Origin of the sequence: Novosphingobium sp. 9U (genome assembly GCF_902506425.1) — a bacterium.
Taxonomy (GTDB): domain Bacteria; phylum Pseudomonadota; class Alphaproteobacteria; order Sphingomonadales; family Sphingomonadaceae; genus Novosphingobium.
In genome coordinates, this window is record NZ_LR732493.1 from 1 (window position 1) to 57,671 (window position 57,671).

Consider the following 57,671-nt stretch of genomic DNA (forward strand, 5'->3'; position numbering starts at 1 on the left):
CCAGGCTGGCGCCCCCTTGCGCGCGGCGGGCGTAGTATTCGGCCGCATCGTCGCCGGGCACGCCGCCTTCGCAGACTTCCAGGCCCATCGGCGGGAACACGAAGCGGTTGGGCAGCGTGAACTTGCCCAGCTGGAACGGCGTGAACAGGCCTGCGAAGCTGTCTCTTTGCATAAACCCTCATCTCGGCGATCCACATCGACGTGAGGCGCTCCAAAGGAACGCAGGCGGATCATCGACGAGGAAGCAACTACCGTCGTTTGAGCAGTCGCTCAATATCTTTTTTCAAGATTGTTGAGCAGTTGCTCAATCCAGCGAGGGCGCGTGTTTGCCAATGTCCCCTTCAAGCCGGCTCAGCATCGCGTCGACGAACGCGTAGACCGCTGGGTGCACATCAGTTGCGCCTAAAGCCTCCTCAGTCACCAGCGTGCGACTGACGGCGGCAATCAGGAAGGCGAGCACTTCAGGCGGCGGCGCTTCGGCCGCGGTTCCGGCGCGGTCGAGCGCGCCTGCCGCGACCATGGTATGGATCTTGCGCGTACGCTCGTTGGCGCGCGCCAGCTCGTTGCCGATCGCTTCGGAGTGGATCGACAAGGCGATGAACTCAATGGTTAGTCGCGTATCCGATTGCTTTAGCGACTGCTCCCACAAACTGCGCAGCGGCGTTGTCGAGGTCAGCGACTTCACTTGCCGCGCGAGGAAGTCCTCCTCGGCACGGCGGAACAAAGCCAAGAACAGGTTATCCATAGTGCCGAAATGATAGTGCACCAGCTGGGACTTCAGGCCCGCCACTTCGGCGACCCGGCGCGAGCTGACGGCAGCATAGCCTTCATCACACATGATCTTCTCGGTCGCGTCGAGGATTGCCTTCTTCGTGCCTGCGTTGTCGCTGTTACTGCGCTTTGCTGCCATGTTCGGTATCTGCCGCCTTTCGTCAGATTTGACATAGCGCGAAAAGGTAGATTAAGCGAGTGCACAAATTTATGCCGACTCGCTGCTCATGAAAGGGCGTGCGGTGAAGGAGAGGCCATGGGACTGCTAGAGGCGCATAGTGCGTTGGCTGGGAAGATCGCCATTGTCGTCGGAGGGGCCGCGGGGCACCTCGGCCGCGGCGCCTCGCTCGCATTGGCGCGGGCGGGCGTGGTGGTGATCTGCTGCGACAACGACCTTGACGGGGTCGCCGCAATCAAGGGCGAGGCGTCGGGGCTCCGCGGCACCGTGGAGGCGCACTATGCCGAAGTCGCCGATCCGGCATCGCTCGACGCCTTCTACGACATGCTTGAGGGCGAAGTCGGCGGTGCCGATATCCTCATCAACATGGCAGGCGGCGTGCGCCGCAGCCTGTTCGACCGGACCAGCCGCGAGGACCACGCGCGCGACGTGCGGCTGAACTATGGCTATGTCGTCGACAGCTGCCAGCGCGCCTTGCCGCTCCTGCGCAAGAGCGGCAACGGTGGCTCGATCGTCAACTTCACCACCATCGAGGCGCACCGCGGCGCTTCGACCTTCGCAGTCTACGCCGGTGGCAAGGCCGCAACTACCAATTTCAGCCGAGCGCTGGCAGTGGAGTTGGGCGCAGAGCAGATCCGGGTCAACTGCGTTGCCACCGACACCACCCTCGCCCGCGCATCCAACGCCGCTCTCGCGCCCGAGGACTTCGAGCGCCTGGCCGAGCTGGGCGAGGATGCGCTGGCCAAGTCAATCGAATTCTACGTGCCGCAGAAGCGACCACCTTCGGTGGATGACGTGATGAACGGCGTGCTGTTCCTGGCCAGCGACCTCAGCCGCGCAATTACCGGCACGACGCTCCACATCGACGGCGGCACGATCGCCTCGCTCGGCTTCATCGACTGGCCACACGGCGACAGTTTCATGCCAGCGCCGCTGGGCGGGACACTTAAGAAGCTGGTGGGCACCGATGGCTGAGGGCGAGCTGACGCTGCTGGGCGTCGCCAGCCCGAACGTGGTCAAGGTGGCGATCATGCTGGAGGAGCTCGCGCTCCCCTATCGACTGCAGCACGTCGAACTCTTCAAGTGCGAGCAGTTCACGCCCGAGTTCCTGGCCTTGAATCCTGCAGGCAAGGTGCCGGTGCTGCTCGATCCGGCGCTCGGCCGGCCGCTGGCGGAATCGGGCGCGATCCTGATCTGGCTTGGCGAGCGTTACGACGCCTTCCTTCCGACGACCGGGCCGGAGCGATACGAGGTGCTGCAATGGCTGATGGTGCAGATGTCGGCGATCGGGCCGATGCTGGGCCAATTCACCCACTTCTCGCTCCTGCCCAAGGGCACCGAGCCTTACGCCTACGGCCGCTATGCCGCGCTAGCGGACAAGCTTTACCGCCTGATCGAGGCCCGTGTAACTGGTCGCGAGTGGATCGCCGGCGATGCCTACTCGATCGCCGACATAGCGACGCTGCCCTGGGCCGAGTACTGCGAGCGGCACGGCTACACTTGGGATGCGTTCCCGGCTATGGCGCGCTGGCGCGACAAGCTGGCTGCGCGGCCCGCGGTCGAACGCGCGAAGGCGCGCGTCTTCGGCACGTTCGTCCCCGCGGCGGCAGAGACCCTTCGCACCGCGGCTGACCGCGATCTCGACCGCTTCTTCGGGCGGACTGAGGGCATGCCGGCCAAGGACTTCGGCGCGGTGCGCGGTATCAGCGTGCCCCAGGAGCGGAGCGAGGGATGAGCGTGCATCCGCGCTATCCGACAGTCTTCTCCCCGATCCGCCTGGGTCCGGTGGAACTGCCGAACCGCTACTATTTCTCGCCCCATGGCCTGCCGCTGACGGTGGGCCCGGGGCCATCCAACGACATGATCGCCTACTGCACCGAGCGCGTGCGGGACGGCGGCTGCGGCCTGGTGATCCTCAGTTGCACCGTGCACGATCGCGGCCGCCACGCCCAGCCCTGCCCCTATCCGCTCGAGAGCGTGCCCGCCTTCCGCGCCCTGGCCGATGCGGTGCACGCGGCGGGCGGCAAGATCTTCGCGCAGCTCTGGTACAACTGGAACGCTGCCGGGCACTGGCAGCCGTTCTCGCCGCCCGCGCCAATCCTCGCGCCCTCCTCTGCGCAATACGCCTATGGCGGCATGACCAGCGGCACCCATGCCATGACCCGGCGCGAGATCGCGCTGATGGACGATGCGCACCGCCAAGCGGTGAGCCACTTGCGCGAAGCGGGGTTCGACGGGGTCGAAATCCATGCCTCACACTCTGGTGTGCTCGAGCAGTTCCTCTCGCCCTACTTCAACCGGCGCGAGGACGAATACGGCGGCAGTCTCGCAAACCGCATGCGGCTGCTGTTCGAAACACTGCGAACCACGCGTGCCGCTGCAGGCTCCGAAATGGCAGTGGGCATGCGCTTCAACTGCGACGAGCTGGTCGAAGGTGGGCTGACCACCGATGACACGGCCGACATCCTGAGCCGCATCGCCGCGCAGGGATTGCTCGACTTCGTAGACCTCGACATCGCGATGGAGCCGCTGCAGCTGCAGTATGGAATGCCGACGGTGTTCGTCGAGGAGCACGTCTACAAGCCCTATGTCGAGAAGGTGCGCGGCGCCGCCGGGAGCGTGCCGGTCCTGAGCGTGCTGGGTCGCGTGACCCGCATGGCCGATGCCGAGGCGGCGCTGGCATCGGGGCTGTGCGACATGGTCGGCTCGACCCGCGAGCTGATCGCGGAGCCACGCTTCGTGCGCCACGCCTTCGACGGTAACGAGGCGCTGGGGCGCACCTGCATCGCCTGCAACTGGTGCTTGGGCGGCATGGCCGACGGCGCCTACGGCTGCGCCATTAACCCGGCAAGCTATCGCGAGCGCACATGGGGCGTGGACACGTTCGCGCCCGCGCCCCAACCTTCTCGCGTCGTGGTGGTCGGCGGGGGACCGGCCGGTCTGGAAGCGGCCCGCGTCGCCGCATTGCGCGGGCATCGCGTCACGATGTTCGAGGCGCGCGACGTTCTGGGCGGCGCGCTTGAAGTCTGGGCGCGGCTACCTGGCCGTGAGTTCTATCGTCACGCGCCGGACTGGTGGGAGCGCGAGCTGACCCGCCTCGGCGTCACCATGCGCAAGGGCGAGGCCGCCTCCGCCGATCTGGTGCTCGGGCTGGAACCCCAAGCAGTGGTCATCGCCACTGGCGCCGCGTTCAGCCGCGAGGGTCGCAGCGGACTGGTCGACCGCCCAATCCCCGGCGCCGATCGACCATCCGTGCACACGCCCGAGGATATTCTCGACAAGGGCCTACGCCCCACCGGTCGCGTGGTCGTGCTCGACGGCGAAGGCACCCATGCCAGCGCCGGCGTCGCCGAGCTGCTGGCGCGTGCCGGAGCCGAGGTCACGATGATTGGCTCTAGCTTCGCCCCCTTCTCCAGCCGCCTCGTCTTCGCCTTCGAGAGCGAGTTCGTGGCCAAGCGGCTTGCCGAGGCGGGCGTCACCTTCCGCGGCGCGACCTGGGTCCGAGCGATCGAAGAACGTGCGCTGACGCTGTTTGACGTGAATAGCGGGCGGGAGTCGGTGCTAGATGACATCGACGCTGTCGTGCTCGCCACCGGGCGCGCCTCGATTGACGGGCTGGCGCGAGAGCTGGAAGGCCGAGTGCCACAGCTCTTCACCGTCGGCGACGCGCTCGCGGTGCGCCCCTTCGCCACCGCCGCCTACGAGGGACACAAGTTCGCCCGCCTGATCGGCGAACCCGGCGCGCCCTGCAGCATCGCCGAAGCCTACTTCGCGGCGAACGATCCCGCGGTTTACCCCGCACCCGCTGAACGGGTGACGTGAGCGGTCGCGTGATAGCCGAATTCACAACCTGCACTCCAGAAGGAGCCGGCATGTACAAGGTCCTCCACTTCCTGAAGCGTAAGCCACATCTGACCCACGAACAGTTCCGCGACCATTTCGAGCGCTCGCACGCGCCGATGGCGTTGAAGTTCTGCGGCCATCTCTTCAGCGAGTACCGGCGCAATTACGTCAACATGGTCTACACAGGCGGCGACTCCCGCCAGGAGGACAGCGGCTATGGCATGCGGGAGTGGGAATGGGACCTCATCTCCGAGTGGATCCTGCCGAACGAGGAGGCGCTCCAGGAGATCTATCGGATCATGCAGGAACCGGACAAGGACGCACTGTTCTGGGCCGACGAGGACCGCTTCATTGATCGCCGCGCGACAGTGACCGTGCCTTGTGAAGTGCGAGATCTTGGAACCGCTTTCAATCCTCGAGGGACGGTGTTCGAGACGCCCTCGGGCGAGCCTTCATGGGACTAGATTGTATGGTACACCAGATCAGGGCTGCGACTGCGTGGCTGAGTCGAGCTTGGTACGTCGATGCAATAAGAAGCAGCCGACACCATCAGCTTTGAGCGGCTGGGCCCACAATCGGCGATGCGGCCGGACTAACGCGCTTCCCAAAAGCTACCGTTCATGCAGCTTTGCCGAGCAGATTGGAGGCGGCATGCAACGAGCACTGAACGGGAGAGATCGTGTGTTCTGGATGCCTGCAAGCTAGCGCGAGCGGCGACTCGCGCTACAGTAACTTGCCTATCACCCACATTCCGACAGCAAAGAGCACAAGCGCCGACCAACCGATTGAAGTCTTCTGCCACCCTCGCAGCTGCCAACGCGCCAAACAGCTCAGTTGCGGTCCAGGTGGATTTTGCGTTGGAGCCGAAGTAGCACTCTGAATGAGCCGCCCTGCGAGCTTGCGCCGAGATCACCGACACTCAACCGCGCGAAACGAGATCTTGAACGCCTCGCCCCGCCAGCATAGCGAAGCTCCGTGAGCCTGGCGCCCGTAGGAGATGATTGATGAACCCCAAAGCCTTTCTTCAGACCATGATCGCTCTGGCATCTGCATCGCTGGGCCTCGTGGCCGCTCTGGCGTGGAACGAGGCGATCAAAGCGACACTCGTTAGGCTCGGGCTCGGCGACAGCCTTTCGGGCCTCTATACCTACGCGATCATAGCGACCGTCATCGCTGTGGTGGTGCTGTTCTGGCTTGGTAGGCTGGCCTCTCGGGTCGGCGGCGAAGCAGCATTCCAACGCGAGGCTGAGGGCTGAGCACACGGGCGCTGGGGATCCCGTCACGAGAGCGGTCGACAAAACGGATGTAGGCTCGCCTGTGCTCGGCGCACTCGTTGGCGAGCAGCTGTGGGCTCGGCCGGATAAGCAGAGTAGCGCCCTCCTCGCTGATGCAAGTCGGAGTAGGTCAATGGTTTTAGGTAGCTCGAGCCCCGATCGCGACCGGAACGCAGCGATCTATGTTTCGGTCATCGATGGCGCGACCTTTGCCGAGCTTGCCGTGCGCTACGGGATCAGCAGAGGCCGTGTCCAAAAAGCCTACGCTCGCGAGCGCACGAACGCTTGGGAGGCGCGACGACAAGGAGAGACCAGCTATCTTGATCGTCCCATACCGGCGGATGTCTGAAGGCGGGCTATTCCCGCACCTTGATCAAGACAACAGCGATGTTGGTCGTGAGTAACCGACCGAGGCCCGGCGACGCCTCAGTCCACCTTCTCCAAGGCGCCGCCGGCGACCTCAAGGTCTTTGCCGAAGCCTTGGACTGTGTTGCAGGCTGTGAGGGCAAGACAACCTGTGATGAGAGCGAATGTGATGATGTGGCGGCCCAATGTTCTTGCTCCATTGTAGGTTTACGAACAGCGGTGTGCAGCAGACCGCATTCCACGCGTATGAACGAGCGCCAACGAGCACGGTTCGGCTGCGTCGCGTGAGAAAGAGGCGCCCCAGCAAAGACCGGGGCGCCTGAGGTGGTTACATGGGGTGTAACTGGGCGCCACCTAACCTTCACATGTTGAGCAGGCAACTCGCTGTTTCCACAGAGTTCTTTATCTTGGCGGGGAACCTTCAAGCGCTCGGCGGAACTAATGCGCAAAGCTGTGGTTGGAGGGACATGACCGCCGAGATCGATGACCTTGAAACACGAATGCGCCAAGCGGCCAAGGCGACGGACTTTGAATTGGCACGCAGTCTGCGCGACCAAATCAACCTCATCCGCGGTGGCGCACCGCCCAACGAAGCAGCAGCGGCTGACACGGGCGGACTGACACGGCAGCAGAACGGCTCAATGGGCTTGGGAACAAGCCAGTCGAAGCTCATGCCACCAACCGGCTGGAAACCGGCTAAGAAGCCTGATCTTATGACCTCGAACCAATCCCGGAAGCGGCGCTGAGCCGGCACACTTTGAGGCCTGAGTGGCGCTTTCTTCTTGGTGGCATGCTGATGCTTGCAGCTCTGGTGCTGCTGATCATCACGAGTAAGTGGTGGGCCAGCCCGCCGCCGCTATAGCTCTAACGAGCAACGAGGATGAGACGTGATCGACTGGAAGCGAATACCAAAGGCCGGGCCCGGCTGGCCGTTCGACGATCAGCTAGTACTCTTAGCCGTGCCGCACAGGGTTGGCGCCGCATGGGGCGGCGGCCTCGATCGGGGCGAACCGTTCTCCATCCATATCGCAAGGTGGGAGTACGAGAAAGGGAGGTGGGTGACCAACGAGAGCGATGACGAGGCAGGAGGCGTGTTATGGCTCGATCAGAACGCCCCATCTTACTGGGCCGCGATCAACCCGCCAGGCAGCAGATCCTGACTTGAGCGTACATGCCGGGTTGATAGAGCCTTAACCGGACAGGAGCCAAGGTGGTCTCCAGAGGTGGACATGGGCAGCAATCAAAGGTCATATAGGCGACCAAGATTGACGGTGGTTCGGCCCCGCTCTGCGAAGCCTAACTGGCTGACGATCGCCGGCGCCCTCGGTGGGGCGATCCTTCTCGGTGGAGCACTAGGTGCCGCCTCAGTCCATGCTCCACAGGGCAGCAAAGGCGCCTATGGCGAGGCGATCAGCGGCTGCACCGTTACCGATGGAGATACGATCCGGTGTGGAGACGAACGCATTCGCCTGCTCGGCATCGATGCGCCCGAAAGGCCGGGCCACTGCCGCGTCGGCCGCGACTGCGTTGACGGCGATCCGTACGCCTCCGCCTCCAACCTAGCTGCCGCTCTGACAGGTCAGCTCACGATCAATCGCGTTGGCGAGGATCATTATGGGCGCACTCTAGCCCTCGTCGCTGGCAGCCAGGGCGATCTGTCTTGCTGGCAGCTCAAGCACAAGCAGGTGGTTTACAAGTTGAAGTGGGATGACGGCTTTAGGGTAGCGCGCGCTTTTCCTCGCGAGTTGTCTTAGCGGCCACCGAGCAGACGGGTTGCGGCTTGTAGATGCAGCCGTGCAGAGAGAAGCTAAACCAAGTTTCCGTAGGTCGCCCGGCCTATCTCCATCGACGATGCTCCAGCTCTACTTTACGGCTACCTAAACCGCGTCCAGTCAGGCAAGCGGCTCGAGCGTGAAGCACAGCGCAACGTTGAGTTGATGTGGTTAAAAGTCAAGTGCGCAGCCATTTCATAGTTCTGTGCCGGCACTTGGGGCTATTCACGCGATTTTCGAGCGGCTCAGGTCGCAACATTATGAGGGTGCCCGAGGGAATAGGGACCAGATCAGCTTCAAAAGCGTGTGCAGGCTGCTGGGGATGACGGCGGCTCGATATCGAGAACCGGCGACGATGCAAACAGAGCCTCAGAACTGCCGTGGCATCACCATGTTATTCCTAATTTTTTTGCTGGGAAAGCCGACGGTTCGGAGTATTCTTATGCATCAGCTTTGCAGCCGGGAGGGGTGAATGGTTGGTACCGCAAAGGTCTTGAGAATAGCGGAGAGGGTCGCCGGCCATTTTTCCGATAACCTTTATCTCCGCATTCGCTTTCGCCGGAGGTTCGGGTGGTGGCCCAATGTGCACCGCCCAAAAACCTTTAACGAACATCTATTGCGCTATAGATTTCGTTCGAAATCGGACCCCAGATTGCCCCTCCTTGCCGACAAAATCGGTGCTAAGAGGATCGTTGCGATGAAGATCGGTGAACACCACCTCATCCCGACGATTTGGAGCGGTCCGTGCTTGCCTCCGCGCGCAGAACGCAACTGGCCTAAACCCTACGTGCTGAAGGCAGCGCATCGGTCCGGCGCAACAATCATCGTGCATGACGAGGAAGTCGAGAACTGGGACGCGATCGAGGCAAAGTGCTCAAACTGGCTGGCCAAGCCGTTTGGCGTGATGGGACGAGAATGGCATTATGCCAAGATCGCGCCGATGTTGCTTGTCGACCGTGCATCGGCCGGCCCGGCGTCCCGCCGCACGATCTGAAGGTTTTCTGCTTTCATGGGAAAGCGCATCTCATCAACGTCATTCAAGACCGCTTCGGCGAGGTTAGATCCAATTCCTTCGACGTAAACTGGAATCTTCTGCCCTTCGTTTTCAACAAGAAGAGGGGAACGGAAATTCCAGACCGGCCAGACAACCTGCATGAGTTGCTCCGGATCGCGGAAAAGCTGGCGCACGGCTTCGAGTATGTGAGTGTCGGTCTCTACAATGTGGATGGTCGCATATACTTCGGGGAAATGACATTCACGACCGCTAACGGCAATGGCCGGTTCAATCCGCACTCGGGCGACGTTATGGTTGGGCGCCTTTGGCAGCAAAGCGAGGCTGCCTTGTCCATATCAGAAAAGGTTTGATCGGATTCGTGAGCACGAGGCGGCGCATGCCTGCCAAAGTAAAGCAAACTCTCTGCAAACTGGCTACAATTTGACCAGGCTTATCTTCCACGAGCGCCGGCATTTCTATCGTCGATCTTCAGCTACCCAGGCCTATAAGGTTCCAGTTCTTTGCAGGTCCCCAGCTGCGTTCGCGTACGCTGTAAAGACTAGGACAAGATATTGAAAACGAAAAACTCTATTATGTCGATTTCAAGAAACGGCGTTTCGAAGATCGTCAAGGAGGTAACTCGGGGGAAATCTCCAACGATTAGATCGGCCGTACGCACGTAGGCAGACCAACTTACCTATGGCGGCTAATTTCGTCCTTCTCGGTAATGGTGAGTAGACGTTTGCTCGATGTTTGGCGATCCGTAAAAACGATCTAAATCGGTTAAGGTATGTAGCAGGCACCATCACTCCACTAGACAGAAGACTTTCTAAGATTAGGGTGCGGTCCTCTGCAGCCCTCGCGATCAGTAAGGCTTGCTTCTTCCGTCTAGCATTCAGGGTAGATCGATCGCGATACGCAACCTCCAGTTTACTATGGGAACCTCCGAATAAATTGTTGCTGTGCTGTCTGTACAGAACCAGTTCGCTATCCAGTAGCCTCACCTCGCCCATGTTAGCTGCAATGAACGCGATCCGCCGATCATGACCCATTTGTTCAGCAGGGCTGAAGTGGCTAATTGAGCTCTGCCAAAGGTCGGCATACTGATTTATGCTCGACCTAAAAGTCTGCGAGAAGCCATATATCAGAGGCCACGGCCCGGCAGCGAATATGTCCTGTTGGTCGAGCCCCGGTGCCGTATCGAACCGATCGCCCTGGTCGCCGTTCTCACCGATTAGGCGGGCCTGATGTGCAACCAACATGACACTTGGATCGGCGAAGTGCGGCAGAACTCTAGCCAACTTGTCGGGCCGCCAAATATCATCCTGATCACAAGTCTCCCTCGCAGAGAGAAGCAGCCTTCATGAAATTTGCACGGAAACCTAATCTAACATCATTTCTATATAACCGGACAGGAAACCTTGCATTTTCGACAAACTGCTCTAGTATAATAAACGTTTTATCCGTCGAAACATCATCACAGACGACGAGTTCATGTGGAGCCAAAACTTGCTCATTTAACGACTGCAATTGCTCGGATATAAAACGCTCACCGTTGCATGTGGCCAAGGCGATCGAGATACGACACGAATTCAAGCTACCGGCGGTGCGATCGCTTTCGATTTCCGATGATTGCTGCATACTGACCTCGGATATGTATTCCATATCTGAGGCCTTGTTAAGCTGCGCATGCGGCTGACCCGCTTGCTTGCACCGGACCTCGCCGGCAGATATCAACCCGAATCTGTTCCACCACAGCCGCATTGTCTCATGACAAAAAGCGATCCGCGCTTGAACAACATATCCTCGACGTTCCGCCAACTGAGCGGAAAATTAACATACATCTGCACTACCGGCCGGATCGCCTTAGGCGAAGACTAGAAGTACCGAAACGGACTGGCAGGCTTGCGAAGACGGGCATTTAGCGCCCCACAGTGCCCTGCTTACCAGCCAGTGCACTTGGTCTGACAAAGCTTTTGAGCGCGTTTAGCCCCGCAGCCGCGTCGTCGACGGTCTTCTTGGCGAAGAAGTCAGGGCGGTAGTCGAAGGTGTGCTCCATACCCATGAGCAGGACGTGCTCATGGATCAGCACGCGCCCCAGATCGTCCAGGGGAACAGCACCCCGTGCGGTCTGGACCTCGGCCTTCGGACCGCGATGCCGACTTCGCCGAAATGACCGCCTGACTGGAAGTGCCGGATGGCGTCGGCAAGACGGGTAAGCGGAAATATTCGGTCGAGCACCGGGTGAATGGCGTGCGCATCGATCGCGCGGACCATCTCGACTTGATCGCTACGGCTGCCCACGGTCACGCCTTGCAGGCGCAGGCGCTTGGCCTGCGCGACGGCAAAGGGCGTCGCGTCCGTCTCGAACTCGGCAATGGCGCCGATGATCGCCACGTGGGCGCCGGTCAGCGCTGCGAGGAAGCTCTGGCGCATGGTGTTCGGTCCACCGACTTCGATCAGATGCTCCACGCCCAGGCCGCCCGTCAGGTCGAGCACGGCCTGTGCCCACTCGGGCGCGTGGACGTGATCGATCACGTGATCCGCGCCCAAAGCGCTCAACCGCGCCAGCTTGGCCGGCGAGGAACTGGTTGCGATCACCGTCGCGCCCGCCGCCTTGGCGAACTGCAGCGCGAACAGCGAGACGCCTCCGGTACCCTGCACAAGCACCCGGTCGCCGGGCTTTACCTGGCCATCGGTCATCACCGCACGCCAGGCGGTGACACCGGCGCAAGTCAGCGTTGCGGCCTCCTCATGCGAGAGGTTGGCGGGAGCGCGGGTGAAGTGCGTGGGCGGCCGCGTCACGTCCTCGCAGGCGAAACCATCGGCCGGACCTCCCGGAGTGTTGTCGAGCTGCGCCCGGTCGATGTGCCCTGCAAGCCACTTGGGGTCAAAGGTGGTGACGACGCGGTCCCTAGGCGTGAACTCGGTCACGCCCTGGCCCACCTCGATCACCTCGCCCGCACCGTCGGACAACGGGATCAGACCTTTCTGGTGCCGGCAAAACGCCGTTGATCACCAAAATGTCCCGGTAGTTCAGCGATGCGGCACGCACCCGCACCTTGATCTCGCCGGACGCCGGCGATCAAGCCGGTGCCTCGTCCAGGTGCAAGGCGTCGAGGCCTGCGGGCTTGCCCAGACGCATCGCCTTCATGTTCCGCAAGCCTCCCTTTGCGCCTGCCCTCAGCGGAACTTGGCGCCAAAATCGAACCCGTAGGTCAGCGGCGAGTTCCAGACCGCGCCCATGCCCAGCTCGTTGAACAACACCTGCGTCTGGTAGCGCTTGTTGGTGGCGTTGTCGCCAAAGACCGCCACCGTGTACTGTTCGGACGGATCGGTCCACTGTTCCCGCAGCGACAGCAGTCCGTAGGCCTTTAGCGGAACTGCTGTTCCAGGTCGAAGTAGAAGCTCGAAGTGTAGTAGACGTTGCCCGACAGCATCAGCCTGTCACCGCCCAGATCGACCGAGCGGCTGCGCCTTGCGAACGTGGGCAGACTTCGGGGATTGCTCGGGGTTTTTCGCGCGCCAGCGCGATAGATTGGAGCTAAGCACGGCATCGACGACGGTACGGCACCGCACGATGAACGACCGTTCATCGGCGGTGCAGATGCGAGTATAGCTGCGGTGCGACCCGAAGGACTCGTAAGAGCCCTTGCAACTATGCGGCGGCGATCGTCATTCACTGATCGCCGCCGTCCCCTTGAAAGGGGCCAGTACCTGGAACAATGACGAAGGGGCGAGTTGCCCCCAGGATAGTACAGCCCGGACATCATCGGCGCTCGGCAGGCGGCAGGAAGGCTTACGTAGCGGGTGGGTCACCCGGTCAAGCGCCCGGGTACCATCAGGATACGTGTGAGAGACCGCTTTATTTGCAGCATTCGCCCGGCCTTGTTCCGTGGCTAGTCCTCGACGGGAGCGGCGCGCTGCTGATGGGCACGGACCAGGTATGGACGTAACCTCCCACAGTGCGCGCGAGCACCGGACTTCTGTGACGTTCGGGCGCGTGACATCCTTTTCTGTCGGAAATCAGTCTGGGCCAAGGACGCCACTCGCTAAATCATGGCTTGTGACAAGCGACGGATTCGCGGTAACTAGCCCAAACTAGCGCATTTCGAAGAACCCTGTCGCGGTCTGCCCATAGCGTCGCATCGCCCACTCGCGTACGGAAAAGGCCTACGTAGGACGAGGCAAGCGCCGTCCCGACGGCATTGCGGCGCCTAGAACACGTCTGTCGCGCGGCGCGAGTGCGGCACCCACGTAGGCCGCTGTGATGCTTCGGACGGCAAGGCCGACGAGCACAGTTCGAGATTGGGCGCTGTTCTCATTTTGTCACCTCCCATCTTGGCCGCGGCAAGGGCGGCAATCCCGGCCGCGATCAGCGGCTTCAGCATAAGCGTCTGTAAAGGCAGATCAGCTGGGACATCGCTCTGGCGTGTGGCCGTGGCGATCACCGCCAACAGTGTCATAGCGCACTGCCCGGCGACCAAGCCGATGAGAAAGGAACGTAACATAGGCGTTACCGCGATGAGGCAACTCTCACGGCATTGAGCAATCTCTGTTATTTCGGGCTGCCGCCTCACAGGAAATTGAAGTCAGATTGCGAACCCTTTGCCGCAATTTATAGATCCCTCTCACCAATCGCGGAGATCATTTGTGGCCGTTTGGCCTGCCCGCTCGTTACGGAGCTTTGGCCGTAGTTTATTTGATTGGGAACGTAATCGATGTGTGGCCCTCCCCCCTAAATCGTTCGCTGCGCGTGACGTGCTGCGACGTTCATGAGTGCGTGGATAGATATAGGTTAAAAGTGGCGCGGCGGCATTGTCCTCGCAGAAGCTCATCGGCTCGAAGTAAAGCGCCCCGGTTGGTCTCAGGCTTATTGCGCCCCACCATGTCTGCGGAACTATCTGCATTGCATCGGCTTCTTCTTATGCAATCGTCGAAAGGACGGAACTATGCAAAATCAGGATAATCGTGCAGGCGGCGGCCTGCGGGACGAATTAAGCGAGGACACCGGCAGGTTGACCGGCGCTGCCGCCGATCGGCTGCGGTCCGAAGCAGACAGCCGAAAGGGGGAGGTCGCAGATCAGGCACGCGCAGTGTCCTCGGCGTTGGGCAGCGTAGCCGATGGCCTTGGTAGCGACGCGCCCAGCTGGGTGAAGTCCGCGCTTGAAAAGGGCGCCAGGTCGATTGAACAGCTGGCACAGTCGGTTGAAGGTAAGGACTCTCGCGAGCTCATGAGGGACGTGCAGCAGTTTGCACGTCAGCGGCCTGGAAGCTTTCTTGCAGGGTGTGCGCTGCTTGGTTTCGCGGCCTCGCGCGTGTTCAAGGCCGGTGGCACCCAGAGCGGTCAGGCGCCCTCGAACTTCGACCAACAGGCACCATCTGCGACGGAGTCTTTCGCAACGTATCCGGTCGAGGGGTCCGGCGCAGCAACACCGACGAGCTTCACCAGCGATGGCGGCGCCGCAAGTCCCGTTTCCCCGCAGACCATGGGGACCTCGCTATGAACAACGACCCAGCACCTTTCCCCGGCGGTGCTTCACGCACTGGAACAGCGTCCGCGCAGACCCAGGACAACATCGTCGATCTGGTCCGGCAGCTCACCAGCCAAGGGTCGCACCTCGCTGAGCAGCAGCTTCAGCTCATCCTCGCGGAGGTCCGCGAGACCACTAACGATCTAAAGGTCGCCGTCGCTGGGATGCTCGGCGCGGCCGTGGTGGGCATTGCCGGTCTCGGCGTGGTCCTGATGGGGCTCGCCTATCTGCTCGGCGACGCCATCGAGAACCTTGGACTCGCTACGCTGATCGTAGGCGTGGTGACCCTCGTAGTCGCAGCCATTCTTTACGCCGGCGCACGCAAGAAGATGAACGCTGCGCACCTCTCGCCAGAACGGAGCCGCAGGACGCTTGAGCGTACACCTGACGCCGTACGCGGCGAACTTACTCCCGGAGCATAAGACATGACCGATCAAACTTACCAAGATCCTGCGGAGATCGAGCGCGACATCCGGCAGACTCAGGAACAAATGAGCCGCACGGTCGACGCTATAGGCGATCAACTCACGCCCCGCAATTTGCTCAATGCGTTGCTGGACAAGGCAGACAGTAACAACGTCGACGCGCGTATGTTGCTCGATGGAGCGCGCCGCAACCCGCTCGCGCTGGCCATGATCGCAGGCGGCGCAATCTGGCTGGTGAGCGACAACGACGCCAAGCTGCCCAAGTTCGAACGACACAAGAGCGAGCCAAATCCATCGTTCGGCGTCGATCCGCATCATCGCGACTACGTATCGCACATGGAGCGTGTCGAAGAGCGCGATGGCGAGGACTACGCCAGCTACCAGCGCCGTCGTGATGCTGCACGCGCCAATTACTTCATGATCGAGCGCGCTCATGACGATGATGACCACAGCTTCCGCGACAAGCTTGACAAGGCGGCCGACGCGTTCCGCAATCGCCGGCACGCATGGTCTGACAGTGCTGCGCAGGCGGGCAAATCTATGGCGAGCGGCAGCAGCGCCGCTGCTGGAGCCGCAGTCGGCAAGGGTCAGCAGCTCTACAGCAACAACCCGCTGATCGGCGGCCTTGTGGCGGCAGCCGCTGGCGCGTTCCTTGGAAGCCTGCTTCCGGAGAGCGAAGCTGAACAGCAGGCGCTTGGGAGCGTCGGCGAGAAAGCGCGCAACGTCGCGTCAGAGCAGGCCGACCACCTGATGAGCGCGGCACGCGAGAAGAAGGACGACCTGATCGCCGCAGCAGAGGAGCACGTCGCGTCCCCAGGTGCCGGTGAGCAAGCGCCCAATGCACCTAATGCCCAGTCCGTCACATCCTTCTGAGCAGCCGCAAGAAAACAGCCGCCGCCCATGCCAATCAGGCGGCGGCATTCTCGTGACCCAAGCCGCACCCGGTGCGTTCAGGCGCTTGCCACGTTACGCGATACGCGTGACCTCGGTCCCAAAGTAGCTCGAGACCCGATCGGCATACGACTGGTTGAAGTCGGGAGCGTTGTTGGCCCAACTCGGCCCACCCTCGAGCACTCGCCGATCAATGGTGACGACATACTCGTCGTTCGCGCCGTCGTAGCCCAGCAGGCTGAATGGGACGGGATAGTAGCTCTTGTTCAAGCCGAGGAAGCCGCCGAGGCTCAGCACCGCATAGGTCGATTGGCCCGAACGCTTGTCGACCATCAAAGCGCTTATGTGGCCCAGGTTGTCGCCGTCACGCGTACGCACCTTCAGGTTTGACGTCTGGGCTTCAACGAGCGTCGGAGTGGCTTCGGCGGCTGCAGACATAGGCGCTCCTGCATGTTTTCAGACGAGATTAGGGACGCAAACATTCCCTCCGTTTCGGAACGCACTAGCTGCCTGCTCCGTTCCGAGCTGGTGAACGGCAGGCGCGCGCGCCTCGTGAAGCCTGAGGATCACGGCTCGACTCCAGCGGGTGGAAAGAGCCAAAAAATCGCGAGAACAGGTTATGCTGCAATGTCGATATTCTGCGTTCTTGCCGACACAAACCCTCGGCGGTCTCTATAGGTCGGGATATGGATGGACTGCACCACTCTATGTGAGTCGTGCGGAGTTCCCTAGTGCGTGACAGCCATAATCGATGGCGCGCGCGCCAGAGCAACGGTCGGTTGCGCGTCGGCCGGCTGCTTTTTCCATTAGAGTAGCGTAGCTTGGCAGGTGTTAGGTCACCGTTGATCCACGCCCTCGCTGATGATGATGTTGCGACCCGCTTCTTTCGCCCGATAAAGTCGCGCGTCCGCGGCAGCGGCGATCAACGAGTTTGGACCGTGTCCTCCCGCGATGCCGGCTGAAAAGCTTACGAGGCCCAGGGGCTGTTCCGTTTCCCTGACTCTGAAGCGTTTCTGAGACAGAGAGCGTCGTGCAGCCTCGATGATCGCCGCCGCCTCTTCTATGGGCGTCATCTGAAAGACGGCCACGAACTCCTCGCCGCCCCATCGCGCTACAACTCCCTTGCCCTGGCATGCATCGCTTAGAACTTTTGCCACGGCGGCCAGTACTCTGTCACCGGCGGCATGGCCGTGATTGTCGTTGATCCGCTTGAAGCGATCGATGTCGCAGAAGGCCAGAACTCTCGGCTCATTCGCCTCCTCTAGCTTCGCCAGGATCGCATCAATAGCGCGGCGGTTTGGTAGCTGCGTCAACGCGTCGATGTTTGCGTCCGTCCGAGCCGCGTCGAGATCCTGTCGCAGGCGATCAGTTTCAGCGGCAGCCGCCGCAAGATCCCGCTCTGCGTTTGCTGCGAGAGCAATCATAGATGCGATGATAGGCCTGAGATCAGCGAGACCATCTCCGAGCCTGCCCATGCCGGCCGAGAGGTCCTGTCCGAATTGGGCGGTTGCGAGGGTCTGGCTGCTCGTGATGTCTGCAAGCTTGAGCATCTGGTGGCGCAGCGCAGCGGCGGCATTCTCCGGATCTAGAGCAGCCGCGCCGCTACCTCCGAGACCGTGGCGCGAAATAATGTCGTCTGTGGCCTCCTGCGTTAGGCGCAGTCCGTCCTCGATCAGCGCGGCGATCTCCTTTGCAGGTGCCCCGCCAGGTGCTGTCACGAAGCAGTACGCTAGGGTGTAGTTTGGCGGGGTGGGATCTAGTCTCTGCTTTTCCAAAAACGACAGCGCTTCAGACGCAATCCGCTTTGCAACTCGTGCCACCATCACCTCTAGAAATCGATCCGATGAAGGGCTCGCCCATAAAGGCTGACCCGCTACGCCGGCGCTGGCATCTACGCTCTTGTGAGGAAGATCAAGGCTCTGCAAGCGCGTTAGGAACACTTGCCCAGACACGCGGGCCCACGCTTTGCGCAGCGGCTCAGCGCTCTTGTATTGCCAAGCGGATGCAAAGCGGCAATCCCGTAAGCGGTAGCGCCAAGGATGATCGGTCTGGCGTAGGGGCGACCTAGACCTTGCAGCGCAAGCGCTGCAGCAAACATGCATTTGAAACCGACCATGACACTGATGGCCGCAAGCCCGCACAACATTGTAGTCAGCGCAACGCCGCCAAAGTTTGCAAAGTCCTCTTTCACAACAATGGGCGTCTCCCCGCAGCGCTAGTGATTAGGCGGTCTGCGGCCAGGCGTAGAGCACCGTCATTATGGTGATGCCCACCATAATCCAAAGGGCGCAGGTCAGGCCCAGGAGGATGGCGAGGCGATGCGGAACATGAGGCTTTTGTTCTTCTTCTGCAGGCTCGAAAGCTTCGACGAGCCGCTGCTGAAACGCACGGGCATGAACCAAGCTGGTGTCCAAGGCCAGCTCAAGTACGTCGGCGTGATCAACCGTCGGATCGACGTCGAGCCGTGCCCAACTAAGCTGTGCCGTCTGTTGTTGTGCCATCCCGCGCCCTCCGTTTTTATGAGCGCGAATTAGCGGACAGCCGCCTACAGACGGACGTACGAAGTTGGTTACGGTCGCACTAACAGGCGATGGCATCTCGCGCGCCTGAGGTTTGGCACCGCCCAGAGCCAAGCCTTCAATCAGCTGGACAGAAAGTGGCGCCTCAGCCGAAGCTGAAGCTGAAGCTGAAGCGCCTGCAAGTCGGGTTCGCGTGGATCAAACCAGCGGCGTACTCCCTTGTTCCATCTGGTAGTCGAGTTTCGGCAACTTGGTGCACGGAAGGTTCGCGCATCTGCCTGTCGGTGCAATTCTAGTAAGGGGAGAATACCAGCGTTCATGATGGATCACCGGCCCTCTCCCAACCGGCCTTGGCACTGTAGATTGCGCGAAGAACTTCCGTTTCAATATGATTGGCCGCGTTGGCCTCATCGATCGTCCGAACGGCACCCAGACCACGCAATCCTACAAGTGTCGCCCGGCCCTGCTCGACCGTGACGTAGCGCTCGGCCGCGCCATAGCAGGCGATCAGGCCATCGCCGACCTTGATCGAAATGACTGGCCGGCCCTTCCATAGCGTGAGGCATGTCTCTTTGGACCTCATCTTCAACGTCGCGATCAGAAGGCGATCCGGGCGCATCGTCAGCCGCGGGAGAAGCTGCCAGGAAGAGACTTGCACGACCCTCACCTGGCGATACTCGCCGCCTATGGCGACGTTCTGTCTTTGGACCGGCGCACGTCAGAAGACCTGCTGTGCGTTCGGCGTAAAGAGCCGGTCATCGGCGCGCTGATCGGCGAGGTCCGTAACGTATCCGTCATCGAGGCGCTGCTGAATTAGCAGTGATGGCCAGACGGTTCATAGGTCCACATCCTTGCTAAGTGATGCCGGCGGCATGTCAGCGTTGGCTAGCGCATTTCGTTCATCAGATTAGATAATCGGCATTAGAGATCGCGGTGATTCCCATAAGGGCTGCAATAAGATCGTGCTGACCGGCATGATCAAAATATACGTTCAAGCCTACACTGGAGGATTGTACGGCAATGGATCCGCCAGAGATTTTGTCAAATAGGGCTCGAAAATCAAGTTTGTCTTGTCCGCGAGCGAAGTCCTTAATTACATCGATTCCATCGTCCAGCCCTGAAAAGGCGAACACATCTTTACCGCCGCCTCCTGTGAGGACATCATTGCCGCCGCCGCCCACGATCCAGTCGGCACCGTCGCCGCCTGTTATGCGGTTTGCATCGGCGTTGCCCTCGATTTCCACCCCGCTGCTGTTCTTGATAACGGCATTCTCCACGCCCGCTGAAAGCTCGAAACTGCGTGCAGTAACTTCCACCGTGTCGATCCCGCCCTTTGCGTACTCGTTGATGACATCGCGAACATCATCAACAACGTAGGTGTCGCTCCCTGCTCCACCAGACATGATATCCGCGCCAGCGCCGCCATCAATGCGATCGTTCCCCGCACTTCCTGTCATCCAGTCGGCCTGCTTGGTAGCGCCGCCGACATCATTGGCCCAGCCTGCAGAGGCTTGGGCGAGGGCTTGGAGATTGTCGAACAAGAACTGCTTAGGTGTGAGGCTCGCCACGGTGGTATTATATAGCGTAAGTATCTGATCATTGCCCATATCGAGAACTGCATTAGCGCCGACCTGGGTAAAGCTGGCCTTTAGTTCTTGAAAGGTACTGAATTGAACGCCTGACAAAGCAACACGATCATCCGCATTGAGGTCCCTGATGGTGTCAGACCCATCATGTTGTCCAATGATGAAGAGATCAGCGCCCGCGCCTCCAGTTAGAACGTCTTGGCCGGCGCCTCCTATTATTACGTCACTGCCGTTGCCGCCAGTGAGCTTGTTATCGCTTACGTTTCCGATCGCTGCCGCACCCTCAGCGGTCTTGATGATCAGGTTCTCGACATTATCGCTCAGAAAGTATCGTGTGTCGAAAAGCTCGACGGTGTCGACCCCTCCGTTTTTGGCCTCGGACAACACGTCCTTGTACCCAGAGACAACATAGGTATCGTCGCCCTTGCCGCCGCTCATCACATCTTCCCGGCTGAGACCATCGATCCGATCTGCCAAGCTGGTGCCGACGAGGACATCCTTAGCTGATGTACCCAAAATCGTGCTGAGGCTTGGCGCGCTATCACGTGCCAGCGAAGTCGGGGGTGCGCTGCTATGATCTGGCGCAGGACTTGGTGTCGGAGTCGGCCCAGTTGGTGGCTGCGGCACGGGCACTGGAGCGGGTGTTGGTTTCGGGGTAGGAGTAGGAGTAGGAGTAGGAGTAGGACTCGCTGGTGCGCTACCCCAAAGCGGTATTTCGCTCGCCAGCGGACCGACTATGTGCTTCCAAACCCCGGTCTGATTGCCCGATTGCGCGATACTGTTATTGTTGCCGCTGTCGATCTTCAGAACGGCATCGATCGACGAGAGCACATTATCGGTAACGACCACATCTTTTGAATAGCTCGGCTTGGTTGAGCCCGGGCTACCGGTGGTTACATATACGGCGTTGCCATATTTTACGGACCCTTCGAGGGAATTGCCGGTGACATCGACATCTGTGGCGCCTCGAACACTGACGGGCCGCTTCCCAACATCCTCAATCTTATTGCCAATGATATCTACATTCTTTGCCTCATACCCCTTATAGCCCGGTTTGAACGAAGATGCCGTAGTGTTGCCGCCGGCAGAAATGCCGTCACCCCTCACGTCATGTATGTAGTTGCCTTCGATCCGAATGTTGGTGGAGCCGCCTTTGGCAAAGATCGCAGCTGACGAGCCCCCGACGTCGAAGATTTCGTTGTGCGCAATAACCGCATTGGTCACTGCTACGAAATCGATCCCCTCTTCTGATCCGACGTCCGAGATACGATTATCCAGCACTTGGACATTGTTGGCTTGGCCAACCTTGATCCCATCATGAGCGACGTCCATGATGACGTTGTTCCGAATGAGCACGTTGTCTACAGTTCGTGTAAAGTCACGCCCGCTTTGGGAAAACTGTATACCGTCGTATCCGCTACTGAGTTTGAAATCGCGAATGATATAGTTGTCGACACCCAGACCCTGGATGACCGGCTTGGAAGGGTCTTCGGCAATGATGTTAGCCTTCTGCGCGCCGTCAGCAGACACTAGCCAGATAGGAGCATCGCTTGCTCCGCTTCTGTTCCATGGGATCTTGACACTCTCGATATATGTTCCTGCATGAACCATGATTGCAGTGCCCGGAGTGGCAGCATTCACTGCTTCTTGGATTGAGTGAAATGGGCGAGTGGCACTGCCATTGCCGGCTCCACTCCCTACTGCAACATGGAACAATTTCGTCGGAACAACGTTTGAGAAGAGAGACGTAGGCATCGAGGTTTCCTGGAACGCGCATCAATGATGCGTATGCAACGGTGTTGTCGTAGTTACATCGTGTATGCTGGAGGCCGGGGAGTTTGCGTCCGGGCTAGGCGAGAGGCAGCCTTAATCTGAGCTGAAGCGCCCCACCTTCAACGCTCTTCTGGTCTCGGATTCGGACCACGCGTGCCGCAGCGCTCGCCATGGTCACGAGCGTCGCAGCGGAAAATCTTAATACCCAACGTGGTGCTAATCCGGTCGACAAGATACGATCCGCTTACAGTCGCCCGCTCGGCATCGAGCTTAGCAAGCATCCTGAGGTACCCCATCAATACCCAAAACTTTCTTGAAATATTTTTAGCTCGGCACACAGCCTCTAACTGGTTAGTTTTGCAATGTAGGAATTAGAGCGGCAGCTTGCTGGACGACTCGACTTGGATTGGAGTACTGACAGGCTGACTGTGAGCTTGTTGGTACCCTCGCACAACTAGCACGATGAACGGCGCATAGGTCCGCTGCGAAGCGGCCCTCTTCAAAGCGGTGAAGGGGTTAGAGAGTTTGCCTCTCAGGCTTGCGATGTCGGCGCCAAGATATCGAGCAGTCCTGTGCCGAACATCAACTCGATGGTGACTCTCAGCGCCAACGTGTCAGCCGGACCGAGTCCAAGCACCGCCGTTGTCAGATGGTGATCCCTGGCCGGATCGGCACGACTTTGCTGCGTTTGCAGACCTGCCCAATCGCAAGTGCAAGTGCCTGTTGATTAAAAGGTTTACGCAGCATGGGCAACTGCCCAGACTGCTCGGTAGAAAGCTCTGCGAAGCCGCTCACGAGCAGAATACGCAAACTTTGATCCGCCTTCTGGAGAACCGAAGCGAGCTCGACGCCAGTCATGCTCGGCATCATGAAGTCCGTTATGACCAGATCGACGTCAGCTCGCTGTCCGAGTTGGTCGATTGCACTTTGCGGAGACTCGGCCACCAGCACGTGGTGTCCCAAATCCTCGAGCATCGCGGCGGTGTTTGCCAGCACCAGTTCGTCATCGTCGACAACCATGATCGTAAGGCAGCCGGTGTCGTGCGCATCGTCTTGGCCCGGCAACGGCGGAGACGAGAGCGAACCTTCGATCTCTCCGGCAACCGGCAGCCACAGCTCGATCACGGTGCCCGCGCCCAGTTGGCTCTTTATTCGCATCCGTCCACCGGACTGCGCCGCGAGCCCTTGCACCATGGAGAGACCAAGACCTGTCCCCTTCCCCACCCCTTTGGTCGTGAAGAACGGCTCCGTTGCCCGTCGCACCGTCTCGTCATCCATGCCCTGCCCCTCGTCGGCAAGCGCCAACCTTACGTAGGAGCCCCGGCAGAGGCCATCCTCGGGCGCTTCGATGGCCTCGAGAGTTGCCGAAATGTCTAGTGCCCCGCCATCCGGCATTGCATCGCGGGCATTCACCGCGATGTTGAGGACGGCAAGCTCGAGCTGATGAGCGTCTGCGTAAGCCAGCGGAAGAGCTAAGGGGAAGTGGGTCCGCACACGCACTCTGGGACCAAGGGATCGTTGCAGCAAGTCGGACATGCCGAGGATGAGCTGCTGAACGTCAACCGCTTCAAGCTTCAAGTCCTGGCGGCGCGCGAAGGCTAGTAGCCTCTGCGTCAACCGAGCGCCGCGCTCCGCGCCCTCCATCGCGCCCTGCACAAGACGCGCCGTTCTGGGATCCTCAGGCAAGCGCTTGCGCAGGAGATCAAGGTTGCCGATCACCACGGCGAGCAGATTGTTGAAGTCGTGTGCGACGCCGCCGGTAAGTTGGCCAATCGCCTCGATCTTCTGAGATTGCCGCAGAGCCTCCTCGGCTCTTTTGCGCTCGGTGACATCCGTCAGCCCGCCGAGAATGTGCAGGAACTCGCCCGTGCTGTCCCGCTCGACGCGAGCCGCTGCGATCACGTCGAGGAAGTCTCCTCGCCTGGTGACAGCCCGATACTCGCACCCGTCAACTTGACCATGCTCCATGAGGGCGGGCCAGTCGACCTGGAGAAATCGGCGGGCCGACGCCTCGGCCAGGAAGTTTGCGAGTGGCCGCCCAACCACCTCATCCTCGGTATAGCCCAGCAGTTGCAACCAGGTATAGCTGACCTGCTCAAGTCGACCATCCCGATCGAGCGAGTGAAGCGGCAGCGGAGTTCCCCGATATAGGGAGCGAAACCGCTCCTCGCTTTGACGCAGCGCCATCGTCTCGCGTGCAGCCAACACGGCGAACCGCCGGTCGAACATCGCGGCTACAAGTGAGAGAAACAGGATCAGGAAGGTTGCAGCTGCAACAGCGATGGCCAGCGCCGTCTGCCCCATCGCAGGCGCGGCGACGCTCCCGTGCGTACCGGTATGTGCCGTGAACAAGGCGGCCCGCATACCTGCGTAGTGCATACCAGCGACGGCCAGACCCATCACCAGAGCTGCCGCCGCGCGCTCAACCTGATGGCTGTTACGCGAAGCAAGCCACAAGGCTGCGGTGGCAGCGCCCATGGCGATCAGGATCGATGTCGAGAGCCAGGCCCGGTCGTAGCTGAGATCGACCGGCATCTTCATTGCGGCCATGCCCATGTAGTGCATGGCCACTACGCCAAGCCCCATGAACAAGCCCGCGGCGGCAAGCTTGACCGTGCTGTAGTCCGACCGATTCATGAATACGAAGCTGGCGCCGGTCGCGGCCACTGCCACCAGGAAGGATAACGCGGTCAACCCCAGGTCATAGCTGACCTGCATCCCAGGGATTGTGAACGCGAGCATCGCGACGAAGTGCATCGCCCAAATTCCGCCGCCCATCGCCACAGCGGCCGCTGCGAGCCAAAGCCGGCGGAACAGTCCCTCTGCAGCTCTGATCCGTCCGGCGAGATCAAGAGCAGTGTACGATGCGAAGATCGCGATCAGGAACGACAGCGCGACCAGCCAATGGTTGTGTGATCCAACAACGGCCATGCGCCCTCCTCCTTCGTACAGCGACGTTGAGCCGTCGCCGTGTTGATCGCGCATATGCAGAATCAAGGCGGAACATCAACTTAATGGTGGCTCCGCGAGCCTGCACCCGTCCCGTTCTGCGCTGGCAGGTCCGGCAGGGGGCTGACCCAAGTTCTGCTGCGGGACCAGGTGTACGAGGTTGTGGATTGGACACCCGAGAATTTGTGCCGATGTTGCTGCGCTAACTCAGGCGCACCGTTAAACATCCGGGATCGTGGTTCCTTCCCGCCACGTCGCCCGGGAGCCAGGCACGAATTCCCGGCGGCTCACCTAGCCATGGAATGGCGTCAACAGTCGCAGCGCCATCAGTACAATTCTAGTCGCTGTAAACACCGACATGCGCCTTCCGGTCGAAAGGAAGCAGCAAGGGGGCTACGGTGCGGGCGTCCTCTACGGATCGAAGAAAGGCCGGACGAACTTCGGCAAGGCTCGCTTGCTCGTAGGCGTAACCGAATGAGAGGATCTGTGCGTCGCTCCATTTGGGTCCTATGAATGACAGACCCGCGGGTAGGCCTTTGAGGGCTCCCATCGGTACGGTCAGGTGCGGGTACCCAGCGACCGCGGCAAGGCTGCCGGCGCCCGAGCCATTGCTCTGGTCGCCGTTTACCGCATCGATCATCCAAGCCGGCGGTCCGGTCGGAGCTACGAGGGTGACAACGTTGTTCTTGGCCAGCATGGCATCGATGCCCTCCGCTCCGGCAAGGCGCAAGGAAAGAGCGCGCGCGGCCAGATAGTCAGGGTCCTCGAGCCCTTTGCTGGCCTCGGCCTGTTTGAATACTTCCTGTCCGAATAGCGCGAGCTCGCGCGGGTCGGCGGCGTTGAAGGCAATCAGGTCCGCGAGCGTGCGCGTCGTCACAGTTGGCGGCGTGGTTGCGAGATAAGCGTTGAGGTCCGCCTTGAATTCGCTGAGGAGCACGGTGAACTCGGCTTCACCCAGTTTGTCGCGACCTTCCGGTTCGGTGATGTCGACGAGGATCGCCCCCTTCGCGCGGAGCACTGCAAGCGCACGCTCGAACAGGGCGTCAACCGCCGGCGACCAGCCCGCCTTCAATCGCAGCACTCCGATCCGCGTTCCCATCAAGGCATCCGTCCGCAGGGCAGCGGCGTAATCGGTGCGCCTGCGATCGGCTTCGCGGGTGGCCGTGTCCGCTTGATCCGAGCCGGCAATTGCCGTGAGCACGCGGGCGGCGGTGCTGACGTCCTTGGCAATCGGCCCAGCAGTGTCTTGACTGTGGCTGATCGGAACGATCCGGGATCGACTAACAAGGCCGAGAGTGGGCTTAAAACCAACAACCCCGTTGATAGCGGCAGGACACGTTATGGAGCCATCCGTTTCAGTGCCGATGGCCGCGTCAACCATGCCGGCTGCGACCGCTACGGCGCTGCCTGACGACGATCCGCACGGCGTGCGGTTCAGCGCGTGTGGGTTGCGCGTCTGCCCGCCGACCGCGCTCCAGCCGGACATCGAGTGGCTTGAGCGCATGTTGGCCCACTCTGAGAGGTTGGTCTTACCAAGGATGACGGCGCCGGCGTGCCTTAGCCGCTGTACGAGAGGAGCATCTCGACCAGTGACGTTGCCTGCCAACGCAAGGCTTCCCGCCGTTGTGGGAAGCGGCCCCGCGCTCTCGATGTTATCCTTGAGCAGAATGGGAAGCCCGAACAGCGGGCGATCACGGGCGCCTTGGCCATCCAGGACCCGTGCTTGCGACTCCGCGGTCGGATCCAGTGCGATGACTGCGTTCAGATCAACGTCCCGCGTCTGGATGCGAGCGATTGCAGCCTCGGTGTTGGCCTGAGCCTGGCGAACAGCTGTAGGCGTGCTCGCCGCGAGGATCAGGGCTGCAAACGTCAACGGCATAGCTTGTCCTTACTTGCTGCTCCCAGGATACTGCAAAAATTGGCTCAGAGTGACAATCTTTGCCCGGTGGCTACGCACATCGAAGTTACCCACCTTAGGGGCTTTCAACGGTGATGGGGCGCTTCTCACAAACTGCCACTTGCCCATCTTAGACAAGCGGCCGCCTTAGCGAGCTCCACGATGTCAGCTTTGGTCCGCCAAGTCCGTTGCATGTTGCAGCAAAACGACCTACATCGCCTCCACCGGGGATCAACTGATCGTAGGCATCCTCGGCTGAGAGACCGTTGCGCTCCCGCTTACACGTGGGTGCGCGCTATGGACCTCAACCACTACTCTGAATGCGGCGAGCGCCTCACTGCAGCACAAAGGCGGTGAGTCGCGCTAACAATCTTCAGCTGTCGGAAGCCGAGGTGAAGGCACACTGCGTCCGGAGCGGCATCTCGATCAGCGCTCTTGAACCTCTACAGTCTGGCGGAACCCATCTGGTCTGCACGACCGGCAGTGGTGCGGACCAGATACGAGAAAGGCTAAGAGCTTACGTTATTGACGAGGTGGTTAAACGCTTCCCCTTCTACCGCGCTCCGGAAATCGTTGGGGACAATCATGAGTAGATATTCCCCTCGCGGTAACCGGCGAATGCCTGCTGCGGCTAACGATGAAACCACGTTATGTTCCGCGCCCACTTCTTTCGGTAAAACGCCTGCGAAAGATGGGCAACCTACCTTTGAGATCTATCGGACCGATCGAGTGAGGCTCACTTCAACTCTGTTTGGGGGTGGCGATTGGCACTGGAGCTTCCGTAACCCGGATGGGATGCTCGTCGCCGACTGCGGCGGCTACAAGGACCGTGTTGAGTGCGCAGCCGCTGCCGAGGCGCTGCGCCTCCAGGCTTGCCACGCCACCATCGCGTCTCACGAATAACATCAATTTCGAATTTGGAGGATACCATGGCCAAGGGTCAACAGAAGTCAGGCAGAGAAGATCGTAAGCCAAAGAAAGCAGCTGCGTCGAAGCCGAATGCTTCTAAGCCTTCGTTGAAGGGTACGCCGGCGCCTGTTCCGACGCCGAGTTGAATGGCTGTCATCCTCGAGTTTACCATCGGCAGTGCGGCGTCAGGCCAGCTTGATCGGTTTTCCAAGAAGCCGCGAACCTCTGATGAGTGATGACACCGTTGGCAGAGCATTCGATCTTGCTCGCAGCGGAGGCTGCCATAACCTTGATGATATACGCAGGCAGCTCAAGGCTGAGGGCTATGCGAGCATTGCAGAGCACTTCAGCGGGCCTACTATCAAGAAGCAGCTGACCGCGGCCATTCGGAAGCGTGCGACACCTGGACAGGCGTGATTCGACCGCCGTCGTGGCGACAAGCTCGTCTAGCCTCTTCTGCAATGTTCTGCGGGTACGGCGATCCGCCAATTGGGAACGCCAGCTGCTCTGCGTTTGCTCTTTGGTCTGCGGGAGCGTACACATGCTTTGCTGACGTCGCACGCGACGGACTCTCGGGCAGCCATGCTCCCTCTTTGTCCCTAACAAGCCTCGCCGAAGCTGGGGTGTGCCGATCTGGCGCATGCTCATTCCCATGGGACAAAGGATACCCATCATGACCATCGGTACTGTCAAGTTCTTCAATGCCGACAAGGGCTACGGCTTCATCGCGCCTGAAAACGGTGGCGAAGACTCCTTCGTGCACATCACTGCGGTGCAAGCTGCCGGCATGAACACGCTCAACAAGGATCAGCGTTTGTCTTATGACGTTGAGACCGACCGTCGGGGCAAGGCTTCTGCCGTAAACCTGCAGTCGGCGTGATCTCATCCCCAAGCGGACGATTTCGGCCGTCCGCTTGTTCGATCATCGGTAGTGCGAGCTGCCGCCCACCAGGAGCAGCTTGATGTCAGATGCCAGTACACGCCCTTTCCTTATCAACAAGGACGAGCACGGAAACTTCCGCCTCACGGTCAGAACCACGCGCTACAATTCACGCGGCTATCCACTGGTATCGGCCGCTCTCCAAGAGGAGAGCTTCAGCACGGCCAACGCGGCGCGCGCTTTCGCGAGAGATAACTTCCGGGCTCAACCGGGTGAGTACACGACAAAGTAGCTCACAGAACGGTCGCACATCTTAATGCGATCGCGAGGCGGAACGTATGCTTGGACAAAGAACATCGTGCGTGCAGTTGCCGCCGTCGGAGAACCAGGATGACTGTTGAGGAATTCGTGCGCCACCTTCGAGAAGCGGGCGCAGAGGAAGTCGACTTGGCTCTGAGCGGGGCCAAAGTAAAGCTTCCGCTCACAGCGCCTCACGAGGCTCTCGAGTTCTTCAATTGCATGCTCGACGTTCTCACCGGCGTAAGAGCTGCAGAGGACGACGCTGAACAAGAAAGGATCAGACCGGGGTTCGGCAGCACGCACTGACGATGTCCGGCAGCTGGCGCACCTACCCCAGCTCGTACGCCTGTTCGCCACCTGCCGCGGCAGATTGGCAACAGCGGAGATTGGGCGCGGCTAAAAGGCTCGACGCCAAGGAGAGGCTGTTGCAAGTGACTGCCTCCTTGGCTTAACCGGTCTCATGAACATGACTTCAATCGAACGTGCCGCGCGGGCGTTCGCCACCAGTGCCAGCGGCGTTGATGAATGGGACGCACTTGATCTCGCTACACAAGAGCGGCTCAAAAATGCGGTCATCTCCGCACTAAGCGCAATTCGTGAGCCAACATCGCCTGCACTCCGCGCCGGCGCGAGAGCAGCTAGGCGCCCACATAGAAGCGGCGCAGTTCAAGCTGCCGCTACCTGGCATGCTATGATCGATGCGACGCGAGAGGATCGCTGATGCAACCCGATTAGGGAATGGGTGCGAGGCTGCAGGCGATGGGAGAGCGACCGCGTTGAGATTGCCGGTCGATCGCCAGTTGGTAGCAAGCCGCACAACGGCTACCTTTGGCTTAAGCGACGAGCGCTTTGGTTGCGGGGGGCAAAGCAGGCGATGGACGAGATCACTGCAAGTGTCCGGCGCGAGCGCCTGGTGGCGGCTTTGGCGCGCGTGGCTCAAGGTGAGCAGTCCGGGCTGCAGGAAATCTATCGTGCGACATCCGCGAAGCTTTTTGGCGTGTGCCTGCGTATCTGTCAGGATCGCGAAGGTGCCGAGGACGTGTTGCAACAGGTCTACATCAAGGTTTGGGACAGAGCCGGGCGCTTCGAAGCAGCTCGGGGGAGCCCGATCACCTGGCTTTGCGCAATCGCGCGGAACACTGCGCTCGACTGGCGCCGTGCAAATCACATACAACTCCTGCCGGAGAGCGCGGCAGAGGCCGTCGCTGACGGAGCGCCGCTGGCATGGGAGGCCATCGCCTTCGCACAGGAAAGCGCGCGTATCGTCGCCTGCCTCGATGCGTTGGACGAGCGGCCTCGCCGAGCGATACACGCCGCGTTCTTCGACGGGCTCACCTACCTGCAGCTATCCCAGGCTATGGAGGTGCCACTGGGTACTCTGAAGAGCTGGGTGCGCCGGGGCCTGCTCCAGCTCAAGGGATGCCTCGGCCATGACTGACATCTTACCGCCGGAACTCGAAACCCTGGCTGGAGAATTGGCGCTCGGCCTCCTTGAAGGCGAGGATCGCGCCGAGGCAATGCGGCGCTGCCTGTCCGATCGTACTTTCGCTGCCGCCGTCGCTCAGTGGCGCGAGCGGCTCGAACCGCTGCACGAAGCATTCGAGGAGAGCCCTGCCACCGATCTGTGGCCGGCCATCGAAGGCCGATTGTCGAAGTCCGGCGATCATCGCCTGCGCCGCCTCGTCAAGCGATGGCGCGCGGGAGCCATCGCCAGCGGATTGCTCGCGGCTTCGCTCGCAGCGTTCATCGTGCTTCGTCCCTTCCCGACACCCGTACAGGACGCGCCCCCAGACGGACAGGCCGCTGTCGCGCAACTCGGCGGCGAGGCTGCCGCGGCGCTGCTTGCCGCGAACTACGATCCGGCCAGCGGGGTGCTGCGTATTCGTGCGGTGCGCATGCCGGTCAGCGCGCTGGCACCGGAATTGTGGGTCATCCCGGCCGATGGCGTGCCGCGCTCGCTGGGCCTGGTGGCGGCCGGTGGGGTGAGCAAGGTCGCCGTAGCGCCAGAAACGCGCGCATTGCTGCAGGACGGCGCCACTTTGGCGATCACACTCGAGCCCCGCGAGGGCGCGCCTCACCGCGCTCCGAGCAGCGCGCCGATCGCAGCAGGAAAAATTTCGACAATCTGAGCCTGCGGTGCATCCGCCGCGTCGACGCTGCCGTAGCTCCTTCCGCACCCCGCGATCCGGGCTGCCGGAGAAGGAAGTTCAGATGTCCAATCTCAAGAATATCGGCATGATCGTTGCTAGCGCAGCACTGCTGTCAACCGGCGCATTCGCCGCTACCAAGCCCAATCCGATGGTCGGCGGCGCGGCGATGTATCCGACCAAGACCATCGTCGAGAACGCCATCAATTCCACGGACCACACGACCCTCGTTGCCGCAGTAAAGGCAGCCGGCCTAGTCGAGACGCTCTCCGGCCCCGGGCCGTTCACGGTCTTCGCTCCCACCAACGCCGCCTTCGCCAAGCTCCCCGCTGGTACCGTCGACACACTGGTCAAGCCTGAAAACAAGGCCACCCTCACCTCGATCCTGACCTACCACGTGGTGGCTGGTAAGATGAGCGCCGCAATGCTGGCCAAAAACGCTGCGGCCCACGGCGGCAAAGCGACGCTGACCACGGTGCAGGGCGAGCCACTGATCGTCAGCAAGGGCCCCGGCAAGAGCTGGATGCTGACCGACGCAAAGGGCGGAACCGCTAAGATCACTATTGCTGACGTCAATCAATCCAACGGCGTGATCCACGTCATCGACAGTGTGTTGATGCCCTAAATTGCAGGATGGCGCGCATCCCATGCGCGCCGACATGTCCGGCGGCAGCTTCTCCCCCTCTCTTGCTGTCGCCGGCATGTCACTGACGCATCGTGCGGATCAGCATTCCTTGGCGACCGCGCTAACAAGTGACAACAGGCACCCAAGCACCACCGCTTCGGTGACCTATGTGGGCATTCAGAGCGGCCTGCCCCCTCTCCTACTTCTGCCACCCGTATTCTAATAGCGGCCTTTGCAAGCGTAGTTTGGAGATGTCGTTGCCAGGAGCATGGTCATCTTTGCGGTCGGCATGTGCCGCCGCATGATGGAGCTTCGCGGGCGATCCTTCCAAGGATCATGACGCACTGAGGAGCTCAATACCCTATGCAAACAAGCGGCGCGGAATAGATCAGCCAACGTCCCGGCAGGCCGTCCCGTGGCGCCTTGCGACGCTGACGAGCTGGGTAGTCAGGCGGCTGCCGATTTCTCCTTGAAGGGTTCGCCGGTGACCAAGATGCTGTGCATGATTACAGCTAGCTTGCGGGCGACGGCGACCGCAGCACGCTTGAAGCCTAAGCGCTCTCTCAGCTGCAGCCCCCACCTGCGTAGGTCGCGCTGTGATTTGGTGCGAGTGAGCAGCACTGTCGCCGCTTCGTAGAGCAGCCCGCGCAGGTGGCTGTCACCGCGTCTTGAGATGTGACCGTCGTAGTCCATCTCGCCCCCCGCGCCGCGACGTTGCATCCTTTTGCCCCCTGGTATCGTAATACAACTATGCAACTGCCATCTTTCTTCCGCCCCCACGATCCAGCTCGCGTCCCGGTTGGCGAGAGAGTTTATGCGATCGGGGATGTCCATGGAGAACTGACTCTCCTAACCGAGCTGCTTCATGCCATCTACGCAGACGCGAAGTCGCATATCCCGAAGGCGTTGCGTGTGAAATTCGTGTTCCTTGGCGATCTGATTGATCGAGGACCCCGCAGTGCTGAGCTAATTCGCGGTCTCGCTAGCGAAAAGGTCGAAGGACTGATCGTGCTTCGAGGCAACCACGAAGCAGCGCTTGTCGATGCATATCATGGGAATGAAAGAGCAGCAGAGTTTTGGATGACCTTTGGCGGCTCGGCAACTTTGAGGTCTTTCGGCGTTCCGCCTGGAATCATTGACGAAGGTCCTACTGCAGCTGTGATCGAGGCGATGCGAACGACGATCGAGCCGACCTTGATTTCATGGATTGAAGCGCTGCCGACATCATGGGAGATGGGCGATTATTACTTCGTCCACGCCGGCATCAAACCAGGCGTGCCGCTGATTGCCCAAGAAGCAGTCGATCAGCTATGGATCCGTGAAGACTTTCTAAAAAGCCGACGTCGTCATGGTAAGATCGTAGTACATGGCCACTCGGTAGAGTCGCAGGAAGTCCAGATATCTCGCAATCGGATTAGCCTTGATACAGGTGGCCATGAACACGGCGTCCTCTCGGCGATCGGCCTGCAGGATGACGAACAGTGGATTATCCAGGTCAGACGGTTCGATGAAAGAGATCCCTCAGACGTCGCTTCTGTTACCGCCGACCATCAACCCACCTTTGGCGATATCCGAGTATTGCTTGCCGCCATATTGGAGCAGGAACACAGCTCAAGAGCCACGCCTGCAATCGAGCCAGTTTCCTTAATCGCCCCCGATCAGGCGAACAATCTTCAGGGGTTTGCGCCCGGCATCGTGTCCGTGCGGCGGGCATTAGCCGGTGTTACTGCTGCCGCGGTTCTAGGTGCCTCCACGCTGTTTCTAACATTGCCCGAACAGAAGTCGACGCCGCCTGCGAACGAAACAAAGACCTTGGCGTCGAGAGCGCCAACGGCTGTTCGTCCGGTGCACTTACACGCTGGTATTCCTCCGGTTCTCGTGACACCCCAAGTTAAGCCGAAAGGCGAGTTTCAGCGGAGTATCGACCCAGCCCCGATCGGCGCCACAACTTCAACTCCGTTCGCTGCTCCTGCCGCAAAGATTGTCGATCCGTACGCCGGTCGAGTTGCGAAACCTCTCAAGGGCGAAGCGTTGGTAGCAGCCCTCACCGCTGACCGCATTGCGACGCAGGAACTCAATCGGAAACAATTAGAGATCATAACAGGCGCTGCTCCCAGGTAACCGCTCGTGGGGCGTTGTTTTTGAGGACCGTCCGAAGCGGCTTAATACGATTGAGCACCTCAATGTATGCCCGACCTGCTCGCTAGCGTGCTCTTCGAATTTCACCGAGACACGCCGGCGCTGCTGCCGCGCTGATCGTCTTGGCAATAGCTCTCGAGGCGCCACGTTGGTCAGTCTACGTAGCCTGATTGAGTGATCGTCCAGTCGGCCTGAGCTAAGCGCAGCTCTGAGAAGTTGCGGATCACCTTGCCTTGTGGCCGCGTCTTCTGATTGCACAAGTCGCCTGTGCTCGGGGGCCTGCTCGACTAAAGCCGCGGATGAGCGATCCATAACCCTCGTTGTGGGCGCTGCTCTACTTCGAGAGGCGCTCGCGCAGGAGTGGCCATCGCCCGGGCTGTCGATGTTTGAACGCGAAGAGTTCTTTGCGCCAGCAATACGGGTAGTTTGCGCGCTCCTGCGACCTGCTCGCTATGAGGTCCCATGCCGGTCCGCTGTATCTGATTGGCAGGGCCAACAGCCATTGTTTAAGTATGCGTGCGCCGTGTGGTTGGAGAACGCTTGTCGATCCACCCCCGCGGTTCTCCGGCACCCGCGAGGATATCAGCGAAACCGTCTTGCTAGGGCAGCCGCTGGGTACGTCACCGTACGGAAAATGATACTGGTAGCGTTGCTGGGAGAAGCGCTAAAGGTCTAACCAGATTAGCACCGGCATGCAAAGCTCATAAGAGTTGGTCCGGTGACAAGAGGATGCAAACGGGGGGAGTTTGCCACGCCTGACCGAGGCGGTTGAGAGCAAGATGGCTGTGAAGCGATCTTCGCACCGGCAGCCTCGGTCAGACTATCACAATTCAGCACACCACATCCCCCGCACGCCTGCTTCGCGCGACATCCTCGCCGAGTTCTGGGGGCCCACGACAGCGTGCAGGTGTCCGCCATTGCTTATGCGCAACGCCGCACAAACTCTGCTCTGCAGAGCTCGCAGCGGATTAGAGGGCCTGGCTGATCAAGCAACATGAGCTTAAACCAGCACACGCCCGTTGAGGACGCGAGCGGAAGGGTTCAGAGTTCCTGCATGTCCTCATCGTCTACGAGCGAGAGGTCCAAATCTCGCCGCCTTCCTGATTTCAGATGAACATACTGTGCGCAACGGATGCCACCGCTACGATCAGGTGGCGTGGGTTCGCTTTGACGGGTGCGCTGAGGTGAAGGCCAGAGCCACCGCCGAAGAAGCCGGTAGCCCGCATACAAGTCGGAAGTGGGCGACCGCGAGGCCTGCTTGCCGGCGTGAAGCAGGTCGAGGTTATGTCGGCCGGTCGACATCGTGGTCAACAGTGCAGGCATCACCCGCTGCGGCACGCTCCACCGCAGGACTTACGAGGACCGAACGAGGTCCTGCGAATCCCCCTAGTCGGCTGCTTCAACATGGCCAAGCCACGTTCGATGGCTTGGGCGACCGCGGCTAAGGCCGGCCAGTCTGGCAAGGTAACTACGCCTCGGCATAGTCGGGCATTCACGGCTTCACCAACGCGCTGGCACAGAAAGGCGCCAAGTTCGGCGTCTTTGTAAGCGCTATCGCGACGAGCTATATCGGCACCGACACGCTCGCCGCGGTGCCGAGCCGGCGCTAGAGGAGTTTGTCGCCAAGATCCCGGTCGGCCGACTGAGCAACGCCCATGAGATCGCACGCGCAGTCGGGTTCCTGGTAAGCGAGAACGCCGGCCTGGTGACCTGATCAACGCGAACCATTGGCGGCCAATAGCACATGTACTTAAACTCAAATTCTTATAATAAGTCGCTCACCGAAACGTAGCGAAGTGCTAGCCGCCTAAACCGTGTCGCTGTTTTGCCGTCACAGTCCTTGTCTATGTTCATCAGGTGAAGACCGTTATCTTCCCAACTCTAGGTTGGAAAAAAAACTTCCAGTGACTTTCGTCGGGGAAAAAGTTTCGAATACATCCACGCTCGGTTTTACCATGACCCGTGCTATGGCGCATTGTTGCGAATGCCGAGCTGATGTTGGCTACCCAGCCTGGCTGACAAACGCGCGTATGTTTGCTGCGTTGCCGCCTTCTCCACGGCTTCGCCCATGATCGCGAAGTAACGGGCTTCTGCGACGCCATAGAAGCAGCCGCAATACTCCTCCAGCGCGGCGCGGGCGCGAATGGTGATGAAACCGCGGCGGGCCCGGATCAGACCCTCGCCTTCCATATTATGGATGCAAGTCGTCACGCTTGCCCGGCGGACCCCGAGCATGAGCGACATGCCCTCATGCGTTAAAGACAAGTCGTCGTCACCCGTTCGGTCATGGAACATCAGCAACTGGCGTGCGAGCCGTTGCTGCACAGATGCTCTTACCCCCGCGCTCGCCGCAAGGCTAAACTGTGCCGCTTGCGACTGAACATAGTGGCTCACCAGCGTTCGAACGGCTGGGATTGCTCGAACGGTGCTCTGAAAGTGTTCGGCATCCATGGCGAGAGCTCGCGCTTCTATTTGCACGTAACTGTCGAGCTGAGGAAGCAGATGTGCCATCGATGCGACGCCAATCATGCCCTCGCGGCCAACTACACCAACTTCTATCGGCTCTCGCAGATCGCCCGTCTCCAACCTGGATATCACCCCGGTCTCGATGAAGTAGACTTTGGATGACTTCAATCCGGTGCGTTCGATATAGCGGCGAGGTTGAAGAACTTCTCGCTCTAGAAATGGAGCTACGCGCCACCAGTCTTGATCGACCAAACTCAGCAGAAGCCAGTTGGTCGTGTCGCGGAGGCCCACGTTGTGGTCCATTGACCTGCTCCCGAACTTGGCTCGTGCCATCAAGCTCCGACGTTGGTGCTTGCTGTCACACAGTCTTTTTATCCCGAAAGAACGCATGGACAAAAAGCTTTGTTCCTGATCTAGCAAAGGATTTGCTTCTAAGCAGCTGCTCCGACGCGTCCTCGAAAGTAAGCTGTCCGCTTAGGAATGTACGTCACGGTACAAAAAATCGCTTTGAATGCATTCACCCTGTTCGCTACGGTTGATGATTCACGAAATACAAGTCAGTCGTACCAGCGCCGCATGTAATCACCGCATTCTTGTTGAACGTAAAGAAGCAGGAGGGGTGCGTGTAATGATCGCGGGAACGCTACGGAAATTGCTCCAAACGCGCTTGCCAACTTTCCCGTTCGCAAGCGTGCGGTGTGGCTCGGTTTATTAGCAGCTGCGAATGTCCGCTGCTGCTGAGGCCGGCTGTTTTACGAAGTTCGGGGCGGCGGGGAGGGTCACGCCTTCAAATCGACGCACCAGTCAACGTCTACGTCCCCGCTTTCCCGGAGATGCACCGCGAGCTCTCCGATCTTTATACCGGGGTGAACTGGTCATTGTGGAGCTCCGCTGCAGGGCACGCACCGGTGACCTTCACCTACCGGCGGCACGCTGGTTCCAAGCGGCAAGCGCATAGACGTGCCCTGCTGCGACATGTTTCACCTGAACGATGGCGCAGTCACGTCCGTCTACTTCTACAAAGCAGCGTCAATACTGCTTGAGCAGCTCGGTGTGCTGGGCAACCTTGAAGCGGCACTGAAGAACTAGGCAGGAGCGCCGCTGCATCCTGCGCTACCTAGCACTTAACAGCGGCGAGCCCTTTTAAACCTCCAGCACTCCCACCCATGTGCGGCCGTTCAGGCCCAAGCTTCTGCTTTACAGCTTCGCTCCGTCATTCATGTCTTCAGGTTGGCAAGGGCCGCCGTCGACTTGGCCGCCCCCCCAAAAGTCCGTCCGAGCGGTTCCGCCTTGCGAGTCGGGGCATACCCGGGAGATGTGACCGGCGTTTCAGGTCCCCAGCGCTAAACAGGTGAGGCTCCGCGGGGCAGCGACGACGGTACGGCACCGCACGATGAACGACCGTTCATCGGCGGTGCAAATTCGAGTATAGCTGCGGTGCGACCCGGAGGACTCGTGAGAGTCTTCTTTCAACTATGCGGCGGCGATCATAATATCCTGATCGCCGCCGCCCTTTTAAAGGAGGTCAATTCTCCGAGCAACGACGAAGAGGCAAGTTGCCCTTTTGATAGTAGGGCCCGGCCACACGCGCCGAGCTGACGCGCCCAAGCCGCCCCTGAGTTGCGCCACCACGACTGTCGCTATCACGCAGAACCACGGGCCGGGCTAGGCCAGGCTAGGCTAGCCTAGGCTAGGCTAGGCTGGCGCGCCGCCGTCGACGACATATAGCCATAGTCAAAACTGAGGCCTTCAGAGGAATAGGCCTTCGCTTCGGTGACGCTTTCCTAAAGCTCCGAGATTTCTGCCCGGGGGATTTTCGCTTCCAACGCGGTTCGCTCGTAAGTTTGATTCACTACCGTGCGACGCTCCCGCGCTAGCTCTCAAGCGGCCGCTTGCTCCTGCTTGGCGTGCGGGGGCCTAGGCAGCCGAATGAATGGCGACAAAGTCAGTTTGTGTTCCGAAACCATCAGTGCCAGCGTCTTCCGGAAAGAACCCGGGTAGCGCAGCCGCCGCTGTGGCGGCAAAGCCGGCACATGAAGCGCGATCATCTCACCACCACGTCCTCTGCTCACAGGCTCGCGCTAAATGCTTTCAGCGCGACAGACGCAGGCCTTATCCTGCTGTACGCAGTGTGCTTTGGAGTAGCGAATTGGGCAGCGCGGCCATGGGCGGGCGCGGGCTTTTTCTCGCTATGGTACCCCCCGGCTGGTCTACGCTTTGCGGTGCTTTGGAGCCGAGGCCCTAGACTCACGCCCTGGCTGGTGTTGACGGAAATCACCGTCGACATTGTAGTTGGCACCATCGCGCTGACTGACAGCTCAGCCCTTCAGGAGATCACCGGCGCAGCGCGGCCGGGGCTTAGCTACGGCGTCGCGATGGCTCTCGTGCGTCATCTCTCGCACGGTCGATCAGGGACACTTGGCCTGCCTCCCATGATCTTCGGCGTGGCCGCTATCGCTGCGCCGGCGCTAAATGCCATTCTGGTCATCCCTTTTGAAGCATGGTTGCCCGCTGAGGCAGAGCGATATCGTAGCGGTGTCGACGTGGCGATCTCGCTGACAGGCTTAGCTGTCGGCGATCTTCTGGGCATCCTTGTTCTGGCCCCGGCCCTGCTTTGGCTAAGCACCATCGCACGGCCAAAACCTTTCTCGTCCTGGCGACGGCCAAGCCTTCGACCCGTGCTGGAGGACGGCCTTGTCATGAGCGCCTGCTTGCTGCTCACCGTCGCCTTATGGCGCGCGGGGTTGAGTGCGCAAACGACTCCTAGTTTGCTCGCCGGTGCCTGGATCGGCTTGCGTCATGGCCGGACTGCAGCCTGGTTCGCGATCCTGTCCCAAGCGCTTGTCTTCCTGCCTTACTCTTCCGGCGCTCTTGATGATGGGACCCGCCTGGAGCTTCACTTGGGCATCGCCTCCGCCGTTCTGGTCACATGGCTTGCGGGGAGCTTTTCCGATGCTCAACAGACAGCGCAGGCCGCACTCGACCGCCGCAATCGCATGCTTTACCAGGCTGAACGGCTTAAGACTTTGCGCGCGATGTCGGTGGCAGTGATTCACGAAATCAGTCAACCGCTTAGTACGCTTGCGATCGAAGCCGCGCACTTGCGCTCCGTAACGGCGAGTTTGGGCGACGACATCGCCGAGAGCGCCGCGCTCGTAGATCGCAAGGCTCTCGCGCTCTCGGATATGATCCGGCGCCTCCGCCGATTTGGCGGGCGCGAAGCGGATGAGCCGTCCGCATTGCCGGTTGCCATGCTGATCCAGAGCGCTTGCCAGATCGTGCGCTTCGAAGTGCGGGGTCAGAGCACCAATGTGCACTGTGCGCCGATCCCGCCCGAGCTAGTCGTGCACGCACAAGAAATTGAATTAACCCAAGCACTCGTCAACTTACTGCGCAACGCGATCGCGGCAAGCCAAGGGCAAGTTGTTGCCCTGCTCGCTTACACTCATGAGGAGACTGTGCGGATCGAAGTGAACAACCCATTGGATCTGGCGGCAGCGGCACGCGAAGGTACCGGGATGGGCATCGGCCTGGCGATTGCGCGCACCATCGTGGAGGCACACGGTGGTCAGCTCCTGCGGGAGGACGAACCAGATGTCGTCCGCTTCGTGATCTCCTTGCCACTTCTTGCCGGACCTGCACTGCTTGATGGAGGACCGAGATGATTGATCCAGCGCCAGCTGTCGCGTCATCAGTCGCAGTACTCGACGACGATGCTGATCTTGCCGCGACCGTCTCTCGATTGCTGACTCGTCACGAGATTGCCGCGCTACCATTCACCGATCCGAAGGACCTGCTCAAGGCCTGGCCCAATCGTCAATTTGAATGTGTGGTGAGCGACATTCAGATGAGCGACATGGACGGGTTTGCCTTCGCCGATGCTCTGCGTGAGCGCGACCCCGCGGTGGCGCTCGTGTTCATGACTGCCTGGCCGACCACTACGCATGCCGTCGATGCCTTGCGGCGCCACGGCGGTTTGGACTATCTTGAGAAGCCGATCGACGAGGCGCGCCTGATCGCCGCTGTGAGTGATGGTGTCGCCTGGTCTGCGCGCCAGCGCCGGATCGCGGCCGTGACCACCGCATTCACCAAGCGTGAGCGCGAGGTGTTTGAGCTGCTGGTGCGCGGTCACTCCAACAAGGAGATCGCCGAGCGCCTCGTCATCTCTGCGCGGACGGTCGAGGACCACCGCGCTGCCATCACCGGCAAGACCCGCACGAACGGTCTTGCCCAGCTGATCGCGCTCAGCCGCGGCGATGTTCTCTGATTTGCGCCTGCCAACCCCGGATATTTCCCGGATGGATTATGGAAGCGGTTTAAGCGATCCGAACTGCGAGTTTGCAGCGAAAACACGACCTTCACGAGGCGACCCGGGGCTTCTTTGCAACGCAAAGAGCCTTCAACTTGACCGGCGGGAACTGCGAAGCTCCCGCCGGCTCTTTGGCCGAAGGCGGAAGCAGCGGGGCCAGCCACACGGAAGGTTCTTTTCAGCTACGGCACGAGCTCCGACCAGGTGATACGAAGCGAGCCTCTTGCCGGCAAGCGGGGCGCGGCGCCATTTCGACCCTCGTGGCTCTTTGTTTGGAGAGACCCCGGACCTTCTGGTTCCAGCAGGCGTACGGAGATCTTGCAGGCCGAACCCGGGAAATTGACGGATCGATCGAGGGGCACCTTGCGGATACTGCCAGCGAGCAATCGCTAGTGGCGGATGGGATGGGCGCTCATGGTTTAAACGCCCAGTACGAAGCAGCGTATGGACTTTTCGGAGCTGAGCGTCCGGGTTTACCACCGATCGGTGTCGGCTCGTCGGTATGCAGAACACGAGCGTTAAACCATTGACGACGGCAGTGTTTGTCATCTGGGCCGCCTTGCCTCTGCGCTCGTTAGTAACGCCAGCTGCCGCTAAAACCATCGGCGGTGATGAAGACGTGGCGCTCGCCCTCGGCATTGAACATGCGGCCGGCGAGTTAGATTAGGTCTTCATCGGTTTCGACAAGCCAAGCGCCCGCATCGGTCATCAACACGGGTCCGCGCTGTGCGAGTTGGAGAACGCCGGTTACGCGCAGGCGCCCGCTCGATCAAGCCGTCGTCATCACAGCGCCGGGGGACATGCGAGCTGTGCTGCTAGCGGTGCAGGAGCCAAGCAAAGGGATTGTCATGGCGGTCTATGTTCGTGCGGGCGCTATAGCGACCAAATTGAGAAGGCTGTGATCGACGCTGCGCTAGAGGTAGGTCAATGACCAACGTACCGGCATCCTCGATGGCGGCCCGCTCGGCTGAGCGCCTTTACCGCGCATCAGCGCCTCACAGATCATCGGTTGCCGTTTAAGACCGAGGCGATTGGAAGGACGCTACCCTTTGGTGATATCAGCGTCAGTCTAGGCGCGACGTTGCCGGTCCCTAATCGCATCGTGGCCGACCATCGCTCTTCTTCTTCAAATCTTTAGAAAACGACGAGCTTGTCGTGCCGATATAAGACAGAAGGCTGCAGCATCTCCGCTCCTTGCTGGAGCGGCTTGCATGCCTCCCCGGTCGGCCCCAACATCGAGATCAGAAACAGAAAGAGTCGGCATCTGCCATGCCTAGGACCGAGGTTGAGGAATGATCCAGACGAGACTTGAGATGGCTGCCAACCATGTCGCGGAAGCGCAGCGCGCGGTCGACGCGCACCGCAAGCGTATAGCCACTCTAAATCACGGCGGACGCGACTATGAAGAGGCTCATGACCTGTTACAGATCAACCTCTGCGCATTGGACATCGCCCGGCGCGACTACGAGCGGGCTGAGTCGGGCCGGTAGATTGAAGCTGAAGCGATATCGATGAGGCTACGTCGCGCTATCAGAGCGATGCCAACCCTCAACCATGGAATAGCCCCGCAGCGGACGCCAATGCGGCAGCACCGCAGATGGTCACCAACCATAGGCTGGCCGACGCAACCGCTATCACACCCAACTTGGTATTTGGTAAAACAGCCTTCATTATGTGCAACCCTCTAGCCGCTGATTTTCAGCGCGCGAATCACTTAAGCGCGAGAAGGTAGTTAATGCCCTTTTGGCGCGATCGTCTAGAGCAGTCTCTCGCTAAGGCCATGGGTATTTAGGCTGCGACGTCAGGCTGAGTGACCGAGCGCTGCAGATCCTACGAAGAAAATGGAAGCGCTGACCCGGCTATACGCAGACAGTTAGGGGAATCTGAACTCCTAGAATTACTGATAGCCTTGCCACCGCGTCGCTGTCATCGTCACCCAAAATTCTTTAGTTGCAAAGCGTTGTACGTCTTGCTGCCTGCCGTCCTACAACGTTCCCCTGCATGTAAACTCAATCCTATAGAACGCAGCAATCATGCTCTGCGACGGTCCGATGCCGTTGGCCACCTGCTGAAAACATCACATCGCATGTGATGAGGCGTATGCGGAACGTAATGCTTTCAGCGCCAAGCAAACGCTTTGGTGCCGGTCTGCGGCCCTTTGCTACCTCAGCTTTCTGCCCGCGCGGGATCACTACCGCGTAATCCATCGTTGAGCACCACGCATAGTCGCGCGGGCAGATTCGCGCATGATGCGCTGCCAGTAAGGCCCGGCATCTTCCCATCTGTCGAAGTCAATCTCATGATTGCGCGTGGTTTCCCCATGCGCGTAGCCAACTCCTCAGCCAAGGCCTTGCGGTCTTTGGTCGTGCAAAGGTCGCACCGAGCCTTATGCTTACCAGCTCAGCGTGAGTTGCCCAGTATCGGTTCGCGACCCCCGGTCGATCTGCTAAGCGATCGTGTGAACCCCTTCAGCAGCGGACGGCTCCGGTATCATTGCGTCAGGCATAATGATGCCTGATCGCGCCTAGCGGGCGGCTTGCCGAAGGCGAGCCGCACTCACCGCGCCTGTGTCAGTGGGGGCGGCACTTCCTCGCGAAACATACTCCAAGGCTTTAGTAGACGGAGCGTAGAACATGAACGCAAGTGAGCTTTGGTGAGGCAGGAGGACCAACGATGCCGGTGCTACTTGCCGCCGCCATCGCCGCAGTCGTTCAAGGCGGTCAGCCATTCGCCTGCACGCCAGCCGCGGTCTACGATGTTGACGCGCCACTCTGTTTCCCCAAGGCATCGCGGGTCCGCCCGGCCGGCATCGCAGCATGTGAAGGTTGTCACCTGCAAGACGAAGCAGCCATGTTCGAGCGTGAGGGCGGAGTGATCGTGCGGCGAGCTGGTCAAGCGGGTGGCGTGCGGAATGGACGCACGTCCGAGGCGCTTGTGCTGGTGCGAAGTCGGGTTTCGTGCTGTTGGTCCGAGAGTTACGATAAGGGGGCCAGTACAGCGGACTAGTTCGTTCCGCTTCGCCCCTGACGACATATCCCGCACCAAGCTGCGCAGCGGCTCCGCGATACGCAGGGAGCGGTACTGGTGTGAGCATGGATGCTAAACGCTCAACGCGCCGCTCCGCTGAGATGCAGCCGGTTACCTGTCGGTCGAAGGCGGCTTCTGCTAGGTGCAAGGAGAAGGTAGCGGTCCTGCGCTTCATGGCGCCGGCCCATTCCGGCAGCTTGGATGAGTAGTTGTGAAGGGCCACCTGTCTTTTGGGTGCGACAGCAGTGAGTCGCTTGTGGCCGGAGCTGCCGGCCCTGCATCAATTCTCGGTTCGGCGCGCACTCTCGTCGCGAGTCATTTTGGCGGATGCGATGCGGAGCAGCTTGCCATAGCCTGAGCTGTTCAGCTGGCCGGTTCCGAGAAGCTTTACAGCTCCACACTGCAGCGAGGTTTGTTACTGGTCAGCGCCGCTTTGGTGTCCATCATTGAAGGCTCGACCATCACGGAAGCGATCAGAACTTGAGGCAGGACGAACTTAGCGCCCCTGGCAGGAACTATCGTGCGCGCGTCGGAAACCGCCTGGAGCGGCACTTGTAGGAGCGTCAAGGACATACGACGTCGGCTTAAGCGTGAAGGCTACTCAGCTATCGAAGAAAACCTAAGCGGTACGTTGATGGCAAGCAGCCATTGCTGCGTTGGGAAGCGAGCTAGACGTAAGCGCGCCGGCAAAGGATATTGCATGCCTGTTTGCCGGTCCGAGCTAAAAGGTGGGTGATTACCAAACGAACTAAAATAGTGGGTTATGGTAGAAGATCGGTTGAATCACGACCTTCAAGCCGCAGAAAGCTAAATTTCGGCCACTGGCCCGCTCGTGGCAGTTCAAACCCATAGCCCTTGATTGGTCCGAGTTTAGCTAAGGCGCCTACTCTCCTGCGTACCATTCTCGAACACCAGGTCCGCTCTGCTAGGTAGCTTGTTTCACATAAACGCCGTAGGCTCATCTTCAGCCATCGTGGACCCCTGTCGAACGGTGGTCAGGGCCGGAGTGGGGGCCACCACCGCGTGCTCCGGCCCGCTAGTAGGCGGACCAAGGATATAGGTTAGGCTCAGCCACTAACGCAGCGGTGGCGGGTGAATGTTAGCGACTGAGCCGTCCCAGAGACTGGGTATCGATGGCCTAATGTGGCATGGTTAAAAGCAAGTTAATTGCTCGGTCCTCGTTGATCGGACACGTGAACCTCGCCAAAGGGAATAAGGTCCGGATTTTGCGGCCTAGCAGTACGGCCTGGCATCGGTTCAATCGCCAGGTCACGCAGTTATTTGGTTTGAAGTGCGAGCTTCTCAAGACTGGACGGGCCGCACACGCGCGTCTGCGGATATGCGACCTGTCCGGCACGAAGGTCAGATGCTTTCTGGTGTGCTTGTGCTGATCGGATCGTCGTAGGCGTATTCTTGACTGCGGGCTCGATAGCAGCCGTGAACCGCGCTGCTACTTAGAGCGCTGCCTGGTCGATACTCCTACGAACGCTGACCATACTGCCTCTGCTCTGCGCATTGTTTGACTCTGAGGTCTCTACCATGCAAACAAGCGACGCTCAGCAGGCGTTGTTTTGATGGCAACATTGCTGCACTTGCCGTTGTCTCGCAGGTCCCGCTGCTCACCAATCATTTCACTTCAAGTTCAAGTCAGGTTTCGCTTTCCGGACCCACAGCTAATGCCCATGTGTCGACGGCGCTCTGTTGGCACGAAGTTCTGAGCGCATGCGGGTGATGTTCGGCCCAGCCATGTGTCCGGCCTGTTATGCGTCGTGTCGTCGCCGCTGGCCACAATGCCCTTCGCGGACCGGATCTCTAGTCATTTGCTCGCTTGGAGGTGCGGAGGTGTCATAGGAGGTTCTGATCCGGCGGTCTCGACCGGCTTTCGTGAATAGCTCCTAGCCGTCCCCAGCCGCTGAGCTAGCCGGTCTGCCAGTCATTTTCATGCCGCGCTAGGCACTAGTTCACGATAAGCGTCGCCGCTGGTCACCAGCGCGGCCACTCAAGATCCTCCGAAAAGCACTTTCCTACACAAACCGATCTGGTTACAACTAGGTGGGTTCAGGAGTGTAGTCGATGATGAGTTTGATCCCCGCGTACCTGGTAGCGCTCTCTGCGCTGATCACGAGCGTTTCGGCACTGGTGTGGTCAGTTCGGCGCAAGCCGTAAACTGCATGCGAATGGGAGCATGGGCATTGACTCAGCCAGCGGGCTCGACGGCATTTGCATCTCAGTGTTTTCTGGAGCTCAATGGCACGATTTTACCTACGATGCGTAGGTGCTCATCTCATGGCTTGCACGTCGGGAGGGTGCAGAACCATGTCTATACCAGGCAGATCGCCACTCCGAGCTGGTCCAGGGCGTTTACTCCGGCCATTTGCTACAAAACCAAGTTTCTCGAGAACTCTTGCAGAGGCCACATTATCTTTGAAACATCCGGAGGTGATGCAAGCGAGCTGCAATGATTTAAAACCGTAATCTACTACCAAGCGAGCCGCTTCCGTGATTAACCCCCGACCCCAGTAATCTCTCGATAGCCAGTATCCGAGTTCCGCTACGTCTGATCCATTCCTGGGCATGAGGCTGACGGAGCCAATTAGCTTAGGAGAGCCTGATTCGTTGATTGCCCACACCCACTCGTTCGGTACGATGTGATCCAGGAAGAAGTGTGCATCCACGAGCGTGTAAGGATAGGGAACATGCGAGAGGCACTTGGCAACCTGCCAGTCATTGAGAATGTCTACAATTTCTCTAGTATCAAAGACTTGAGGGCGTCGGAGCACGACATTTTCAGACTGAATTGTCGGTCTGTGCTGTAATGAAGGGCCTGCGTACATAATCAGTCACCTAGCACGCATTGACCATCAATGGAATGCTGTCGCTCACGCGGTGCTTCGCTTTACGATTCAAGATGATGCGTTCGACACTTTATCCTGTTCGCCTTCAAGAACTCCCAGGTGAACCATTGACTGGCTACATAGCCAGAAGCGCCCTTGGTCGGCTGGACCGAGTTCGCGATGATTGATTTGGCTAGGCGACCATGATTGCGCTTTCGTCATTGTCGGCGGTACAGCAGCGATCGCGCCTCAAGGCGCAGCGCCATGACTATCGCATTGGCGAGTTCGCGCAAATGAGGTGCGCTGATTGGCAACCACGCGAGGCTCGCTGCTTTGCGTCCATCACCTCGCCAAGCTCGCCGAACAGGGCTGCCGCTTTTGCAACCTAACGTAGGCTTCCTCATTGACGGCATGCTGATGCGTTTCGCTTGGAGCGCTACTGATCATCACGAGTGAATGGTGAGAACGGCATGATTCGAGCGGGCGAGCCTTGCTAACGCTGATAGAAGGAGAGGGCCGGAACGCTGCCCGGCCCAATCTTCATCATCCAACGGGCACAAGCTCTATGGCCGCCGTGCTCGTCGCGCCTTGATTGTACCAAGCGTTGTTCTTTACTGCCTCGGCCTGCATCTTCCTGATCTCGCGTTCTGCACGCTGACCGGAGTTGGCGAATAGAACCCGCACGATGTATTGCTGCCCGTGTCCAAGTCGAGCAGGCAATGGGTGGAGAGTGGCTATTTTACTCACTGCGCGCATAGTCGCGCGATCAAGCCTTCGATCGCCAGACGTCTTGTAAAGCTGAACTGAGCTTGGCGCCCCGCTCTCACTACAGCCGAACTTCACCGCGACGATGCCGGTCGGCATGACTTCGGAGCGGCTGTCGACGGGATCTCGCATTTGACGACTAAGGTCTCTGAAAACGCGCTGAGACCAAGCTGCCAACGTTGGTGGGGCCGCGATGGCATCTACGGTGGCTTGCGCGTGGCCGGTGGCTGAGATTGGCGCAAAGACCAGCCCTGCCGCAGAAGCGGCAATCCCAAGATACTTTACCATGACTACCTTCTCCCCAGATTATCTAACTGCTCACATTCTGGTGCGACCGTTGATAACGCAGGATCTTTTATTATCTGTTGAGGCGACTCGACTCCGAAGTCGTCTTCTGCGCAGCAACTTCATACTCGTCTTGTCATGAGATATGGAGTCCTTAACAAGTAAACACCGCAAAAAGTGGAACTATCGGATTGAGTCCGATTTCAGAGAATCTTGGATCTCAATTTGACTGTCACTGCCCTTTTTCACGTCAAAGGCGTAACTTACAGGCATCCGCAGCAAGCTAGTGCCTGACCTTGGCCGCTTCTGTTCGCTGGGTAGAGGTAGGCGCAAGCGAGCGCGGCGGCGGCTTGTTCCTTATTATCGGCACGACGAAATCCTGTGAGATACTGCGCAATGGCTGGACGCTGCGGCGCAAGCCTTACTGGCGAGCGCATCGGTGCTGAATGCATCGCGTGGGTACGCGGAAAGTCAGCTGGCGATTGAGATCCTGCCGCTCTTGGAGCTTGGAGATCGAGGCAGGCGTTAGGAACGTTGTCTGTGACGAACTGCTTTTCGCGGGTTCGATTTGCGACCGGCTATCACGAACGGCACACGCTCGGCATCGGCATACATCCAGAGTACGGAACCTCCCGGGGTGCTTACGTTCGACCACCAAGAAGCCAACTCAGTATAGAGTGGCGTTCACTTTTCATCGGCTGAATGGGCCCATAGGCAAGGCGTCGGCTCGATGGATCAAGTGGTTGGCGTGGCATACTCCAACGCTCTGGCTTGCTAGTCCGAATAGGCGCTGAGGTCATATCAGATCTCCGCAATCAGGTGCCTGAACCGACTCAGGCCCTCTTTGTCATAATGCGCCTGGGCTCGATTGGTTCAAAGTAGGCCGCCGAGCGTGCTGATCTTCTTGACCGTATCGAAAACAAGGTCATTCTGGGGCAATTCAAGGGGATGCGTGCATGAGTGACTCGCGAGTTTGGAGCATCGATCGCGTGGCGGCGGCTGGGCTGCTGAATAGTCTTGGCATCGCTGGTACGCCGGAGGCTATCGAGGCTGCTGCGCGTCACTTTTCTAGTCATCGGTCTTGTGCTCAAGACTGGGCGGCCGAACGTGCCCGGTCGACTGCTATCGATGCGCTAGAAGCTGCGTCGGTGCAGCAATTTACGCGTAGAAGCAGTGATTGGGCCGAAGGCTTCCGTTGCGCCGAGGAAATCCTTATGGTCATGACCGCCAAGGAATTGGTTCCGGTCAACATGGCAGAGCCTCGTAGCACGGGTCAGGTGTTGCGCTCGATGGTCCGCGAGGCGCGGCGAGCGAACTAATCCACGCGAAGGCGCCTTCATCGCTATCCGGCGGCGGCGTTGGCCGATCCAAGCCACACCTACTCAGTCCTATCGTGGGTCGACCACGATCAGGAACGAGCAAGCCCCCCCCCCCCCGCAGAGATCCGCACCATAGTCATCTCAGATCTCGGCCGGCTTCACCCGTGATCCGCTGGGGCTCGTGATGTGGGCCTCTTCATCGGGCGGAGCGGTAGGCGCTTAGCAAAAGCGAGATGGATGTCGGAGTTTAGCAGTCTGTTGCGCGTCACGGAGCATCACACGCACGTTCGTGGAAGGATGGCCGAGGGATCGCGAGCCTTAGCCGAACGCGCGGAATGGCTACCTTTTCTGAGCCGGCGAGGTTAACCGATCCTGCTGAGAGCCGGGTTGACTTACTGCCGCCGGCAGAGCGAGACTGCTCTTGAGAGCGACCCGAGTCGCCGTGGAGAAGAGGGATGCATCACTGGATCAGCGCGGAGTACCGCAGCGATGAACCGTACTCCTCAGATTTGGCTGCACCTCTTGTGGCGGTACCGGCTTTGTTGATTTTCGTCGGTTTGTTCTGGTCCATCGGCCCCCTCTAAGAGGCATGGCAGCTCGGCTGGGTAAGTGTATCGTTCTCGTCACGACGCCCTCCATAAGCTTAATATCATTTGCGGACGTTCGCTGATACGCCGTGAGCGGTCATCGCGGCAGCGAGGGCATTCTTTGCTGCTAGCAGCTGCAGCACAAGCTGGTCGTCTACAGGGCGAAGTGGGACGATGAGCTGCGAGTGCTCGGGCCTGCGCGGTGAGGCGCTGGGATTGACCGGCAACCGCCTGAACTTGTGCTTAGAACAAATTTATAGACCAGAACGAAATGATCAGGACCAGCAATGCTGGCATTGCCAGACAAGCCGCCCTCAAATTGGAAAAGTTGGTATCATCGCAAGCACATCGGGCGTTCAACCAATCTCGCATCCTAACTCTCCACTCAAGGCGATTTACCGCTCTACCGGGCAAAGTGCAGGCTTCTGGCGGGCCTTGTGAAGATCAACGATCCAATCGGCTTGCTGGCCCGTGGAACTGTCGAGGTTGCCGAGCGGCTGTGTGACACTCTTGTTCATCAATAAGCGTTCCGTCACGCACCAAGCCCATCTGCCGGTGAAGAGCTCGACGTGGCGCTGCTGGTCAGGCGCAATGGTGCGGGCACACGGGCGGCGGCGGGGTGAATGTCGCGGCTAGCTGGCGATCTGTCGTGCGCCATCGTGGCGTGCTGGATGGGCGTTGCGGTGGGCATGATTTGGGCGAACGGATCGTTGCTAGCTTCGCGCTCAGCTTCGCGGCATCAAGGCCAAGCACTATCGAGGCATCGCAAACCTTGAAGACCGATGTAAGGTTCGCGCGGCCCAGTACAATCGATCAGTCAGCCGCACCTGTGCCACCTAGGTCGACTTGCCGCCGTGCATGTCTAACTACCTTTCTTCCTCATCGATGTGCAGCAGCTCATTGATGTCGCTGACTTTTCGTTCGCCTTGAAGAATCTCCTCCAAACGACGCCCGACTTCCTGCCGGTAGACTGAGCGGTTTACTCTTTTTGGGCAGTTTAAAGTGATATTGTGCGCGACCATGTCCCTGATCCGGGAGATGGCCGCATCGTCGATCACGCCGGCCGATTACAACTCTTTGCAGAGCTGCACAAAGCCCGCAGCGGTTGCCTGTGCCCTTAAGCCGATATTTATAAGATCAAAGTTCAGCTTCCTGTTGCTGTCTGCAATCGTCATCTTATGCTCTCTCGATCTTGTATGCCGCACGGCTGCGTGCCGGTAAGCGTCCTCTACATTTGCGATTGCACACCGGCCTTCGTCGGCGCTCAACACAACGTGCAAAGATTTACTCCACGACCATCACCATTGTGAGAGCGCGCGTGAGATGCGCAAGCGGCACAGGTACGCTGGTCAATACATCCTCTCACTCCGCACCCGCTGCTGACCCTGCTCCTCAACCCACCGCCGCCCGTTCAGCCTCCATGCGCGTTGTAGGAGCGCCAAAGGCAGCAAGCAGCACCGGTGTGAGGGTGCGAACGCATTAGTGAAGTCCCGCGCCAGCGGCTTCTGCACACAGCCTAGCTTGCGCCACTTCTCGCCCGACCACTGCTCGAGCAGGACTTCGTGCCAGTCGTTCGTACGCACTCCCTAGCCGGCCATATAGACCCAACCGCAGGCCAAGCTGATCACGCGATCTAGTCCGCTCCGCTGATGCCAACCAACATTGGGGACGGACACGGCGCTGATGAGCGTGGGTGCGTGCCTGACGCATTGCCGTCCGCGGCGTCACGGCCGGCGCCTAGTTCAGACAACGACACGGATGGCGAGGGCTTCCCGTGCCTGGGCAAGAGCTGCAAAAAAAAGGAAAGCTTCGCGGGGATGTGCGCATCTCGGTAACCAGACTGCCGACAAGTAGCTCCCGACGGGCATGCCGGCTGACCGATTATCTGAATATTTCGCTAGAGTGCGACGACCGTGTCCCAAGCTCCAGGCCGCCAAAAAGAAAGGGCCGACCCAGAAACCAGCCCTATTCTAAGTTGGGAGAGGATGCCTGAAAAGCGCGCCCCCTTTGCTGACTTACGAGTCATGCTGCAAGTACGAATATGATGAGGAATGCTAGATTTTTGCAACTGGTCGCATGATTGATGCCGTCTTAAGCGCTGAAACAGGCGCCGAGCTCGACGGTCAGCTCGGATCCTCCGGCGCGGCTCAAGTGGGCACGCGATGTTGCCCTTAGGCCGCGCGCTCGAAGCTTTGCGCGATCGCTAGCGCGTCAACAACGGCACCGAGCTTTGCCACGAGGCAGCGCCTGGGCTTTTCAGCCATCGTCTGTTCTTCGTGTAGTTGGTGGCGGCAAGATGAGGGGATGTTTGTTGTACGGTGCGCAGCGCCCTGCCCTCACCCACCGTCACCAACACGGCGGCCTCGGAAGCAGCGTGCGCGCCCGAACCGCTTCGGACAGAGGGGGTGAAACGGGACGCCTGCAACGCCCGTGATGATCTCGCGTCCCAATCAGGTATCTACCCCGCAGAGTGCCCTCATCAGAAACGCCGCGTGCCAAGGGCGATCGAAATTGAAACTTGGGGCCGGCGCTGGCCTCGCTGAAGTCGTTTCTTTGATGGGGCCTGATCCCGTCAAGCTCTCGCAGGACAGTGCGAGCATCGCAGCCGGCGCAGCATTGAACGGGGATCCCGCGCTCGTCAGCAGCAAGAACAGCTTCGGGAGTTGAGCCTGGCGCACCGGCAGCGGCACAGGACCATGTACCCGCCCACTTACCGCCGAGCGCACGTTCGTACTTGATGAGGTGCTGGATCGGGCATGTACGGTAATCGACATCGATCTATTATCTTGCCGCTCCCGTTACCGGCTTTCTCCTTCAATCCTATCCAAATGCCGGTGCTCACCGTTGCTCTGCCATGATTGCCAAATGATCAAACTCGCAATCTTCATCGCTGCTGCCCGGCGACAGAAGAAAGAGGCTCGCGTGTAACTTGGCCTATGAGCAAGACCAAGCTGGACACTGCTACACAGCGCGACATGCTCTCTTTCGTGTGTTCGCGTAAGATCAACTAAACTTCCCCATCAGCCTTCCTGCTGCACCTTGCTCAGCAGCAAGATTACGATTGTACTCCAGCGCCATGCGAGGCGATCTCAAGCGCAACGCGTCCATGATGCCGGCAACGCCTTCTCCGCTGGCGAACAAATCTTGGTTGAGCCCGACGCGCGTCGAATGAGCGCTGATCCCTCGAAGCAGTTGGGTAAGATCATCCGCCGTCAAGTCCGGCAGCGCCCCGCGCGCGAACGCCTCCTGGATCATCTTCCGATAAAGCGGTCCGATCGAACCGGGATGCAATGCGCGCTCGCCCACGTCGCACTCCACCCACGCAGATATGGCCGGCTCGATTATCGTCTTGCGTCTATTCTGCGGCGCGAGCCCCGAGACGCTTTGCGTCGGCAAACTTGTGGCGGCCCCTCGCGCCTTGAAGCGCCGCACTTTGACCCGGCGGAATATGGGTCCACTTTCGATCTGGGCGGCCACAAGCCACGCGCCGATCGCGCGCACCGAGCGCGGTGACAAAAACGCCGTGGCGCCCTCCCCTTCCAGGTCACCTTTGCTGCGCGAGACTCTCAACAGTCGCACCTCGGGGTCGATTGCCTCTACGATGTCCTCGACTGCGACGGCGACCAGCTCCGATGCCCTCAACCCAGTGTCGTAAGCCACGGACAGGAGCGCGCAATTGCGCAAACCCGGGAGGTCCTCGCCACAGCTCTTAAGCAGAGCACGAAGGTTGAGCCCACGAGCCATATCGCGGCTGACGTCGTTCACAGCGCCCTTGAAGCGCAACGGCCGCGCCTGCGCCTGCGCCGTGCCCTGCGAGTGCCGGACCGCCGCTAAGCGATGTTTCACCAAAGAAGCTGTGGTTGGGTCAGGCACGTCGAGCAAACGATGGAGCTTTGCAATTGACGCCTTATAGCGGCCGAGCGACGCGGGCTTGCCGCCCTGCTCGGCCCGCGCATCAAGGTAATCGGCGACGGTCACAGGCGACGCCGGGAGTGCGGTCCGATTATTGTCCCTACACCACTGGTCAAAGGCTTCGAGGTCGCACCTAAGGGCTCGAAGGCTGTGCGGCGAAGCGCCGGCTTGGAAGGCCGCGATTAGCTGCGGATCGAGGGTGATGCGCGTGCCCGCGTTCACCTTGGCGATTGCCCACAAAAGCTCTTCCACCCCGCAGACCTTCGGAACGTCATCACCGCAGGTGGCAAGCGGCCGGCCAGTCGAGTTTATCGTCTCCATGATTTCCGCCCACCTGCACCCGCAAGTGCCCTTCGTCAACTGCTATACGTGATATCTGCAATTATCACATGTGAGGTTCTGGGAACGTGCGTCGCTCTGGACTGCAGTACTGTCCTCAGATCATCATCGAAGCGTTATGCACGTGTTGCATTACTCTTCAACATCAAATGCACGAATAGCCGGGAGTTCTGTTGCCCAAGTTGGGAGCGGGTGCGACAGGGAGTGGTTTCGCGGCTGCGTTGCAAGGACAAGGCGCCGAGCTCGACAGACTTGATATTTTTGTGCGCGCCTGCGGGGTTAAAGTACTCGCCGGTCGTCCTCGGGCGCGTTTCGGCCAGTTCTTCTGCCTTGGTTCCATGATCGGCAAAGCGCCCGGCTCTCCCCGCTCGCTCGAGATCTTGGCGGACGTGCGAAAGCCGGCCTTTTTAATCCTCCGAGGTGCGCCTTGCGAAAACTTCCCCATATGATGAGGCTCACACCCCCCTGCCCTGCCCCCTGCCTGACAGCCTTCAGCGACGGGTCATCAAGCGGTATTTTCAGCAGCTATTGCGAACTGCAAGGCTTGGTCTGGAGCGCTTAGACATGTCGAAGAGCACCGCGTACGAGCTGTCGCCGCTCTTAGGAACGCGGACCGGCCAAGTCCGCTTGGCCGGCTCCAGGCCTTCATCATGCACGGCCCCATTATCAGCCGGCGGGTCGCAGCACGCGCATTCGGTTTGACGCCCTCTGAGCGCGGGCAAACAGGCAGGTCGCGCGGCGGGACTGGGTTTGTTGGCTGAATCAACCGGTCGACGGTCTCAGCGCTCCTCTATCACCATCAACTTCGCACATGCATTCGGGTTTCCACCCTTTACGCCACCCCTACAAGCCTTCCGACGGTCGAGGAGAGCATGGAGCCTTCCATGGCTTGGTTCGACAGGAAGATGGCAGACGTCGCCGCTATGCTCGCCAGCCTGGACCGCAGTGCATCGTGCGATGCGAGTTTCAACAACCCCGATGAGCGATGAGGCCATATATCGATGGCGTCATAGCCCCGCCCTAACGCCGCCTTCAGGTTAGAAGATCTGCGATCGCGTCGATAATTTCAGCCTTTGAGACTTTGGTCTTTAAGACTTTGATGGTCACCCCCCCTCCCCGCGCCTTAGTGTAGCGCAGGATGACCTCGCCGGTCGTGCCGATTACCTCCTTTTCGCCTGCACCTCTAACGGCAGGCTGAACGGTTGCCTTCACGAGTAACTTAGCGATTTCGGGCCCGGTTAACGGCGTTCCGCCTTTTGTCCGCGCTTCAACGATCCGCTCGGCCTCTGCCTCCATTTTTGCGAGAGCTCGAGGATCGCCAGCGAGTGGCTTTATGTCTCTGGCTACCCGAACGGTGATATCGTGCGTGTCGGAGAACGCTGCAACGATACTGTCGGGCAAACGTGCAACATCCAGCAGGCGGCTCAACCAGGATTTCGACAAATTCAGGTGCGTAGCCATCTGCGACTGAGAGCCGTCGTAGAATTCCCGCAAGGCGATAGTGTATTCTTTAGCTCTTTCCCAATCGGAAATGTCCTTGCGAGAGCGGTTTTCGACATCAGAGATCCGGAACGCCTCCTCGTCGGTGACGCTTTGGATGGTAACTAGATAGTCGAATTCTGGATGGTGGTGTTCGCGCAGCCATTTGACGGTCCACCACCTTCGGACGCCGGCGATGATTTCGTAGTCAAATTCGGGATCTCCCTTGATCCGACGAACGATGGCGGGGATGCGCTGCTTCTTCGCTGATAGAAATGAGTCGATCAGATCACGGCAGCTGGCCTCATCAAGGTGATCGAGGTCGCGATTGTGCATGCGCCAGGGACGGCACCTGTCTGGATCAACCCACTCGGTGCGATCCGCCACGGACTTGCCGGTGGCAATCCTCGCCAGCGTCTGACTGCGGCTAGCGATGATACCGTCTGCGGGGGTCGCATGATCCAGGTTGACTTCATCATCCAAGCCATCCGTAAACTGCGACCCAAAGCCCTGATTTCCTTTTGCCATAGCGCTGTCCTTCTAAATTTGCGCCCGATGTGAGTCGTTGCCTTCGGCAAGTTGCCACGTGGCAACGAGCGCTCGACTGCTTCGATCTCCCCGCGAACTTGGTCTGTCCCGCAGGCGCCGCAATTCTCTCCAATATCCAATCAAATCAAGCTGTTGACCAACGTTTGCCACGTGGCAACAATCCTCATATTGCCCCCCCTGCCCGGCTCGCCCAAGTCCGCAAAACGTCCTGTTCAATGTCGCGGCATACTTCGTTCAGATGCCTCATGCACCGGTTGTAGACCTCGTGCGACGTCACCGGCTTCTCGAGCTCGAACACCGTTTTCATACGCGAACTTGCATTGTCGATCTCAGCGCTAGTCACCATGACTGACTGGGTCATCGATCCGCCGAACACTTGCCGCATCATCGAGAGGACCTCGCGGTGCATCGACTTGCTCTCGTCCACGCGACTGCCGACCAGTCGTATGAAGTTGTATGCAGGTCGCCCTCTCCCAGCAAGCTGCTCGAGTTGCTTCATCGTTGTCCGGGTCATGTCGATGAATGAAACAGTGGAGGCGAAATCAACAAGGCTCGGCGGAACCGGGATCACCATAGAGTTAGCGGCTTGCAGCACGGCCATTGAAACCATACCGAGGGCCGGGGGGGGGTCCATGATGACGACGTCATAATCCTCTACCACCGAGTCAATCGCATCGGCGATCAGATCAATGATTTCCATGTTCTGGTTCTTCGCCATGTATCCTGCGATCTCATACTCGAGATTGTAGAGGCGTAGATTGGAGGGAATCAGATCAAGATTGTGGAAGTGTGTGTTACGAATAATCTTTCGGACACCTAGAAGCTCCGGATTGTGAAAATGTCCGTACAGTGTATCTTCTTCCTCCAGATCAACATCGGGTCGATAGCCGAACATCATTGTTGATGACGCTTGGCTGTCACAGTCTATAAAGAGAACCCGATAGCCTCTGATCGCAAAATGCTGCGCCAGATGGAGCGCGATCGTCGACTTGCCAACGCCACCCTTGAAGTTGCAAACGGAGATAATCGCTGGAGTGTCCGTTGGTTCGCGCCATGGCCGCGTCCCGAAGACGCCGCGCATATGATCGAGTTCTTCAAGCGAGTACTGTATACGGTGACCTGATCCAGTTCGGTCACGCGCCGGCAGTCGGCCGTCGCGCTCGGCTTCCCGGACAGCCGATGCAGTTCTGCCAACCAACGCTGCGGCCTTTGAAATAGGGAAGGTGGGGCCCTTCTTCTGTCCTGTTTCCGGATCCACAGCGCTGTCACGAATCCGCTTCAGAATAGTCAAAGCCTTGCGATGCAACACATCGAGACTGCCTTCCATAAGGTCGTCAGATAAAACTGAATTCGCGCCGGCTACCATCATTGTTCCCGTCTTGTGGGTTTGCAATGTCGTCATAGCTATGTTGGCGATTTCGAGCAACAAAGCGGCGTAAAGGTTGCAGATCGACCGATGATCTCCGAGCGGGTCGAGAGGACGATATCGCTGAAAGTTGAGGTAACCCTTGGTACACCGATGATCTCAGTGCTGTTTTCCTTCCACCATCTCGTCGACTTACCGTGGGGTATGATTAGGGGCTGTGGAAAACTGCCGATGATCTCGGTACCGAGCGATGATCGCAGTGCCGCAAAACGATGATCTTGGTGCAGCGCTACCGATGATCTCAGAGCACATACCTATATATATCACATTCCTGTAAATCCGATTCGCGAATCGTTTCGATTTAGTTTGATTTGCCACCGCAAACCGTACGTTGGAGGACAAACGGCACCGTCATCATCGGTCATTTTGCAACTTTTGCGCGTCCAAGCAGGCCCAAACTGCCAAGCAGCTTGATTTTGGCACTCAAAGCTGTTGAGACAACGCCATCGAAACCTCTGGCAGATTCGGGGGGAAGGGCAGGTCATGAGCGTGGATCAGCATAGACCGCTAGGACATCAATACGCACTCGCGTTGCTTGATGGAGGGGAAGCGAACGTCCGCAAGTTTGCTCAAACTGCCGGTAGCCAACTCACGCTTGACGC

The 57,671-nt window shown here is 59.6% G+C and carries 45 protein-coding genes and 3 pseudogenes (1 of these 48 running past the window's edge); 25 read left to right on the plus strand and 23 right to left on the minus strand.

What is annotated here, in order from left to right:
- Both GV044_RS22560 and GV044_RS15610 read right to left on the minus strand, forming a co-directional pair.
- Positions 1-172 (minus strand): annotated as a pseudogene (locus GV044_RS22560) (12-oxophytodienoate reductase); the annotation flags it as partial.
- Between the two features lie 132 nt (positions 173-304).
- On the minus strand, positions 305-910 hold the full coding sequence (locus GV044_RS15610) for a TetR/AcrR family transcriptional regulator (RefSeq protein WP_159872561.1): 606 nt from the start codon (positions 908-910) through the stop codon (positions 305-307).
- 117 nt (positions 911-1,027) lie between these two features.
- Here GV044_RS15610 and GV044_RS15615 point away from each other — a divergent pair, with 117 nt between their 5' ends.
- The 5 genes from GV044_RS15615 (at position 1,028) to GV044_RS15635 (ending at position 6,048) form a co-directional block, all read left to right on the plus strand.
- A complete protein-coding gene (locus GV044_RS15615; RefSeq protein WP_159872563.1) occupies positions 1,028-1,924 on the plus strand; it encodes an SDR family NAD(P)-dependent oxidoreductase in 897 nt (298 codons plus the stop codon).
- The gene (locus GV044_RS15620) at positions 1,917-2,684 is read left to right on the plus strand and encodes a glutathione S-transferase family protein (RefSeq protein WP_159872565.1); all 768 of its coding nucleotides are present in this window, start codon (positions 1,917-1,919) and stop codon (positions 2,682-2,684) included. The genes GV044_RS15615 and GV044_RS15620 overlap by 8 nt, the downstream gene beginning before the upstream one ends.
- On the plus strand, positions 2,681-4,771 hold the full coding sequence (locus GV044_RS15625; protein ID WP_159872567.1) for an FAD-dependent oxidoreductase: 2,091 nt from the start codon (positions 2,681-2,683) through the stop codon (positions 4,769-4,771). The genes GV044_RS15620 and GV044_RS15625 overlap by 4 nt, the downstream gene beginning before the upstream one ends.
- A gap of 50 nt (positions 4,772-4,821) precedes the next feature.
- Positions 4,822-5,256, plus strand: a complete 435-nt coding sequence (locus GV044_RS15630) for an EthD domain-containing protein (protein WP_159872569.1) — start codon at positions 4,822-4,824, stop codon at positions 5,254-5,256.
- 540 nt (positions 5,257-5,796) lie between these two features.
- On the plus strand, positions 5,797-6,048 hold the full coding sequence (locus tag GV044_RS15635; RefSeq protein WP_159872571.1) for a DUF5654 family protein: 252 nt from the start codon (positions 5,797-5,799) through the stop codon (positions 6,046-6,048).
- A 444-nt stretch (positions 6,049-6,492) separates the two neighbouring features.
- On the opposite strand, the gene GV044_RS22260 is transcribed toward GV044_RS15635, so the two are convergent.
- Positions 6,493-6,618: an entericidin A/B family lipoprotein gene (locus tag GV044_RS22260; protein WP_236555020.1), complete on the minus strand. Its 126-nt coding sequence runs from the start codon at positions 6,616-6,618 to the stop codon at positions 6,493-6,495.
- Between the two features lie 281 nt (positions 6,619-6,899).
- On the opposite strand from GV044_RS22260, the gene GV044_RS15640 reads away from it, so the two are divergent.
- The 5 genes and pseudogenes from GV044_RS15640 to GV044_RS15660 all read left to right on the plus strand — a co-directional run bounded on the left by GV044_RS15640 (position 6,900) and on the right by GV044_RS15660 (position 9,569).
- Positions 6,900-7,178, plus strand: a complete 279-nt coding sequence (locus GV044_RS15640) for a UvrB/UvrC motif-containing protein (RefSeq protein WP_159872573.1) — start codon at positions 6,900-6,902, stop codon at positions 7,176-7,178.
- Between the two features lie 525 nt (positions 7,179-7,703).
- Positions 7,704-8,186, plus strand: a complete 483-nt coding sequence (locus GV044_RS15650) for a thermonuclease family protein (protein WP_236555021.1) — start codon at positions 7,704-7,706, stop codon at positions 8,184-8,186.
- A gap of 71 nt (positions 8,187-8,257) precedes the next feature.
- A pseudogene (locus tag GV044_RS22830) lies at positions 8,258-8,378 on the plus strand (transposase); the annotation flags it as partial.
- A 298-nt stretch (positions 8,379-8,676) separates the two neighbouring features.
- A complete protein-coding gene (locus GV044_RS22565) occupies positions 8,677-9,198 on the plus strand; it encodes an ATP-grasp fold amidoligase family protein (protein WP_256377285.1) in 522 nt (173 codons plus the stop codon).
- Complete coding sequence (locus GV044_RS15660; RefSeq protein ID WP_159872579.1) at positions 9,120-9,569, plus strand: ATP-grasp fold amidoligase family protein; 450 nt, start codon at positions 9,120-9,122, stop codon at positions 9,567-9,569. The genes GV044_RS22565 and GV044_RS15660 overlap by 79 nt, the downstream gene beginning before the upstream one ends.
- 958 nt (positions 9,570-10,527) lie before the next feature.
- Here GV044_RS15660 and GV044_RS15665 read toward each other — a convergent pair.
- From GV044_RS15665 to GV044_RS15680, 5 genes are all read right to left on the minus strand, one after another.
- Positions 10,528-10,962, minus strand: a complete 435-nt coding sequence (locus GV044_RS15665; protein WP_236555023.1) for a glycosyltransferase — start codon at positions 10,960-10,962, stop codon at positions 10,528-10,530.
- A 157-nt stretch (positions 10,963-11,119) separates the two neighbouring features.
- A complete protein-coding gene (locus GV044_RS15670; RefSeq protein ID WP_159872583.1) occupies positions 11,120-11,290 on the minus strand; it encodes a hypothetical protein in 171 nt (56 codons plus the stop codon).
- Positions 11,284-12,174, minus strand: a complete 891-nt coding sequence (locus GV044_RS15675; RefSeq protein ID WP_371741635.1) for an NAD(P)-dependent alcohol dehydrogenase — start codon at positions 12,172-12,174, stop codon at positions 11,284-11,286. The genes GV044_RS15670 and GV044_RS15675 overlap by 7 nt, the downstream gene beginning before the upstream one ends.
- A 207-nt stretch (positions 12,175-12,381) precedes the next feature.
- Positions 12,382-12,513 carry a hypothetical protein gene (locus tag GV044_RS22570; protein WP_256377286.1) on the minus strand — a complete coding sequence of 44 codons (132 nt, stop codon included), beginning with the start codon at positions 12,511-12,513 and terminating at the stop codon, positions 12,382-12,384.
- A gap of 59 nt (positions 12,514-12,572) precedes the next feature.
- Entirely contained in the window at positions 12,573-12,794 is a 222-nt protein-coding gene (locus tag GV044_RS15680; RefSeq protein ID WP_236555024.1) for a hypothetical protein, read from the minus strand.
- Positions 12,795-14,150: 1,356 nt separating this feature from the next.
- On the opposite strand from GV044_RS15680, the gene GV044_RS15685 reads away from it, so the two are divergent.
- Genes GV044_RS15685 through GV044_RS15695 form a run of 3 tightly spaced genes read left to right on the plus strand, consistent with a single transcriptional unit; the run spans position 14,151 to position 16,030 of the window.
- Entirely contained in the window at positions 14,151-14,705 is a 555-nt protein-coding gene (locus GV044_RS15685) for a hypothetical protein (RefSeq protein ID WP_159872587.1), read from the plus strand.
- The gene (locus tag GV044_RS15690) at positions 14,702-15,154 is read left to right on the plus strand and encodes a phage holin family protein (protein ID WP_159872589.1); all 453 of its coding nucleotides are present in this window, start codon (positions 14,702-14,704) and stop codon (positions 15,152-15,154) included. Before GV044_RS15685 ends, GV044_RS15690 begins: the two co-directional genes overlap by 4 nt.
- Before the next feature lie 3 nt (positions 15,155-15,157).
- Positions 15,158-16,030: a DUF3618 domain-containing protein gene (locus GV044_RS15695; RefSeq protein ID WP_159872591.1), complete on the plus strand. Its 873-nt coding sequence runs from the start codon at positions 15,158-15,160 to the stop codon at positions 16,028-16,030.
- Positions 16,031-16,123: 93 nt separating this feature from the next.
- Here GV044_RS15695 and GV044_RS15700 read toward each other — a convergent pair whose 3' ends face one another.
- From GV044_RS15700 to GV044_RS21905, 4 genes are all read right to left on the minus strand, one after another.
- A complete protein-coding gene (locus GV044_RS15700; protein ID WP_159872593.1) occupies positions 16,124-16,486 on the minus strand; it encodes a PRC-barrel domain-containing protein in 363 nt (120 codons plus the stop codon).
- Between the two features lie 398 nt (positions 16,487-16,884).
- Positions 16,885-18,000, minus strand: a complete 1,116-nt coding sequence (locus GV044_RS15705) for a GGDEF domain-containing protein (RefSeq protein ID WP_159872604.1) — start codon at positions 17,998-18,000, stop codon at positions 16,885-16,887.
- A 270-nt stretch (positions 18,001-18,270) separates the two neighbouring features.
- Positions 18,271-18,549: a hypothetical protein gene (locus tag GV044_RS15710; RefSeq protein ID WP_159872606.1), complete on the minus strand. Its 279-nt coding sequence runs from the start codon at positions 18,547-18,549 to the stop codon at positions 18,271-18,273.
- Between the two features lie 334 nt (positions 18,550-18,883).
- Positions 18,884-19,225 carry a hypothetical protein gene (locus GV044_RS21905; RefSeq protein ID WP_201299129.1) on the minus strand — a complete coding sequence of 114 codons (342 nt, stop codon included), beginning with the start codon at positions 19,223-19,225 and terminating at the stop codon, positions 18,884-18,886.
- Here GV044_RS21905 and GV044_RS21910 point away from each other — a divergent pair.
- A complete protein-coding gene (locus GV044_RS21910; RefSeq protein ID WP_201299130.1) occupies positions 19,220-19,384 on the plus strand; it encodes a hypothetical protein in 165 nt (54 codons plus the stop codon). The two genes, GV044_RS21905 and GV044_RS21910, sit on opposite strands and share 6 nt — an antisense overlap.
- A gap of 85 nt (positions 19,385-19,469) precedes the next feature.
- Here GV044_RS21910 and GV044_RS15720 read toward each other — a convergent pair whose 3' ends face one another.
- The 3 genes from GV044_RS15720 to GV044_RS15730 form a co-directional block, all read right to left on the minus strand.
- Entirely contained in the window at positions 19,470-21,794 is a 2,325-nt protein-coding gene (locus tag GV044_RS15720) for a right-handed parallel beta-helix repeat-containing protein (protein WP_159872608.1), read from the minus strand.
- Between the two features lie 777 nt (positions 21,795-22,571).
- Complete coding sequence (locus GV044_RS15725) at positions 22,572-24,857, minus strand: MHYT domain-containing protein (RefSeq protein ID WP_159872651.1); 2,286 nt, start codon at positions 24,855-24,857, stop codon at positions 22,572-22,574.
- A 355-nt stretch (positions 24,858-25,212) separates the two neighbouring features.
- Positions 25,213-26,754 (minus strand): amidase, encoded by a 1,542-nt coding sequence (locus GV044_RS15730; protein WP_159872610.1) that lies wholly within the window; start codon positions 26,752-26,754, stop codon positions 25,213-25,215.
- A gap of 1,600 nt (positions 26,755-28,354) precedes the next feature.
- On the opposite strand from GV044_RS15730, the gene GV044_RS15735 reads away from it, so the two are divergent.
- The 4 genes from GV044_RS15735 to GV044_RS15750 all read left to right on the plus strand — a co-directional run bounded on the left by GV044_RS15735 (position 28,355) and on the right by GV044_RS15750 (position 31,633).
- Positions 28,355-28,561 carry a cold-shock protein gene (locus GV044_RS15735; protein WP_159872612.1) on the plus strand — a complete coding sequence of 69 codons (207 nt, stop codon included), beginning with the start codon at positions 28,355-28,357 and terminating at the stop codon, positions 28,559-28,561.
- Positions 28,562-29,735: 1,174 nt separating this feature from the next.
- Positions 29,736-30,299 carry a sigma-70 family RNA polymerase sigma factor gene (locus tag GV044_RS15740; RefSeq protein ID WP_159872614.1) on the plus strand — a complete coding sequence of 188 codons (564 nt, stop codon included), beginning with the start codon at positions 29,736-29,738 and terminating at the stop codon, positions 30,297-30,299.
- Positions 30,292-30,990 (plus strand): anti-sigma factor domain-containing protein, encoded by a 699-nt coding sequence (locus GV044_RS15745; RefSeq protein WP_159872616.1) that lies wholly within the window; start codon positions 30,292-30,294, stop codon positions 30,988-30,990. Before GV044_RS15740 ends, GV044_RS15745 begins: the two co-directional genes overlap by 8 nt.
- Positions 30,991-31,072: 82 nt before the next feature.
- Positions 31,073-31,633 carry a fasciclin domain-containing protein gene (locus GV044_RS15750; RefSeq protein ID WP_159872618.1) on the plus strand — a complete coding sequence of 187 codons (561 nt, stop codon included), beginning with the start codon at positions 31,073-31,075 and terminating at the stop codon, positions 31,631-31,633.
- 447 nt (positions 31,634-32,080) lie between these two features.
- Here GV044_RS15750 and GV044_RS15755 read toward each other — a convergent pair.
- Positions 32,081-32,347, minus strand: a pseudogene (locus tag GV044_RS15755) (transposase); the annotation flags it as partial.
- 36 nt (positions 32,348-32,383) lie between these two features.
- On the opposite strand from GV044_RS15755, the gene GV044_RS15760 reads away from it, so the two are divergent.
- Complete coding sequence (locus tag GV044_RS15760; protein ID WP_159872620.1) at positions 32,384-33,754, plus strand: metallophosphoesterase; 1,371 nt, start codon at positions 32,384-32,386, stop codon at positions 33,752-33,754.
- Positions 33,755-35,737: 1,983 nt separating this feature from the next.
- Here GV044_RS15760 and GV044_RS15765 read toward each other — a convergent pair.
- Positions 35,738-36,541 carry a Crp/Fnr family transcriptional regulator gene (locus tag GV044_RS15765; protein WP_159872622.1) on the minus strand — a complete coding sequence of 268 codons (804 nt, stop codon included), beginning with the start codon at positions 36,539-36,541 and terminating at the stop codon, positions 35,738-35,740.
- Positions 36,542-38,499: 1,958 nt separating this feature from the next.
- On the opposite strand from GV044_RS15765, the gene GV044_RS15770 reads away from it, so the two are divergent.
- The 4 genes from GV044_RS15770 (at position 38,500) to GV044_RS15780 (ending at position 42,037) form a co-directional block, all read left to right on the plus strand.
- Positions 38,500-39,903 carry a sensor histidine kinase gene (locus GV044_RS15770; RefSeq protein WP_236555025.1) on the plus strand — a complete coding sequence of 468 codons (1,404 nt, stop codon included), beginning with the start codon at positions 38,500-38,502 and terminating at the stop codon, positions 39,901-39,903.
- Complete coding sequence (locus tag GV044_RS22650) at positions 39,900-40,505, plus strand: response regulator transcription factor (RefSeq protein WP_159872626.1); 606 nt, start codon at positions 39,900-39,902, stop codon at positions 40,503-40,505. Before GV044_RS15770 ends, GV044_RS22650 begins: the two co-directional genes overlap by 4 nt.
- A gap of 580 nt (positions 40,506-41,085) precedes the next feature.
- On the plus strand, positions 41,086-41,214 hold the full coding sequence (locus tag GV044_RS22585; RefSeq protein WP_256377287.1) for a hypothetical protein: 129 nt from the start codon (positions 41,086-41,088) through the stop codon (positions 41,212-41,214).
- A gap of 646 nt (positions 41,215-41,860) precedes the next feature.
- Positions 41,861-42,037: a hypothetical protein gene (locus GV044_RS15780; protein ID WP_159872628.1), complete on the plus strand. Its 177-nt coding sequence runs from the start codon at positions 41,861-41,863 to the stop codon at positions 42,035-42,037.
- Positions 42,038-45,853: 3,816 nt separating this feature from the next.
- Here GV044_RS15780 and GV044_RS15785 read toward each other — a convergent pair.
- Both GV044_RS15785 and GV044_RS15790 read right to left on the minus strand, forming a co-directional pair.
- Positions 45,854-46,408: a GNAT family N-acetyltransferase gene (locus GV044_RS15785; RefSeq protein ID WP_159872630.1), complete on the minus strand. Its 555-nt coding sequence runs from the start codon at positions 46,406-46,408 to the stop codon at positions 45,854-45,856.
- Between the two features lie 543 nt (positions 46,409-46,951).
- On the minus strand, positions 46,952-47,461 hold the full coding sequence (locus GV044_RS15790; RefSeq protein ID WP_159872632.1) for an energy transducer TonB: 510 nt from the start codon (positions 47,459-47,461) through the stop codon (positions 46,952-46,954).
- Between the two features lie 953 nt (positions 47,462-48,414).
- Between GV044_RS15790 and GV044_RS15795 the strand changes: the two genes are divergently transcribed.
- Complete coding sequence (locus GV044_RS15795; protein WP_159872634.1) at positions 48,415-48,777, plus strand: hypothetical protein; 363 nt, start codon at positions 48,415-48,417, stop codon at positions 48,775-48,777.
- A 1,453-nt stretch (positions 48,778-50,230) separates the two neighbouring features.
- Here GV044_RS15795 and GV044_RS15800 read toward each other — a convergent pair.
- From GV044_RS15800 to GV044_RS15815, 4 genes are all read right to left on the minus strand, one after another.
- Entirely contained in the window at positions 50,231-50,422 is a 192-nt protein-coding gene (locus GV044_RS15800; RefSeq protein WP_159872636.1) for a hypothetical protein, read from the minus strand.
- Positions 50,423-52,367: 1,945 nt separating this feature from the next.
- On the minus strand, positions 52,368-53,597 hold the full coding sequence (locus GV044_RS15805) for a site-specific integrase (protein WP_159872638.1): 1,230 nt from the start codon (positions 53,595-53,597) through the stop codon (positions 52,368-52,370).
- Positions 53,598-54,647: 1,050 nt separating this feature from the next.
- Positions 54,648-55,622 carry a ParB/RepB/Spo0J family partition protein gene (locus GV044_RS15810; RefSeq protein ID WP_159872640.1) on the minus strand — a complete coding sequence of 325 codons (975 nt, stop codon included), beginning with the start codon at positions 55,620-55,622 and terminating at the stop codon, positions 54,648-54,650.
- Between the two features lie 184 nt (positions 55,623-55,806).
- Complete coding sequence (locus tag GV044_RS15815; RefSeq protein WP_371741637.1) at positions 55,807-57,009, minus strand: AAA family ATPase; 1,203 nt, start codon at positions 57,007-57,009, stop codon at positions 55,807-55,809.
- A 543-nt stretch (positions 57,010-57,552) separates the two neighbouring features.
- Between GV044_RS15815 and GV044_RS15820 the strand changes: the two genes are divergently transcribed.
- On the plus strand, positions 57,553-57,671 hold the 5' end (the start) of the coding sequence (locus tag GV044_RS15820) for a replication protein RepA (RefSeq protein WP_159872642.1). 1,177 nt of this gene lie beyond the right edge of the window; the window shows 119 of its 1,296 coding nt (coding positions 1-119); it begins with the start codon at positions 57,553-57,555; the stop codon falls past the right edge of the window.

Excerpts from the sequence above, each read along its gene's own strand:
- GV044_RS22650 (WP_159872626.1), top strand. The coding sequence starts at position 39,900 with ATGATTGATCCAGCGCCAGCTGTCGCGTCATCAGTCGCAGTACTCGAC.
- GV044_RS15795 (WP_159872634.1), top strand. The coding sequence starts at position 48,415 with ATGAGTGACTCGCGAGTTTGGAGCATCGATCGCGTGGCGGCGGCTGGG.
- GV044_RS15725 (WP_159872651.1), bottom strand. The coding sequence starts at position 24,857 with ATGGCCGTTGTTGGATCACACAACCATTGGCTGGTCGCGCTGTCGTTC.
- GV044_RS15700 (WP_159872593.1), bottom strand. The coding sequence starts at position 16,486 with ATGTCTGCAGCCGCCGAAGCCACTCCGACGCTCGTTGAAGCCCAGACG.
- GV044_RS15745 (WP_159872616.1), top strand. The coding sequence starts at position 30,292 with ATGACTGACATCTTACCGCCGGAACTCGAAACCCTGGCTGGAGAATTG.
- GV044_RS15685 (WP_159872587.1), top strand. The coding sequence starts at position 14,151 with ATGCAAAATCAGGATAATCGTGCAGGCGGCGGCCTGCGGGACGAATTA.
- GV044_RS15760 (WP_159872620.1), top strand. The coding sequence starts at position 32,384 with ATGCAACTGCCATCTTTCTTCCGCCCCCACGATCCAGCTCGCGTCCCG.
- GV044_RS15620 (WP_159872565.1), top strand. The coding sequence starts at position 1,917 with ATGGCTGAGGGCGAGCTGACGCTGCTGGGCGTCGCCAGCCCGAACGTG.
- GV044_RS15805 (WP_159872638.1), bottom strand. The coding sequence starts at position 53,597 with ATGGAGACGATAAACTCGACTGGCCGGCCGCTTGCCACCTGCGGTGAT.
- GV044_RS15765 (WP_159872622.1), bottom strand. The coding sequence starts at position 36,541 with ATGGACCACAACGTGGGCCTCCGCGACACGACCAACTGGCTTCTGCTG.
- GV044_RS22565 (WP_256377285.1), top strand. The coding sequence starts at position 8,677 with ATGGTTGGTACCGCAAAGGTCTTGAGAATAGCGGAGAGGGTCGCCGGC.
- GV044_RS15660 (WP_159872579.1), top strand. The coding sequence starts at position 9,120 with ATGGCATTATGCCAAGATCGCGCCGATGTTGCTTGTCGACCGTGCATC.
- GV044_RS15630 (WP_159872569.1), top strand. The coding sequence starts at position 4,822 with ATGTACAAGGTCCTCCACTTCCTGAAGCGTAAGCCACATCTGACCCAC.
- GV044_RS15690 (WP_159872589.1), top strand. The coding sequence starts at position 14,702 with ATGAACAACGACCCAGCACCTTTCCCCGGCGGTGCTTCACGCACTGGA.
- GV044_RS15635 (WP_159872571.1), top strand. The coding sequence starts at position 5,797 with ATGAACCCCAAAGCCTTTCTTCAGACCATGATCGCTCTGGCATCTGCA.
- GV044_RS15730 (WP_159872610.1), bottom strand. The coding sequence starts at position 26,754 with ATGCCGTTGACGTTTGCAGCCCTGATCCTCGCGGCGAGCACGCCTACA.
- GV044_RS15710 (WP_159872606.1), bottom strand. The coding sequence starts at position 18,549 with ATGGCACAACAACAGACGGCACAGCTTAGTTGGGCACGGCTCGACGTC.
- GV044_RS15695 (WP_159872591.1), top strand. The coding sequence starts at position 15,158 with ATGACCGATCAAACTTACCAAGATCCTGCGGAGATCGAGCGCGACATC.
- GV044_RS15790 (WP_159872632.1), bottom strand. The coding sequence starts at position 47,461 with ATGGTAAAGTATCTTGGGATTGCCGCTTCTGCGGCAGGGCTGGTCTTT.
- GV044_RS15735 (WP_159872612.1), top strand. The coding sequence starts at position 28,355 with ATGACCATCGGTACTGTCAAGTTCTTCAATGCCGACAAGGGCTACGGC.
- GV044_RS15740 (WP_159872614.1), top strand. The coding sequence starts at position 29,736 with ATGGACGAGATCACTGCAAGTGTCCGGCGCGAGCGCCTGGTGGCGGCT.
- GV044_RS15680 (WP_236555024.1), bottom strand. The coding sequence starts at position 12,794 with ATGAACGGTCGTTCATCGTGCGGTGCCGTACCGTCGTCGATGCCGTGC.
- GV044_RS15625 (WP_159872567.1), top strand. The coding sequence starts at position 2,681 with ATGAGCGTGCATCCGCGCTATCCGACAGTCTTCTCCCCGATCCGCCTG.
- GV044_RS15610 (WP_159872561.1), bottom strand. The coding sequence starts at position 910 with ATGGCAGCAAAGCGCAGTAACAGCGACAACGCAGGCACGAAGAAGGCA.
- GV044_RS15665 (WP_236555023.1), bottom strand. The coding sequence starts at position 10,962 with ATGCGGCTGTGGTGGAACAGATTCGGGTTGATATCTGCCGGCGAGGTC.
- GV044_RS15815 (WP_371741637.1), bottom strand. The coding sequence starts at position 57,009 with ATGGTAGCCGGCGCGAATTCAGTTTTATCTGACGACCTTATGGAAGGC.
- GV044_RS15640 (WP_159872573.1), top strand. The coding sequence starts at position 6,900 with ATGACCGCCGAGATCGATGACCTTGAAACACGAATGCGCCAAGCGGCC.
- GV044_RS15780 (WP_159872628.1), top strand. The coding sequence starts at position 41,861 with ATGGCTGCCAACCATGTCGCGGAAGCGCAGCGCGCGGTCGACGCGCAC.
- GV044_RS15810 (WP_159872640.1), bottom strand. The coding sequence starts at position 55,622 with ATGGCAAAAGGAAATCAGGGCTTTGGGTCGCAGTTTACGGATGGCTTG.
- GV044_RS15615 (WP_159872563.1), top strand. The coding sequence starts at position 1,028 with ATGGGACTGCTAGAGGCGCATAGTGCGTTGGCTGGGAAGATCGCCATT.
- GV044_RS15785 (WP_159872630.1), bottom strand. The coding sequence starts at position 46,408 with ATGTACGCAGGCCCTTCATTACAGCACAGACCGACAATTCAGTCTGAA.
- GV044_RS15750 (WP_159872618.1), top strand. The coding sequence starts at position 31,073 with ATGTCCAATCTCAAGAATATCGGCATGATCGTTGCTAGCGCAGCACTG.